This is a genomic window from Arthrobacter ipis (genome assembly GCF_014694315.1).
GTDB lineage: Bacteria > Actinomycetota > Actinomycetes > Actinomycetales > Micrococcaceae > Arthrobacter > Arthrobacter ipis.
This window is the reverse complement of record NZ_JAAOXD010000004.1, coordinates 598,563-645,444: the sequence shown is the minus strand read 5'-3', so window position 1 is coordinate 645,444 and position 46,882 is coordinate 598,563. Positions and strand designations below refer to the sequence as shown.

Sequence of the window (46,882 nt, the reverse complement as noted above, 5' to 3'; positions counted from 1 at the left end):
CGGCCGTCCGGCCTGGTCTGCGGTGAATCCCCCAATGGCTTCCATGGATCCAGTTTGATGAGGGGGTCTGACATTATTTGCCCCGTCCACAGTCCGACGCGACATTCCAAAGTCAGCACCGCCCCATCGACATGCCGCGAAGGCCGGACTTAGAATACGCGCGTCGGGGGACCCGATTTTCGGACCAGATATCGGTCTCAGTGTTCTGGATGCGCAGCATTGACATTGGAGACGGTATGGAAAAGCCACGAGCACTCTTGGCGGCTGTCGCGGCTGCCTCATTCCTCTTGTCGGCGTCCCCGGCGGGCCACGCAGCCCCGGCAGGCAAGGCAGCAGAAAGCCAGCCCGCACCGACCGTGCTCGCCAAAGGCCTGCTGAGCCCGCTCCACCTCAGCGACGGACCGGACGGTTCCGTTCTGGTTAGTGAGGAATTCGCGGGGAAGCTGACGAAAGTTGCCCGGGACGGCAGCAAGTCGATGGTTTACCGGAACGCAGCCTGGGACGTAGCCGGCACCGATCGGGGCGGCCGCACCATCTACCTGGCCGAGAGCCAGGGCGCCGGCCCGATGGATCCGAGGCCGCTGGCGGGACACATCAGAAGCATCGGCGCCGACGGCAAGCACCGCACCTTCGGCGACCTCGCTGCCCTTGAGGTGAAACACAATGCGGACGGCCGCACGAGCTACGGCTTCAAGGACCTTCCCGCTGCCTGCGCTGCCAAGCTACCGAAGGATGTGGAGGTCTCCTACAAGGGACACATCGATTCGCATCCCTATGGAATCAAGGTTTACGGGAACACCATCTACGTCGCCGACGCCGGGGCCAATAGCATCGTGTCGGTCGACGTGAAGTCAGGCAAGGCTGAAACCGTAGCCGTGCTGCCGCCCCGACCGCACAAATTCACCGCAAAAGAAACTGCGGCACTGAAGCTCCCGGGTTGCGTCTCAGGCCATACCTACCGGTTCGAGCCCGTGCCTACCGACGTCGAGCGCGGACCGGACGGCTGGCTGTATGTATCCGTGCTGCCCGGCGGACCGGAGGACCCGGCACTGGGTGCCCGCGGAGCGGTATACAAGGTCAACCCCCACAATGGCCGCGTCAAGCTGTTCGCCGATGACGTGATGTCGCCCACGGGCCTGGACATGGACGACGACGGGAACGTGTACGTCGCGTCCCTCTTCGGCAAGGGTGTGCTGAGGCTGTCCGCACATTCAAGCAAGCAGACAGTAGTGCTTCCGGGCGCGCTCACGGCCGACGTCGACATCAGGGGCGAGACCATCTACGCGACGGTCAACTCGCTGCCGGCACCGAACGCGGCACCGGACGGCCGTGTCGTGAAGGCCCCACTCGACGACTAGCAAATCAGGGCAGTACCAAAGATTAGCGGCAGCAACAAAGAAAGGGTGCGGCCGGATTGATTAGATCCGGCCGCACCCTTTCAGTGCATGTTGGCATGGGCTCTGCGGTGCAGAACCGGGAACGCTAGCGGTTCCGGTCCTCATCGATGGCGTGATCATCCGCCAGGTCGAGGTCCTCTTCGTCGAAGTCGTCTTCGTCGATATCCACGTCCGGTTGGACGTCACTCTTGTATGGGTCAGCCTCGCCAGCGGGCTTGGCGTTTCTGGCCAGTTCAGCCACCTCGGCATCGCGCTGCTTCGCGGTGCGGAGCAGTTCTTCGAGGTTGGACGCGTTGACGGGGATCTGGTCGGCGACGAACTCAAGCGTCGGAGTCAGCCGCGCGGTGATGTTCCGGCCCACTTCCTGCCGGAGCACGCCCTTGGCCTTCTCCAGCCCCTTGGCAGCATCAGCCTGCAAGGCCTGGTCGCCAAACACGGTGTAGTAGACGGTGGCATGCTGCAGGTCATTGGTCACACGGGCATCGGTGACAGTAATACCCTCAAGCCGAGGATCCTTCACCTTCCGGCCCAAAGCCTCAGCAACAACAACCTTAATCCGCTGCGCCATCTTGGCAGCGCGTGCCGGATCAGCCATTTTTACTCCTAGAAATTTCAGGGCACGACGGCGGCCGGATAGGCTGCGTCGCACTGTTCAGTTATCTGCCACGCGCCTAAGGCGAGTCTACGACTCACCCGTTGGATTTTTTCCGGCGGCCTGGGAGTGGCATCGGGCCTGCCGAAGCTGGGCGGCCGACGTCGTAAGACGTTGGCCACCCAGCGAAGGGGCGGGGCCGCCGGAAAAATTCCAACGGCCCCGCAAGTGAAGCAAGAGACTTAGACGCGCGGCTTCTCGCGCATCTCGAAGGTCTCGATGATGTCGCCTTCGGTGATGTCGTTGTACGAGCCAAGTCCGATACCACACTCGAAGTCCGTGCGGACCTCGGTGGCGTCGTCCTTGAAGCGCTTGAGCGTCTCCACCGTGAGGTTGTCGCCGATGAGCTTGCCGCCGCGGGTGATGCGGGCCTTCGAGTTGCGTCGGATAGTGCCCGAGCGAACGATAGAGCCTGCGATGTTGCCGAACTTGGAGGAACGGAACACTTCGCGGACCTCGGCGGTGCCCAGCTGGACCTCTTCGTACTCCGGCTTGAGCATGCCCTTGAGGGCCAGCTCGATGTCATCGATTGCTGCGTAGATGACGGAGTAGAAGCGCATGTCCACGCCTTCGCGGTCTGCCAGTTCGGCAACCCGCTCGGCGGGCTTGACGTTGAAGCCGATGATGACGGCGCTGTCGACCGTTGCCAGGTTGACGTCGTTCTGCGTGATCGCACCCACACCGCGGTGGATGACGCGGAGCTGCACGCCTTCGCCGACGTCGATCTTGAGCAGCGCGTCCTCGAGGGCTTCGACGGCACCGGACACGTCACCCTTGAGGATGAGGTTGAGGGTGTCGATCTTGCCTTCGGCGACGGCCTGGTCGAAGTCTTCCAGGCTGATGCGCTTGCGGCGCTTGGCGAGCTGGGCGTTGCGGTCGGCAGCTTCACGCTTTTCGGCGATCTGGCGGGCCGTGCGCTCGTCGGAGGTCACCAGGAAGGTGTCACCGGCACGCGGCACGTTGGACAGGCCGAGGACCTGGACCGGACGGGACGGAAGTGCGACGTCGAGTGCCTCGCCGTCCTCGTCGAACATGGCGCGGACGCGGCCGTGGGCCGTGCCGGCCACGATCGTGTCGCCGACGGCCAGGGTACCGGACTGCACCAGGACGGTGGCCACGGAACCGCGGCCCTTGTCCAGGTTTGCTTCGATGGCGATGCCTCGGGCGGCCTTGTCCGGGTTGGCCCGGAGGTCCAGCGCGGCGTCGGCGGTCAGGAGCACAGCGTCGATCAGTTCGTTGATGTTCAGGTTCTGGCGGGCAGAGACCTCAACGAACATGGTGTCGCCACCGTATTCTTCGGGAACCAGACCGTACTCAGTGAGCTGGCCCTTGACCTTGTCCGGGTTCGCGCCTTCCTTGTCGATCTTGTTCACGGCCACGACGATCGGCACGTTGGCCGCCTGGGCGTGGTTGAGGGCTTCAACGGTCTGCGGCATTACGCCGTCGTCCGCTGCCACAACCAGGATGGCGATGTCCGTGACCTTCGCACCACGGGCACGCATGGCGGTGAACGCCTCGTGGCCCGGGGTATCGATGAAGGTGATGTCGCGCACCGCACCCTCGTGCTCGTGGCTGATCTGGTAGGCACCGATGTGCTGGGTGATGCCACCGTGTTCGCCGGCAACGACGTCAGAGTTACGGATGGCGTCCAGCAAGCGGGTCTTACCGTGGTCAACGTGACCCATGACGGTGACTACCGGAGGACGAGCCTCGAGGTCTTCATCGCCTTCGGCTTCGAGCTCAGCTTCGAAGTCGATGTCGAAGGTGGAGAGCAGCTCGCGCTCCTCGTCCTCCGGCGAAACGACCTGCAGCTTGTAGCCGAGTTCCTCGCCGAGGAGAGCAAAAGTGTCCTCGTCCAGCGACTGGGTTGCCGTTGCCATTTCACCGAGGTGGAAGAGCACGGTAACCAGCGCGGCGGGGTTCGCCTCGATCTTGTCAGCGAAGTCCGTGATGGACGAGCCGCGGCGAAGCCGGATAACGGTGTTGCCGTCGCCGCGGGGTACGCTCACGCCACCCAGCGACGGTGCACTCATCTGCTCAAGTTCCTGGCGCTTTGCGCGCTTCGACTTGCGCTGCTTGCCACGGCCAGCGCCGCCCTTACCGAACGCACCCTGGGTGCCACCGCGACCGCGGCCACCCTTGCCGAAGCCACCGCCGGCCGGAGCACCGCCGCCGCCACCGGGACCGCCGGTTCCGGGAGCACCGGGACGGCCGGGACCGCCGGGACCGCGGCCGCCTTTCTCCTGTCTCGGTCCGCACCGAGCCAGGCACGAACCGTCTACTTCTTACTGCGGGCCCCCGCTGCGGTTACAGCTGAAAGGCCCATTGCAGAGCGCAACAAAGTTGTCATCGTTACGCGCTCATCGCTGGGAACTCATCGGGTTTCCATCAGATTTCTGACCCGCTTTCAGGTTGGACGGTTGGTACTGCAGACGCCGGGACATCCGCAGCGTGCGCTCCTGCCGTTATCCGGCGTTCGACGGCGGCGGTTCCGGTTGACCCGTTGAGGGCCCTACCGAAAGCTCGCCGCTTGACCGCCAGGGCCAGGCACGCTTCGCTGGGGTGCAGCCATGCACCCCGGCCAGCCATCCGGCGTCGTTCATCCACCACGACGGCGGACGAACCGCCGGTGTCGGAGACGAGCCGGAGCAACTCTGACCGCGGCCCCTTTTTCCGGCATCCAATGCAGGTACGCTGCGGCTGATTCCCGAGTTGTTGCACGTGTGCCACTGCCGAGTATCTTCCTGCCTGTACCTATCTGCCTGCCCGGCCACCCGCCACTGCCTTTCGGCAGGTCCTGCTTGCGGCAGGAACCCGGGCGCACGAACACGCTGATGCCGGCCGCTAGGCGCGGCCAAGTTCTATTCTAGCCCCTCACGGGCCCCATACCCGAAACCGGAAACCGAAACTGCCCGCCGCGGGGGCGGGCAGATCGGTCGAGGTCAGGGCCTCTGCCGGACAGTCTGACCCCCGCCCGGCGCAGCGCTAAGCGCGGGGAGCGGCGGCGTCGGAGACGATATCGATGCGCCACCCCGTCAGCTTGGCGGCGAGGCGGGCGTTCTGGCCCTCCTTGCCGATGGCAAGGGAGAGCTGGTAGTCCGGCACCACGACGCGGGCCGAGCGGGTGGCCTCGTCGGTGATGGTGACTGAATTCACACGTGACGGCGACAGTGCGCTGGCGATAAAGGTGGCCGGATCCTCGCTGAAGTCAACGATGTCGATCTTTTCGTCGTTCAGTTCGGTCATGACCGCCCGCACACGCGAGCCCATTTCGCCGATGCAGGCACCCTTGGCGTTGATGCCCTGTGTGTTTGCCTTGACCGCGATCTTGGTGCGGTGCCCGGCTTCGCGGGCCAGGGCGACGATCTCCACCGAGCGGTCGGCGATCTCGGGGACCTCCAGTTCGAAAAGCTTCCGAACCAGGCCTGGGTGCGAACGCGACAGGGTGATGGACGGACCCTTGGTGCCGCGGTGCACGTCGATGACGTACGCGCGCAGCCGGTTGCCGTGGATGTACTTCTCGCCCGGCACCTGCTCGGGCGGCGGAAGCAGGGCTTCCACAGAGCCGAGGTTGACCTGGATCATGTGGGGGTTGTTGCCCTGCTGGATCAGCCCGGCAACGAGTTCACCCTCGCGGCCCTTGAATTCACCCAGGACGTTGTCGTCCTCAACGTCGCGCAGACGCTGCAGGATGATCTGCCGGGCGGTGCTGGCGGCGATGCGGCCGAATCCGGCCGGCGTGTGCTCGAACTCGCCGATGGGTGCGCCGTCGTCGTCGATTTCGGTGGCCCAGATGGTCACGTGGCCACTCTTGCGGTCCAGCTCCGCGCGGGCCTTCTCGAAGGCGCCCGGCGACTTGTGGTAGGCGACGAGCAGTGCCTGCTCGATCGTGGGGATGAGGAGATCCAGCGGGATTTCGCGCTCACGCTCCAGGAGTCTCAGCGCGCTCATGTCAATATCCATCAGGCCTCCTCAGAAGGTCCATTGTGCTCAGTTTCCAGACCGGCCTCGTCGAGGCGGCTGAACTCAATTTCGACTTTTCCGCTGCGGATCTTGTCGAAAGGAAGCTTTACGGGGTCGCCCTGCCTGGGCTTCATGCCCTTTTTCACGGCGATTTCGGGGACGAGGGTCACGCCGGCGTCGTCAACAGAGCTGATCCTGCCCGTAACGTTCTCGCCCTGGATCACGTTGACTGCGACCATGCGGCCGCGGGCGCGGTGCCAGTGCCGGGGCTCGGTCAGCGGCCGCCCCACGCCGGGCGATGAAACCTCAAGGTCGTACGGACGGCTGTCCGTGCTGGGGTCGCTGTCCAGGATGTCGGAGAGTTCCTTGGAGATGTCAGCGATGACGTCAAGGCTCACCCCGCCCGTTTCTTCCTGCGGCAGATCCACCACGACGTGGACCACGCGGTTGGAACCTGCGATGTGGATGGCAACATCCTCGAGGTAAAGCCGGTGCGACTGGACTGCGGGCTCCAGCAGCGCCCGGAGGCGCTCAGCCTCGGGATTGTGGACAGCCGCGGGTTCAGCCTTTCCCGCGTCGGTCCGGTCTGATGAAGTCGTGGCTTCTGCATTGCTCACGATGCCGGCCGCCTCCCGTTAGATGATGTTGTGTGTACTAGCCTAGCGATTTTCCGGGCGGCTTGGTGCACGGACTTCCCCGCGGCCGTGACAACATGGTCTGTTGTGAATGACGACAGCGGGCGAAAAAGAACGCCGGCCAGCTATCTCCGGTATGGCCTGCTGGCACTCGCCGCATTCCTGGTGCTGAGCCTCGGTTTTGCGCTTATTCCGCGGGAATCCCCTGCACCGGCAGCTCCTCCATTCTCCGAGCAGGCTCGCGCCGCCGCCCTCGCTCAAACCCTGGATCTGAGGGCTGCCAGCCAGCAGCTCGCGGAGGGGTCGTCCGGCGCGCGGCGGCAGCTGTTTTCGCACACTGTGACTTTGCTGACTACCCAGGCACGGGCGCTCCTTCTTCCGGGCGGCGCCACCGCCACTTCAGCGCCCGGCGCAGCATCATCGGGGACAGCACTGCCGCGCCCGGCCACGCTGCCGGCGCTGGTCGCTGCATTGTCCACGAGCGGCAAGGAACTCCTCGCCCATGCCGAGAAGGCCGACGGCGGGATGGCCCGCCTGCTCGCCGCGGTAGGAACCGCCCAGTTGCTTCAGGCGACGACGCTGGCACAGGTTGCCGGGACGCCGCCGCCTGCCGTCTCGGCGCCGGTGACAACGCAGCGAAACGCGGCCACGGCGTGCTCCGTCACCAGCCCCTCAAGCAACAGCGCCCAATCAGGCAACAGCGCCGCGACGGGCGGTGACGCCCCGCCAAACAACAGTAATGAGTCGACCAAAACAGCGGACCCGTCTGACAGCGCCACGCTCGCCGCCGCTCTGAACCGGGTGGTCCGGACAGAAGTTGAGACGGTGTACGGCTATCAGGTAGCTCTGACGCGCCTGGCCGCGCCGGCCGCGGACCAGGCGAGGGCCCTGCTGTCCACGCATGAAACCCTCGTTGGCCAGGCCGAGGCCTACACCCGCGCTCATTGCGTGTCAGTTCCTCCCCGTGAACCGGGCTACACCCTGGGCACCTCGTTCCTGCAGAAGCCGGCTGCGGGACTGGCCAGCCTTGAAGCCGGCACGCTCCCGGTCTACGGCGACCTTGTGGCGCTGAGCGAGGGTGAGACCCGGCGGTGGGCCGTCACCTCGCTGGTCGCGGCTGCCCAGCGGACCATGCGCTGGGGGTCCGATCCCGGCCCCGTCCCCGGCATTGTGCTGGACACCGCGCTCCTGCCGGAGCTTCCGGAACCGGCTGAGACCTCACCGCGACAGACCGACGGCGGCGCAGCGGCAACACCCGCCGCACAGTGAGCGCGGGCCGCCCGGGTGACAGCCACTGGCAGCCTGCTGCTTCAAAGTGGTTTGCTGGAGCCATGGATTCAGCGGACAGATCTGCGTTGCCCCCTGAGGGGTTGCACGCCAATGAGCCCCATGGCAACGACCTCGTGCACCGCCTGAACTGGCTGCGTGCCGGTGTCCTCGGAGCCAACGACGGGATTGTGTCAGTCGCTGCGATTGTGGTGGGCGTAGCCGGTGCCACCAGCGACAACGGCCCCATCCTCGCGGCCGGTGCTGCCGGGCTCGTGGGCGGTGCTGTATCCATGGCCCTGGGTGAGTACGTCTCCGTCAGCAGCCAGAGCGACAGCCAAAAAGCGCTGATCGAGAAGGAACGGCGCGAACTTGCCGAGGAACCGGAAGAGGAACTGCTGGAGCTCACCGCGATCTACCGGAGCAAGGGCCTTAGCGAGGAAACAGCCCGGAATGTGGCGCGGGAACTGACAGAGCACGACGCCCTGGCCGCACACCTGTCCGCAGAGCTCAATATCGACGAACAGGACATCGTTAGCCCCTGGCATGCCGCCTTTGCGTCCGCCATCGCCTTCACGCTGGGTGCCATCCTGCCGATGCTGGCCATCCTGCTCCCTCCCGAAAATATTCGGGTTGCGGTGACTTTCGGAGCTGTCCTGCTGGCCCTGGCCGTAACGGGAGCCGTGGGCGCGTGGATTGGGGGCGGTTCGAAGACCCGGGCGGGGGCACGCGTGGTGGTGGGTGGCGGCGTTGCCCTGGCCGCGACGTTCACTATCGGAAACCTGCTGGGCGCCAGCGGCATCGTGTAGGTGCCACCCAAGCCATCGGCTGGGAGTTTTTGTCCATTTGTCGCGACTTCAAGGCCTCCAGCGGCCATTATCTGGACAAAAACTCCAAGCCAAAAGTGAGGAATGACTGCGGAACCTCCGTGCAGGGCGTGGGCAGATTCGTCAAGGCAGGAGCCCTCCGGCGTCCCCAATCCGCAAGGCCAGCTCCACTACGCTGGAGCTGTGCACCGGCCATCAGACGTTCCCATCCCACTGGACCTGACGCGCCGCTACTCCCGCAGCAGCGCCGGCAGGGCCTGGCTGGCGTCCCTTCCGGACATGATCCGCGGCCGGATCGACCAGTGGCAGCTTGAGCTGGACCTGGAACCGGGAGGTTTTCCGTGGAGCGGACACGGCGCAGTTGTGGTTCCGGTCCGCGCAGCGGGATCGCCAGCAGCATTGAAGGTGGCCTTTCCGCATGACGAAGCCCTGGTGGAACGCCATGCGCTGGCACTGTGGAACGGCCACGGCGCGGTGAAGCTGCTGGCCTCCGACGCCGGAACGTGTTCAATGCTCCTCGAGCGACTGGATGCGGGCAGGTCGCTCCGGACAGCGCCGATGGACACCGCCCTTGAGGTGTGGGGCGGGCTGATGCGGGAGCTGAGCCTCGTGCCCGACGCCCGGCCGCAGTGGCAGGAATTCGTGCACGTGGCCGCCCGTGCGGAACAGTGGAGCGACGACCTGCCCGCCGACTGGGAACAGCTGGGCCGTCCGTTTCCCCGGTGGCTGCTGGAGGCGGCACTCGAGGTTTGCCAGACCAGAGGCGCCGTTGGCCGCCGCTCCTCGGAGGACGTCCTGGTCAACACGGACTTCCACTACCTCAACATTCTGGCCAGGCCTGACTCCCCGGCGAACAATGCGGCAGGGAACCATTCGGTCGGGAATACCGTTGCCGAGGGCTTTGCGGCCATCGATCCCCAGCCGATGGTGGGCGAGGCGGAATTCGCCATGGCTCCCGTGCTCTGGAACCGAATCCCGGACTTGCCGGCATCGGATCCCGCCGCCGGCCTGCTGGCACGGTGCCATGACTTCAGCCTCGCGGCGGGGCTGGACCCGGAAGTGGCCCGGCAGTGGAGCCTTGCCCGGGAGGTGGACAATGCACTGCACTACGCCTCGAGGCCGGGCCACGGCGGTGACATGGCCCGGTCCCTGTGGGTGGCCAGCACACTCGCCGGCCGGACGCTGGACGGGCTTCCGGCTGCCCACGATTTGCCCGAACCCGGCGAGGATGCCATGAATACATCGCCGTCGTAGGGCCCCGGGAGCACAGACCCCAGCGACCACAGGGCCGTCAGGTCCCGCCCGACCGGACGGCTTCGACGGCTGTCCGCACCGCCTCCACCGCGGTGGTGACGTCATCGGCGTCGGTGGTCCAGTTGCTGACAGATATTCGCACCACGTCCCTGCCGTGCCAACGGGAACCGGACATCCACACCTTTCCGTCGGCGATGAGCCGCTCCGCCACACGCCGGGTTGTGGCGTCGTCGCCGAAGGCCACGGAGATTTGGGTGTAGCCGACGTCGTTCAGGACTTCCACCCCGTCAATGGCCGTGAGCAGTTCCCCGAGCTGGGCAGCGGACGTGGCAAGGCGGCGGATCTGTCCAGCCACACCGTCCCTGCCCAGGGACTTCAGCGCTGCCCACACGGGCACTCCCCTGGCCCTGCGGGAAAGCTCCGGAACGCGCTGGCTGGGGTCACCCGAGCCGTCGGCGTCCTGGAGGAGGTAGCTGGCGTGCAGCCCCATGGCGCTGCGCAACGCCTGCGCATCCCGGACAACCACGACGCCGCAGTCGTACGGGACGTTGAGGCTCTTGTGGGCGTCCGTGGCCCAGGAGTCGGCCCGTTCCACCCCAGCGGTCAGCCCTGCGAGTTCCGGGACGGCCGCCGCCCAGAGTCCGAAGGCCCCGTCCACGTGCACCCAGGCGCCGTGTGCCTTGGACACCGCGATGGCTGCGGTGAAGGGGTCGAAGCCTCCCGAGTGGAGGTTTCCGGCCTGCAGGCACACCAGCACCGGGGCCGGCCCCGAACCCTGGGATCCACCAGACTGGGCGCCTGAACTGTCCGCTGCTGCATGCTCCAGCGCGATCCGGTCCAGGGCACAGTCCAGCTCCGCGGCGTCGATGCGACCCTGGCTGTCGGCCGGAACCACGGTGGGGCTGCCCATTCCCAGGTAGCGCAGCGCGAGGTCTACCGTCTCGTGCCGTTCCTCCCCCACAAGGCAGTGGATCCGCGGAGCGCCGAAGAGCCCGTCACGTTCCAGGTCCCAGCCGGCGTCCTTGAGAAGGCGCCACCTTGCGGCCGCCAGCCCGGTGAAATTGGCCATGGTGGTTCCGGTGACGAAGCCGACGTCGGATTCCTCCGGCATGCCCAGCAGCTGCAGCAGCCAGTGGCCCGCGGCGTCTTCAATGGCGGCGATGGCTGGCGTGGCGTAGCGGAGCCCCGAGTTCTGGTCCCAGGAACTGACCAGCCAGTCGGCCGCCATGGCGGCCGGGAGGGTACCGCCGATGACCCAGCCGAAAAAGCGTCCGGATGGCATGGCCATGAGGCCCGGTTCGGCGTGGCTGGCCAGGTAGTCCACGACGTCGGCCGGGGCCATGCCGGACTGTGGCAGCGCCCCGTCGAACGCCGCGACGAGTTCCCGGGCTGCCTGCTGCGGACCTACCCGACGGCTGGGCTGGCTTTCCAGCCACCGCGTCGCATGCCGGACGGCTGCAGCCAAGGCATCCCTGTACGGTTCCGCACCGGCTGACATAGAGGCATGCTACGCCGTCCCGGTACCACCCGCGAGAACGCAGCTGCCCCGGAAGCCCGGCTCAGCCTGAAAGCCAGCCCAGCCGGGAACCCAGCTCAGGCGAAGTTCTCCTGCCACACGTCGAAGGCGAGCTTGACGATCAGGGCGAAAACCACCACGAGGAACACCACACGGACAAACTTGCTCCCCTGCTTTACGGCGGTGCGGGCGCCGAGGTAGCCCCCGGCCATGTTCGCCGCGCCCAGCAGCAGGCCGACTCCCCAAAGCAGGGAGCCATGCGGGAGGAAAAATATGAGTGCCCCGGCGTTCGTTGCCATGTTGACGATTTTCGCCTTGGCGCTGGCCTCCAGGAAGGCGTACCCCATCGCCGAAACCAGCGCGATCACCAGGAAGGATCCGGTTCCGGGGCCGATCAGACCGTCGTAGAACCCGATCACGGCGCCGATGGCGCAGGCCACCACGTAGTGTGTGCGGCCGCCGTGCCGGAGTTCGGTGAGGTGCCCGGCGTCGGGCCTAAGTGCCGTGAACAGCGCGACGGCCACCAGAGCCACCACGATGATCGGCTTGAATACCTCCGCTGGCAGCCGGGTGGCCAGCAGCGCACCGCCGAAGCTGCCCGCCAGCGCGATCGCGGCCATCGGCACGGCCGTCCGCAGATCAGGCCGGACGCGGCCGTAGTAGGTCACGGCGCTGGTGCTGGTGCCGAAGATGGAGCCCATCTTGTTGGTGGCCAGTGCCTGCACCGGGGTGATCCCCGGCACGAGCAACAGCGCCGGCAGCTGCAGCAGGCCGCCGCCGCCCACGACGGCGTCCACCCAGCCCGCGGAGAAGCCAGCCACCACTATCAGGACGATAGTGGCGAGCTGGATCGACTCAAACCCCGAAACCACCGGGAGGGCGCGCGGTCAGTTGCTGCGGACGGCGTTGACCACGTAGTCAACTGCCTTGTCCACGGCCACGTTTTCAGCCTCGCCGCTCCGGCGGTCCTTGATTTCGACGACGCCGTCCACCAGTCCGCGGCCGACGGCAAGGATGGTGGGCACGCCCACAAGCTCGGCATCGCCGAACTTCACGCCCGGGGAAACCTTCGGCCGGTCATCGTAGATGACTTCCAGGCCGGCGCCCTCAAGCTCAAGGGCGAGCTGCTCGGCGGCGGCGAAGATCTCCTCGCCGCGCCCGACGGCCACGACATGCACGTCGGCCGGAGCCACGGAGCGGGGCCAGACGAGGCCCTTGGCGTCGTGGTTGGATTCCGCCAGTGCGGCGACGGCCCGGGTGACGCCCACGCCGTAGGACCCCATGGTGACCACCACCTGCTTGCCGTTCTGGTCCAGGACCTTCAGTTCGAGCGCTTCGGCGTACTTGCGGCCCAGCGCGAAGATGTGTCCCATCTCGATGCCGCGGGCCGTTTCGAGCGGTCCGGAGCCGTCCGGGGCCTCGTCACCGGCGCGCACTTCCGTGCACTCGATGACGCCATCCCATGTGAAGTCCCGTCCCGCCACGAGCCCGAAGACGTGCTTGCCCGCCATGTTGGCACCGGTCACCCAGGCCGTGCCGCTGACGACGCGCGGATCAACCAGGTACAGGAGCTTGGCGGCGCCTTCGAGGCCAAGGAGCGGCGCGCCCAGCGACATGCCCGGGCCGAGGTAACCGCGCACGATGAGCGGGTTGCGGGCCAGGTCCTCCTCGCCGGCGGCTTCCACTGCGATTTCGCCGGCGACCGGAAGGTAGGCACCGATGTTGGCCTCGACGCGCTTGAGGTCGACACCCCGGTCGCCGGGGACACCGAGCACCACGATCTGGCGCTCCCCGGTGGGCAGGGTGACGGCGAGTACCACGTTCTTGAGCGTGTCAGCGGCAGTCCAGGGACCGCCGTCGGCCTCGCTGCGCGGCACGAGCTCGTTGGAGGCAGCCACGAGCGTGTCGATCGTGGGTGTATTCGGGGTATCGCGGATCTCAGCGGCCGGGGCGTTGGTGAAGTCGATGTCCGCGGGAACCACCGTGGTGACGGCTTCGACGTTGGCCGTGTAGCCGCCGGCCGAGCGTACGAAGGTGTCCTCGCCGATGTCCGTGGGGTGCAGGAATTCCTCGCTCCTGGACCCGCCCATGGCACCTGCGGTGGCCGTGACGGGAATGACTTCAAGGCCGAGCCGCTCGAAGATCTTCAGGTACGCTGCCCGGTGGGCTGCGTAGCTGGCGTCCAGCCCGGCGTCGTCGACGTCGAACGAGTAGGAGTCCTTCATGATGAACTCACGGCCGCGGAGAAGGCCGGCGCGCGGACGTGCCTCGTCGCGGTACTTGTTCTGGATCTGGTAGATGCTCAGCGGCAGGTCCTTGTACGAGGAGTAAAGGTCCTTGACCAGCAGGGTGAACATCTCCTCGTGCGTGGGGGCCAGCAGGTAGTCCCCGCCTTTGCGGTCCTTCAGCCGGAACAGCCCTTCGCCGTATTCGGTCCAGCGGTTGGTCGCCTCGTAGGGCTCCTTGGGGAGCAGTGCGGGGAAGTGAACTTCCTGGGCGCCGATGGCGGCCATCTCTTCCCGGATGATCTGCTCCACCTTGCGCAGCACGCTCAGTCCCAGCGGCAGCCAGGTGTAGATGCCCGGAGCCGCGCGGCGGATGTATCCCGCGCGCACGAGCAGCCGGTGGCTGGCCACCTCGGCGTCAGCGGGGTCTTCACGCAGGGTGCGCAGGAAAAGCTTGGAGAGTCGAAGAACCACGGGTAGGTGTCCGTTTCTGGGGGAAGTGCTGATTGTCTGGGTACTAATGTACCGGCTGGGCAGCAGCACAGGTTGCGGGCCCTGTGGGAGCTGAACAGGAAAGCCACGCCCCGCAGGAGAAGCCCCTGGCCGTTTACGGCTGGTCATCCCTGTGGCGGCGTGGCTCCGCGGCCGGTCATGCCGCTAATTCTCGAGAGACCACCCGGGTCCGAAAACCCGGTAAGAACGAACCTATGTGATAGCCGTCACCGATTTCAAATCCAGTGCGGCCGGTGCGGCTTTGGCCGCCGGCTAGAAGAGAACTGTAGCGAAGGTCCCCACCTGCCGGAAACCCACGCGTTCGTAGGTGGCCCTCGCCCGGGAGTTGTAGTCGTTGACATACAGGCTGGTGACGGGCGCCATTTTCTGGGCCAGCAGCACCACGGCCGCCATGTAGCCGGCGCTCAGCCCGAGTCCCCGGTGGCTGGGGTTCATCCATACGCCCTGCACCTGGGTGACCTCGGCGGTGACAGCACCCAGCTCGGCCTTGAACACGACTTCGCCGTCCTTCAGGTGGACCAGGGAGTGTCCCTGCCGGATCAGGCCTGCCACCCGGCGGCTGTAGAAGTCGCGGCCGCCGAGGTAGGGCGAGTAGCCAACCTCTTCCTCGAACATCGCTGCACAGGCAGGGAGGATGGCGTCAAAATCTGCGTACTGCCCGTACCCCAGCTCCCAGTTCGGCTCAACGGCCGGAGGGCCGGAAATGGTCATGAGCGGCTGATCGGGCCGTACCTCGTGGGCCACGTGGCCCAGCTCCTCCAGCCGACTGTGCAGCGCAAGGACCGTTCCCGCCGGTCCGAAGATCGACGCGAACCGGCGACCGGAGCGGTGGGCCGCAGCCGCCACCGGTCCGGCCAGCTCGGGATCCAGTTGGACGGGGACCAGGTTGGCGCCTGCCCAGCAGGCGCCAACCAGCACGTCGTCGTCGAAAACGCCCAAGACGTTGGCTCCGCCCGGGGTGGGCGCGGCAGAGTCTGTCGACTCCAGGTGCGCCAGGATGAATACGTTGGCGACGGGATCGATTTCTGCCAGTTCGCGCAGTCGACGGGTGTCCGCAACACCCAGCACCCGGACGGTGGCACCGTCCGGCGCGGCGCCGTCCTTATGAGACGCTAACCACGGGGCTACCCTTGACAGCATCTTCGCCATCGGCCTCCCCCATCTCTTCCGCGATACGCATGGCCTCTTCGATCAGTGTCTCAACAATCTGGCTCTCGGGGACAGTCTTGATGACCTCGCCCTTCACAAATATCTGGCCCTTGCCGTTGCCGGAGGCGACGCCGAGGTCAGCTTCCCGAGCTTCGCCCGGGCCGTTGACGACGCAGCCCATGACGGCGACGCGCAGCGGGATCTCCATCCCCTCGAGGCCGGCGGTGACCTGCTCGGCGAGGGTGTAGACGTCAACCTGCGCGCGCCCGCAGGACGGGCACGAGACGATTTCCAGCTTGCGGGGGCGCAGGTTCAGCGACTGCAGGATCTGGTTGCCCACCTTGATCTCCTCAACGGGAGGGGCAGACAGGGACACGCGGATGGTGTCGCCGATGCCACGCGAGAGGAGGGCGCCAAAGGCTGTGGCCGACTTGATGGTTCCCTGGAACGCGGGACCGGCCTCAGTGACGCCCAGGTGCAGCGGCCAGTCGCCCTTTTCGGCGAGCATCTCGTAGGCCGCCACCATGACCACCGGGTCATTGTGCTTCACGGAGATCTTGAAGTCGTGGAAGCCGTGCTCCTCGAAGAGCGAGGCTTCCCAGACTGCGGATTCGACCAAAGCCTCCGGAGTGGCCTTGCCGTACTTCTTCAGGATGCCCGGTTCCAGCGATCCTGCATTCACGCCGATGCGGATGGACGTGCCGTGATCCTTGGCCGCCTTGGCGATCTCCTTGACCTGGTCGTCGAACTTGCGGATGTTGCCCGGGTTCACGCGCACGGCAGCACAGCCGGCCTCGATGGCCGCGAAGACGTACTTCGGCTGGAAGTGGATGTCGGCGATGACCGGGATCTGCGATTTCCGGGCGATGATCGGAAGCGCCTCCGCGTCATCGGCGGACGGGCACGCCACGCGGACGATGTCGCAGCCGGAGGCTGTCAGCTCGGCAATCTGCTGCAGCGTGGCGTTGATGTCCGTGGTGGGCGTGGTGGTCATCGACTGCACGCTGATGGGGAAATCGGAACCGACCCCGACGGAGCCCACCTTGATCTGGCGCGTCTTGCGTCGCGGGGCAAGGACGGGCGGCGGTGCTGATGGCATTCCCAGGCTGACCGAGGTCACGTGGACTCCTTGAATTCGAAAATCGGTGGTGCGGGGCGGCTAGGCTGCGTGCTCAGCCAAGAGACCGGTCACGGGTGCCCATTCGGTGGTTCGCGTGCCGGAAATGACGCCCGCGGCCGCGAAGGGATCCTGCCGGAGGATCTCGTTGAGTGCGGCTTCGTCGGCCGCCTTGAAAATGAGCAGGGCGCCTGCGCCGTCGCCGTAGGGTCCGCTGGCCAGAAGCCTGCCGTCCTGCGCGAGTCCTGCGGTCCATTCGCGGTGGGCGGGGCGGGTGGCCGCTCGCGTTTCGGAGGACTCGGCGTCGTATACGTACTCAACAGCAAAAACAGTCATAGAGATACCCTATCCCGCGGCCGGGCTAGCCGAGGAGCACGACCTTCGTGAAGGCGGCAACTCCCGCAGCCCACAGCATGGAGGCCAGGGTGCCGATGATGAACCGCTCCGCGGCCACCGGCGTTTCCTTGAGTTCCGCGAACCGGCCCAGGCCTTTGATGGCCACCACGTAGGCGATTGCCACGGGCTGCCCGGCCAGGATGGCGAGGCAGACTGCCAGCCGCTCGAGCACTCCGATGATGGCCCCGCCCCGGAGGATCCGTTTGGCCGATGCCTCGCCTCCGGGCTCCGGCGCGGCCGCACCACCAGCGTCCACGGTGATGTCGCCGTTCACTGAATTCACCCTGTCCCCTACGGCCGGCCTGTCCCCTACGGCCGGCCTGTCCACCGTCACGTCCGCGGAGGGGTCGTCGGCGCCGTCCCTGCCGGCATTGGCGGCGGCGTCGGCTTTGTCGTCGATGGTGCGGGCCAGCCGGAAAACCAGGGCCGTGACAGGCCAGCCCACGAATCCGGCTGTCAGCAGGGCGGCTGCGATCCAGACTGCGTTCACGCTTCTCCTCGGTTGTCGTCGCCGTCTTGAGTCCCGGGGATGGCGTTCTCCAGGATGAGGCGGTGGGCGGTTGCCAGCAGCATTTCCACCGCCGGCCTCGCGGCCCATTCTTCCTGCCAGCCCGACCGGAGGACGGCCCGGCTCACCGACTGTTCGGTGATTCCCAGTTCCCGCGCCACCTGTTTCTGGTGTCCGTGGCGTCCGGGGCCCTGTTCGGTTGCTGCACCGCTCTTCGCACGGAGGGCGTCCACCACGCGCCACTGGGCCTCGGTCCGTGCCTGCACCAGGCCGCCGACCAACCGCAGCACCGCTTCCGCGTTGGCGCACGCCACGGCGGCCTCGTGCTCCCGGCTCCCCGCGACCACGGCGGCGGGGACATGGCTCGCTGCTGACTTGGCACGTTCCACCGCCCGGCGGGCAGCGACAAAGGCGGGGCCGGACCCTTCGCGCGGGCTCGCGTCCGGCGGCAGGGATCCCGGGCCGACGCCGATCCCGACGTACCAGTGCCCGCTTCGCAGGGCGTGCAGGGCCACGTCCACCACCAGGGCAGGGTCCTGCAGGACGCCCTGCACTTCGTCGCCGACGGAGCGTTCAAAGCGGACACCAGAATGGCTGCCGATGTCTTCGAGGAGCTCGGGCACGCGATCCACGTCGCCGGTGCTGCCACGCTGGTCGATGGTCAGAACGTACATGGGTAAAACCGTATCCGGCTTATATTCGCAAATCAATCATTTAGAGCTGATTTTCGGTAATCAGCCAATCAAGGCTGATCGTGAGGGAACTTAGCCGAAGAGATTCACCGGCTTCACGATGTCCGCATAGATCAGCAGCGCACCCATCCCCATGAGCAGCGCCGCCACCACGTAGGTCACCGGCAGCAGTTTCGCGATGTCAAAGGCGCCGGGGTCGGGTCTGCCGAGCAGCTTTGCCGCCCGCCGCCGCACTGCCTCGTAGAGTGCGCCGGCCACGTGGCCGCCGTCGAGCGGCAGCAGCGGGATCAGGTTGAAGACGGCCAGGGCAAAGTTCAGCCCGGCGAGGAGTCCCACCAAGGCGGCCAGCCGCGCCTGGGCAGGGACTTCTTCCATGGCCGCCACCTCGCCCGCCACGCGGCCCACGCCCACCACACTGATGGGGCCATTGGGGTCCCGGGGTTCTTCGCTGAACGCCGCCTTGGCCACACCGGCCACCCGGGCCGGCAGATTGAGGACCACCCCCGCAACCTGTTTGATGTTCTCCCCCGCCATGGGCAGGACGGACGACGCCGGCTGGGGAACCAGGGCGGTCTGCGCACCAATGCCCAGGAAGCCGACGTCCTGGTACAGAAGGGTCCCGGCGTCGTCCTTCGCCTGGCGCCCGTCCGGACCGACGACCGGGCGTGCCGACAGAACAGGGGTGACGGTGCTGGTCACCGGCGAGCCGTCGCGCTCCACGGTGATGGACACTTCCTTGCCCGCGGAAGCGCGGATCCAGCCCGTGAGCTGGTCCCAGCTGGTCACGGTTTTTCCGTCGAAGGCCGTGATGACGTCGTTTGGCTTGAGCTGGGCCGCAGCGGCCGGAGTCGGCTTGCAGTCGGCGGAGTTCGGATCGACTGTTTCCCCCGCCTTGACCTGGCACTTGGAGACGTCGGCGATGGTGGTGGTGGGCTCGGAGATGCCGAACCCCATGAGCAGCACGGCCGTGAGCACGAGGCCGATCAGCAGGTTCATTGCCGGGCCGCCCAGCATGATGATGATCTTCTTCCAGACCGGGAGCCGGTAGAACACGCGGTTCTCGTCCCCGGGCCCCACATCTTCATGGGCCATGGAGCGGGCCTCACTGGCCAGCGTCTGGAACATGCCGGTGCTGGACGGACGCACCGAGCCGTCCTCCTTGTTGGGCGGGTACATGCCGATCATCGAGACATAGCCGCCCAGCGGCAGCGCCTTGAAGCCGTACTCGGTTTCGCCCTTTTTGGTCGACCAGAGGGTGGGGCCGAAGCCGATCATGTACTTGGTGACGCGCACCTTGAACAGCTTGGCGGGTACCAGGTGGCCCACCTCATGCAGCGCAATGGATACCGCGATGCCGACCGCCACAAAGACGACACCAAGGATAAAGAGGATAACGGGACTCATGCTTCAGATCTGCTGCTTCCTAGAGACTGCTCACTGCTAAACGTTCGTGGGTGCGCGCACGTGCCCAGTTCTCAGCATCGAGCACGGATCCGACCGTTAGCCGGGAAGAACCCGAATGTTCACCGAGGACGGCCTCGATGGTGTCCACGATGTCCGTGAACCGGATCCTGCCCGCGTGGAAAGCCGTGACGGCTTCCTCATTGGCGGCGTTGAATACAGCGGGGTAGGTGCTTCCCTGCCTTGCCGCGTCCTTGGCCAGCCGGACGGCGGGGAATGCGGAGGAGTCCAGCGGCTCGAACGTCCAGCTGGTGGCCCGGGTCCAGTCGCAGGGCGTGGCCGCGTTGGGCACCCGGTCCGGCCAGCCCAGGCCAAGGGCAATCGGCAGGCGCATGTCCGGTGGCGATGCCTGGGCGATGGTGGACCCGTCCACGAACTGCACCATGGAGTGGATCACGGACTGCGGATGGACCACCACGTCGATCCGGTCCAGGGGGATGTCGAACAGCAGGTGCGCCTCGATGACTTCAAGGCCCTTGTTCACCAGGCTGGCTGAGTTGGTGGTGACCATCAGGCCCATGTCCCAGGTGGGGTGGGCCAGCGCCTCCTCCGGTGTGACGGCGACGAGCTGTTCGCGGGTCCGGCCGCGGAAGGGTCCGCCGGAGGCGGTCAGGATGAGCCTGTCCACCTCCGCGGCGGTCCCCGAGCGCAGGCACTGGGCGATGGCGGAGTGCTCGGAGTCAACCGGCACGATCTGTCCCTCCGCGGCGGCGGCCTTGACCAGCGAGCCGCCAACGATCAGAGATTCCTTGTTGGCGAGGGCCAGGGTGGCGCCGGATTCCAGCGCAGCGAGCGTGGGCGCCAGTCCGATCGAGCCCGTGATGCCGTTGAGCACCACGTCCGCCTTCACGGCAGCGATCCGGGTGGAGGCGTCGGGGCCGGCGATGATCTCGGGCCGGTACTGCCCCAGCCCGGCCGCCCGGGCGGCGTCGTTGATCAGGTCCCGGAGGCGCCGGGGATCACCTTCGGCGATGCCGACGGCGCCGGCCCGGGTGTGCACGGCCTGCCGGGCGAGGAGTTCGAGGTTGCCGCCCCCGGCGCTCAGCGCCACAACCTCAAAAAGGTGGCGGGCGCCGTCGACGACGTCAATCGCCTGGGTGCCGATGGAACCGGTGGATCCGAGGATGACGATGGTGCGCGGCTGGCTGTCGGGACGGCTGGAGCCGGAAGTCTGCATGGCTTAAGTATCCCGCACCGCGGTGGCCGGCCGGCGCGGCGCATAGTCGGCAGGGGTCAGCCCAGGGTCAATTCCAGCATTCCCTTGGACACGGTGGAAATGGCTCCCGCATAGGCGATCAGCACCACGATCCTGCGGACGGAGCCTGGCGGCACCCGGCCGGACAGCAGGTCGCCGGCCACGATTCCCAAAAGCATGGACCCAAAGATCCCCAGCCACTGCCAGCCCTGAAGTGCCGGCAGATGGCCCCCGGAAAACAGGTATTTGGACAGCAGCGAGGACAGCCCGGTAGTGGCGAAGTAGGGCTGCAGGGTTGCACCGAAGCTTTTTTGCTCCCAGCGGGTGACGATGGCGTAGGCGGTGATTGCCGGGCCCCCGACGCCCGCCGCGGCGTTCATCAGTCCGCTCGAGACCCCCAGCGTCACCATCGGAACCGGGCCGCCCGCGCGCCAGGAGCTGCGGTCCAGCCGTTGGGACGCCAGAAGCCCCAGCACCAGGAGCACCCCGATACAGATTTCCAACGGCGCCTCGGGCACATGGCTGGCAAGCCATGCGCCCGGCACCACACCCGCCAGCGCCGAGGCGGCGAGACCAAAGTAGCGCCGCCAGGAGACGTGGCGCCACACCCTGGAAAGGATCAGCAGCGATGAGGCCGCGCCGCAAAGGTTGATGATCATCACGCCGTCGAATGGTCCCAGGAGCACCACCAGGACCGGCGAGACGAGTAGGCCGAAGCCCAATCCGGCAAGCCGTTGGGCCAGTGCTCCCGCGACGACAGCGAGGAGCACCAGTGCAAACATGGTTCGATCCTAGTGCCGGCCGCGCCGCCTTGACGCGCTTCCGGGCCGGGGTAACGTGGTGCCCGTGGACTGGGCCCCATGGTTCGATGCGCCGGACTACGAATTCGCCCGGCAGGTGCTGCAGCGCGGGGTCGCCGCACTCTATTTCGTTGCGTTCCTCTCCTCCCTCAACCAGTTTCCCGCGCTCCTCGGCGAGCGCGGCCTCCTTCCCGTTCCGGACTACCTGAAGGCTTTCAGCCGGATGCGCAGGCCCACGCTGTTCCGCTGGCGATACTCGGACCGGCTGTTGCGGGCCGTCTGTACAGTGGGGCTGGCCATCTCCGGCGTCCTGGTCCTCGGCCTCCCCCAGCTGGGCCCGCCCTGGCTGCCGCTGATCGCATTCCTGGCCTTGTGGCTGCTGTACATGTCGGTGGTCAACGTGGGCCAGACGTTCTACGGGTTCGGCTGGGAGATGCTGCTCCTGGAGGCCGGCTTCACGGTGGCGTTCCTGGGCTCGGACCAGACCGATCCGCCCAGGACCATCCTCATCCTCGTGGCCTGGCTGGTGTTCCGGCTGGAATTCGGTGCCGGCATGATCAAGATCCGCGGCGGCCGGGAGTGGCGCGACCTCACCGCCCTGTACTACCACCACGAGACGCAGCCGATGCCCGGCCCCCTCAGCCGGCAGGCGCATCTGCTGCCGAAGCCCTTCCACCGGCTGGAGGTGGTGGGGAACCACTTCGCCCAACTGGTGGTGCCGTTCTTCCTCTTCGCGCCGCAGCCGCTGGGCAGCGTGGCGGCGGGCATCATCATCTTCACCCAGCTGTGGCTGGTGGCCAGCGGCAATTTCGCCTGGCTGAACTGGATTGCGATCGTGCTGGCCTTCGCCGGGGTCAGCGATCCCGTGGCGCATGCGGTGCTGCCGGGCCTTCCGCTGGAATGGCACACTACCGGGGAGACGCCGCTGTGGTGGCTTCTCCTCACGCTGGCCGCGTCCCTGCTCCTGGTGGTCCTCAGCTACTGGCCCATACGCAATCTGTTCTCGCAGTACCAGCTGATGAACGCCAGCTTCAACCGCTGGCAGCTGGTGAACACCTACGGCGCGTTCGGCACAGTCACCAAGCAGCGCATCGAAGTGGCGGTGGAGGGCACCCTTGACGTGGAGCCGGACGAGGCGGCCGACTGGCGCGAATACGGCTTCAAGGGAAAACCGGGCGAGGTGCACCGGCTGCCCCGCCAGTGGGCGCCCTACCATCTGCGGCTGGACTGGCTTATGTGGTTCCTGCCCCTGCGCACGGTCCACGAGGAATGGTTCTACGCCTTCCTTGGCAAGCTGCTCGAAGCTGACGCGGCCATGCTGGGTCTGCTGCGCCATGACCCGTTTGACGGCGAACGCCCCCGCTGGGTGCGCGCCCGCACCTACCTGTACCGTTTCGCCACCCGGGCGGAGTTCAGGGAGACCGGGCAGCGCTGGATCCGGACACCGCTGTACGAGGCGATCCCGCCCATCTCCCTGCGGGCAGGGAGATGATGGCGTCCGGAACATAGCGGGGACGACGGCGGGCTACCGGGCTCTGTGGAACCTAGCGTGCTCTGCGGAACCTAGCGTGCTCTGCGGAACCTACCGGGCCTGTGGAACCTACCGGGCTCTGCGGAGCACCGACTCCGCGTGCCGGAGGATGGGGCCGTCGATCATCCGGCCCTGGTACTGGAACACTCCGGCACCGGCTTCCTTTGCGGCCTCCAGCAGGTGCGTGGCAGCGGCCACGTCCTCGCCCGAGGGTGCGTAGGCGGCCCGGACGGCGGCCACCTGGCTGGGGTGGATGCAGGCCTTGGAGCCGAATCCGGAGGCAGCGGCATCCCGGGCCTCCGCGGCCAGCCCGTCAAGGTCGGGGATGCTCACGTAGACCGCGTCAACGGCCTGCTTGCCGGCTGCGCCCGCTGCCAGGAGCACAGCGGAACGGGCGTGCAGGGCAACGGCGCGGTAGCCGCCGTCGTCGTTCCTGCTGGAGGTGCCGCCGAGGGAGGCGAGCAGGTCCTCCGCGCCCCACATCATGGCCACCACGTTGGGTTCGGCCGCGATAGCGGGTGCGTGGACCACGCCCGCGGCCGTTTCGCACAGGGCAATCACGTGGAAGTCCGGCAGGGCCCGGAGCTGGCTCGCGCTCTCTGCCTTGGCGAGCATGACGGTGCGGTAAGGCGTGTGCGCCAGGCAGTGGAGGTCCTTCTCGAAGTCCTCGGTGCCGGCCGGGTTGATCCTGATGATGGTCCGGCTGGGGTCGAGCTCCGGCCCGTCGCCGGAGCCCCCGAGCTGGGCGAGGATGGCGCCCCGTGCCCGCTGCTTGTCCGGCGCCGCCACGGCATCCTCAAGATCCAGGATGACGGCGTCGGAGCGCTCGGCGGCCTTTTGGAAGCGTTCGGGGCGGTCGGCAGGGCAGAAGAGCAGGGCAGGACCCATCACAAAAGTCATACTGTCATTGTCCGATTATTTGCCCCGCTGCGCCTCTATATGCGCCTCGCGCGTCCACATCAGGCAGCTGCGCGTGGCAGATGCCACCACCGTCCCGTCCTGGTTGCGGCCGGTGTGCTGCATGGTGACGACGCCCTGCCCCGGCCGTGACCCGGACAGCCGTTTGTTGGTGATGACGGTCTCGGTGTACAGCGTGTCACCGTGGTAGAGCGGGTGCGGGAAGGAGACGTCCGTCAGCCCGAGCTGCGCAATGATGGTGCCCTGGGTCAGCTGGCCTACGGACTGCCCCACCACCGTGGCCAGCGTGAACATGGAGTTCACCAGCCGCTGGCCGAAGGGCTGGCCCGCGCTCCAGGCCGCGTCCAGGTGCAGCCCCTGCGTGTTCATGGTCATGGTGGTGAACAGCACGTTGTCCGCCTCCGTGACGGTCCGGCCGGGGCGGTGAGCGTAAACGACGCCCTCCTCGAGTTCCTCGAAGTAGAGTCCGCGCTGCTCGACGACCCGGGCACCGCCGGTGGTGGAACCTGCCGAAGCCGCGCTCATACGGTGAGTTCCTGGTCTTCCTCGAACAGCTCCGCACCGGTGGCCGCGGCAACATCTTCCTCGGACACGTTGGGGGCGAGTTCGCGCAGGACCAGGCCGTCCGGAGTCACGTCGAGGACGCAAAGATCCGTGATGATGCGGTCCACGCAGGCCTTGCCCGTCAAAGGCAGCGAGCAGCGGTCCACGATCTTCGGTTTCCCGCTGCGGTCCACGTGCTCCATCATCACGATCACTTTCTTGGCTCCGAAGACCAGGTCCATGGCGCCGCCCATCCCCTTGACCATTTTTCCGGGGATCATCCAGTTGGCGAGGTCCCCGTTGGCGGCCACCTCCATGGCACCGAGCACGGCCACATCCACATGCCCGCCGCGGATCATGCCGAAGGACTGCGCGGAGTCGAAGAACGCGGCGCCCTTGTTGACGGTGACGGTTTCCTTGCCGGCATTGATGAGGTCCGGATCCACCTCGTCCTCGCCGGGGTAGGGGCCGACGCCGAGGATGCCGTTCTCGGAGTGCAGGACCACTTCAACGCCGGCCGGGATGTAGTTGGGGATCAGGGTGGGCATGCCGATGCCGAGGTTCACGTACTGGCCGTTGCTCAGCTCCTGGGCCACGCGGGCGGCGAGCTCATTGCGGGTCCAGCCCTTGCCCTCGGGGTGCGAGGAGGCGGCCCGGCGGTACTCGTGACGGACGGCCTCGGGACGGGGCGGCATTCCCATCGCGGTGTTCGGGTCCATGGCTACGCTCCTGCCTGTTCGGGGGTGCCGGCGGTTCCTGCCGCGGCGGTGCTTCCTGCCGTTCCGGTGCTCCCGGACTGGGTTGCAGACGCCGCGGACAGTGCGACCGTCCGCTTCTCAATGCGCTTCTCGGATTCCGGCACCACCACCACCCGCTGGACGAAGATGCCCGGCAGGTGGACGTGTTCGGGATCCAGCTCGCCCGGCTCCACGAGCTCCTCCACCTCCGCGATGGTGATCCGTCCCGCCATGGCGCAAAGGGGGTTGAAGTTCATGGCCGTGGCGTGGAAGACCAGATTCCCGTGGCGGTCGCCCTTCCAGGCATGGACCAGGCCGTAGTCGGGGGTGAGCGACTCCTCCAGGACGTAGTCGACGCCGTCGAAGCTGCGCACTTCCTTCGCCGGGGACGCGACGGCGATGCCGCCGTCGGCGTCGTATTTCTGCGGCAGGCCGCCGTCGGACACCTGGGTCCCCACGCCCGCCTTGGTGTAAAAAGCGGGGATGCCGGCACCGCCGGCGCGCAGCTTCTCGGCCAGGGTGCCCTGCGGGGTCAGGACCACCTCCAGTTCGCCGGCGAGGTACTGCCGGGCGAACTCCTTGTTCTCCCCCACGTACGAGCTGACAGTCCGGCGGATTCTGCCGTCCCGGAGAAGGATTCCCAGGCCCCAGTCGTCCACGCCGCAGTTGTTGCTGACTGTCTCCAGGTTCGTGGTGCCGCGGCGGTGGAGGGCGTCTATCAGCGCCACCGGGATTCCGCACAGGCCAAAACCCCCGACGGCGAGCGATGCGCCGTCGGCTATGTCGGCGACCGCTTCGTCAGCGCTGGCAACAACCTTGTCAATCATCGTTGATCCTCTCGGCGTCTCCACGGACTTTCGACAGACACGGCCCCCGGGCCTGTTACAGCCCCAGTTCCCGGGCGATCAGCATCAGCTGGACCTCCGTGGTGCCCTCCCCGACCTCCAGGATCTTGGAGTCCCGGTAGTGGCGCGCCACGGTGAACTCGTTGATGAAGCCATAGCCGCCGAATACCTGGGTGGCATCCCGCGCATTGTCCATGGCCGCCTCGCCTGCGACCATCTTAGCTATGGCCGCCTGGGTCTTGAACGGCTTGCCGGCGAGCATCCGGGCGGCCGCATCGTAGTACGCAAGACGGGCCGTATGGGCGCGCGCCTGCATGCGGGCGATCTTGAACGCAATGGCCTGGTGCTTGCCGATATTGGTCCCGAAGGCGCTGCGGTCCTTGGCGTAGCGGACCGAAAGATCCACGCATCCCTGCGCAGCGCCGGTGGCCAGTGCGGCGATGGCGATCCTGCCCTCATCCAGGATTGACAGGAAGTTGGCGTAGCCCCGCCCCCGCTCCCCCAGCAGGTTCGCCTCGGGAACAGTAACGTCCCGCAGCGTCAGGGGGTGCGTGTCCGAGGCGTTCCAGCCCACCTTGTTGTACGCCTTCTCGGCCTTGAAGCCGGGCGTGTCGGTGGGCACCAGGATGGTGGAGATCTCCTTCCTGATGCTGCCGTCCTTGCGCTCCTGCTGCCCCGTGACGGCGGTGACGGTCACCAGCTTGCTGATGTCAGTTCCCGAGTTGGTGATGAATTCCTTGTTGCCGTTGATGACCCAGTTCTTGGCGTCTCCGCCGCCTTCCAGCCGGGCCGTGGTCTTCGTGCCGCCGGCGTCGGAGCCGGCCTCCGGCTCGGTCAGGCCGAAGCCGGCGAGTGCCTTTCCGGACGCGAGCAGCGGCAGCCATTCTTGCTTCTGGGCCTCGGTGCCGAAGCGGTAGACGGGCATGGCGCCAAGGGAAACCCCTGCCTCCAGCGTGATGGCCACGGACTGGTCCACGCGCCCCAGCTGTTCCAGCGCGAGGGCCAGCGCGAAGTAGTCACCGCCCATGCCGCCATATCCCTCCGGGAACGGCAGGCCGAACAGCCCCATGTCCGCCATCTGCGAGACCACTTGGTAGGGGAAGCTGTGTTCCTCGTCGTGCTTGGCGGAGACGGGGGCAACCACTTCGTCGGCGAATTCGCGGACGGTCTTGCTGAGGTCCTGGTATTCCTCGCTGAGGTCAAAATCGGCCATGGCTAGGCCTCCTTACGTTCATCTGTTGGATCCTGGGGTGCGGTGCCGGCCGCGTCGGGGTCTTGCCCCGCGGGCTGTTCCGCGTGAATGGTGGCTACGACCTGGTCAGCCTTAACCAGGTCGCCCGTGCTCACACTGATGTGGACCGTGCCGGAGACTTCGGCCACGAGCTGGTGCTCCATCTTCATGGCCTCTACGGACAGCAGCACCTGTCCTGCCGTCACTTGCTCGCCGTCCCTCACCGGCACTGCGACGACGGTCCCGGGCATGGGTGACCGGACCTCCGGATCCGCGGCGCCCTCTTCGCGTTCGACGGCGGCCAGCACCCGCTCCAGGCGGGACTCGCGGGTGAGCACCTCGAGGCGGCAGGACCAGCCCTCCTTGCCGAGGAAGAGCTCCGACAGGACGCGGGGGTCGGTCTCGATCCAGCTTTGGGCGGGAGGACCCGTGTGGACGGCTGCAAGTCCATAGCTGCTGGCTTCGCCATTAAGGGTGAGCACCGGACGTTGGCGACCCGTGTACTCCAGGAGGGCCGGGAGCTGCGGCCCTCCGTTCACGCTAACGGCGACACCGTCCCCCGTGACGGGGCCCCACACGTCCACGGTGGCGACTGCGCCGTCGGAGGTTCCCAGGCTGATCCGGCGCGGCGCCGCGGCACCGAGTCGCCAGCCGTCGCGGCGCTGCCACGGGCCGGCCGCCGGCTCATGCTGGTGCTGTTCCTCCGTCTTGGCCAGGGCGTACAAGGCGGCGGTGACAAGTTCGGCATCGCCCGGCCGGCGAAACGTGAACTGCGGCATCTTGCGCTCGATCAGGCCGGTGTCGAGGCGGCCGGCGCGGACGTCGGCGTCGTTGATCAGTAACCGCAGGTATTCGACGTTGGTGCCGATGCCCAGCACGGTGTACCCGGCGAGCGCCTTGTCCAGGGTGTCAAAGGCTGCGGCGCGGTCCTCACCCCACGCGATGACCTTCGAGATCATCGGGTCATAGCTGGAGGAGATCTCCAGGCCGTCCAGCAACGCCGAGTCCACCCGGACGCGCCCCCGGGATGTTTCGGCTTCGACGCGGACAGGAGCGCCGGGGCGCTGGGCGGGGCCGGGGATCTCGTCCAGCAGGAGCACTGTTCCGGTCGAGGGCAGGAAGTTCTTCTCCGGGACCTCGGCGTAGACACGCGCTTCCACGGAGTGGCCGGTCAGCACGACGTCGTCCTGCTGCACCGTCAGTTCCTCACCGGCGGCGATGCGCACCTGCCATTCGACAAGGTCGGTGCCCGTGACCATTTCCGTCACCGGATGTTCCACCTGGAGCCGGGTGTTCATCTCCATGAAGAAGAACTCGTCCGGGGAGTCGTCCGAAACGAGGAACTCCACGGTGCCGGCGCCGGCATAGTGGACACTGCGGGCGGCCTGGCACGCAGCCTCGCCAATCTTCGCGCGGACTGCCTCGCCGTCGGACAGAGATTCCAGCAGTGGTGACGGCGCTTCCTCGATGACCTTCTGGTGCCGCCGCTGCAGGGAGCATTCGCGCTCCCCCAGGTGGATGACGTTGCCGTGGGTATCGGCCAGGACCTGCACCTCGATGTGCCGCGGTGAGGTCACCAGGCGTTCCAGGAACAGGGTGTCGTCTCCAAACGCGCTGGCAGCCACACGCCGTGCTGTGGCCAGGGCGGCCGGCAGGTCCTCCCGGCGCTCCACCGCATGCATTCCCTTGCCGCCGCCGCCCGCCGAGGGCTTGATCAGGAGTGGGAAGCCCACGGCCGGGGCGGCGGTGATGAGTTCCGCATCCGTCATGCCGGGCTCGGCGATGCCCGGGACCACCGGAACGCCATATCCGGACACGTGGTTCTTCGAGCGGATCTTGTCGCCCATGACCTCCAGTGCCTCGGCCCCGGGTCCAATGAAGGCGATGCCGGCCGCATTCAGCGCCCTGGCAAAGTCTGCGTTCTCACTCAGGAATCCATAGCCTGGGTGCACCGCCTGGGCACCGGTCTCCTGACAGGCTCTGATGATCGCGTCGATGCTGAGGTAGCTTTGGGCGGCCGCGGCGGGGCCGATCCGGACGGCGGCGTCGGCATCGCGCACGTGGCGGGCACCGGCGTCGGCATCGCTGTAGACCGCAACGGAACGGATGCCCATGGCACGCAGTGTCCTGATCACCCGGCAGGCAATCTCGCCGCGGTTGGCCACCAGGACGGTGCGGAACATGGTTTCGGTAGTCATTACTGGCTCACATTCGGAAGAGGCCAAAGGAGGTCTCCGGCAGCGGGACGCGCGAGACGACGTCGAGGGCGAGGCCCAGCACGGTGCGGGTGTCCGCGGGGTCGATCACGCCGTCGTCCCACAGGCGCGCCGTGGAGTAGTAGGGGCTGCCCTGGTCCTCGTATTGCTGCCGGATGGGGGCTTTGAACGCCTCTTCATCCGCTGCGGACCACTCTTGCCCTGCTGCCTCGTACTGGTCACGCTTGACGGTGGCCAGGACGCTGGAGGCTTGGTTGCCGCCCATGACGGAGATGCGGCTGGCGGGCCACATCCACAGGAAGCGGGGGGAATAGGCCCGGCCGCACATCGAGTAGTTGCCGGCGCCGAAGGACCCGCCGATCACCACTGTCAGCTTGGGCACGCGCGTGGTGGCCACGGCGGTGACCATTTTGGCGCCGTTCTTGGCAATGCCGCCCTGCTCGTAGTCCTTGCCCACCATGAAGCCGGAGATGTTCTGCAGGAAGAGCAGCGGAATGCCGCGCTGGTCGCACAGCTCGATGAAGTGGGCGCCCTTGAGTGCCGACTCGCTGAACAGCACGCCGTTGTTGGCAACGATGCCCACAGGGTGTCCGTGGACCCTGGCGAATCCCGTCACCAGGGTGGGGCCGTAGTTCTTCTTGAACTCATGGAAGCGGCTGCCGTCCACCAGCCGGGCGATGACCTCGCGGACGTCGTACTGCGCGTTGACGTCCGTGGGGACGGCGCCGTAGAGCTGGCCGGACCCGGCCGCGGGTTCGACGGCGGGTTCCACGTCCCAGGCCGGCGCGGTGGGCCGGGGCAGCGTGGCGACGATGTCGCGGACGATCTGCAGGGCGTGCTCGTCGTTTTCGGCGAGGTGGTCCGTGACGCCGGAGATCCGGGAGTGCACGTCGCCGCCGCCAAGCTCCTCCGCGCTGACGATTTCGCCGATGGCTGCCTTCACGAGGGGTGGGCCGCCGAGGAAGATGGTGCCCTGGTTGCGGACGATGACCGTTTCATCGCTCATCGCGGGAACGTAGGCGCCGCCTGCGGTGCAGGAGCCCATGACGGAGGCGATCTGGGGAATCCCGGCAGCGGACATTCGGGCCTGGTTGTAGAAGATCCGGCCGAAATGGTCCCGGTCCGGAAAGACCTCGTCCTGCTTGGGGAGGAAGGCTCCGCCCGAATCCACGAGGTAGATGCACGGGAGCCGGTTCTCGAGCGCGATCTCCTGGGCCCTGAGGTGCTTCTTCACCGTCATGGGATAGTAGGTGCCGCCCTTGACGGTGGCATCGTTGGAGATCACCAGCACGTGGCGGCCGTGCACCAGGCCGATGCCTGCGATGATGCCGGCGCCGGGCGAATCGTCGTTGTACATGCCGTTCGCCGCCAGCGGGGCGATCTCGAGGAAGGGACTGCCGTCGTCGAGAAGCCTGTCGATCCGTTCCCGGGGAAGCAGCTTGCCCCGCGCCATGTGCCGTTCACGCGACTTCTCCGGCCCGCCCAGCGCCGCCGTGGCAAGACGTTTCCGCAGCTCATCGGCGAGCGCGCGCTGCGCAAGGCTGTTGGCCTCGAATGCGCTGCCGGCGGCATCCAGCCGGCTGGCGAGTGTCTCCATTGACCGCTTCCATTCCCGGGCACGTCCGGCGGCAGTCCTGCCGCATTTCGGTTAGTGCCTCGTAACTGAGATCAGGTTAGTCTCAAGTAACTGTGATGTCCAACACAGGTTGTTGGTAGAGTTCTTTGGGTTCCGAGGAGGAAATGTGCCCACCACAGATCGAGAGCTCACCGCTCCCGGCCAGGCCGCAGCCGGCCGCGAGACAACCGGTCCGACGCAGCGCAGCCGGGCGAAGGAATCCCGCCGGCAGGCGCTCCTGTCCGCCGCGGCCACGCTCTTCGCCGTCAACGGGTTCAACCGGGTCTCCCTCGAGGACCTCGGCGCCGCGGCAGGCGTGAGCGGACCCGCCGTGTACCGCCACTTCCCCGGAAAGCAGGCAGTGCTGGGTGCGCTGCTGCTCACCGTCAGCCAGGACCTGCTCGACGGCGGCCGCCACGTAGTTGCCGACGCCGCCGAGCCCTCCGCCGCCCTCAACCGGCTGGTGCAGTTCCACGTGGACTTTGCCCTCAGCAACCCCGACGTGATCCGGGTGCAGGACCGGGATTTCAGCAACCTGACCAGCGAGGACCAGGCACAGGTACGTGCCCTGCAGCGCAGCTACGTGGAAGTGTGGGTGGACGTGCTCGCCGGCATCCATGGCGCAACAGACACGGCCGACCTCCGTATGCGCGCCCACGCGACATTCGGCCTGATCAACTCCACCCCGCACTCCGTCCGCAACCACGGCAGCCGGATGGCCCTCAAGTCGGCGCGTCCGCTTCTGGAGAGCATGGCGCTGGCGGCCCTGCTGGTGACGGACAACCCGCTCTCCGACTGACTGCGCTGCACAGCTGACTGCTTCACGGCTGACTGCGCTCCCCGGCTGACCGCTCCACGACTGACCCCCGCTGCCGGGCCACACCGCGCCAGGTCCCGCGCCAAAACCGGGGCACTTCGACACGGACACGCCGGGCCTTGGGCGCTGAAACGGCAATTGCGGCCTCAAAGTGCCCCCGTTTGGTTGCAGGCTGCTTGGTTCCCGGCTGTTTGGTTCCCGGCTGTTTGGTTCCCGGTTGCCTGCCGCTCGAGCGCGAGCGGCAGGCAACCTGGAATCGCGGGCTAGGCCATCGCGAAGGCCATGCCGGGATCCGCGAGGAGGGCGCCCACGTCGGCCAGGAACCTGGATCCCTGCTCGCCATCCACCAGCCGGTGGTCGAAGGAGAGGCTCAGCGTCATGACCTGCCTCAACGCGACCTGGTCCTGGTACTCCCACGGGGTTTTCCGGACGGCGCCCATGGCGAGGATCGCAGCCTCCCCCGGGTTGAGGATGGGCGTGCCGGCGTCGATGCCGAAGACACCGATGTTGGTGATGGAGATGGTGCCGCCCGAGAGGTCCGCCGGGCTGGTCTTGCCGGCCCTGGCCGTGTCCGTCAGTCCTGCGAGCGCGGTGGACAAGTCGACCAGCGCCAGCCGGTCCGCATCCTTGATGTTGGGAACGGTGAGACCGCGCGGGGTTGCGGCCGCGATGCCCAGGTTCACGTAATTGAACTGCACGATCTCCTGGTTGGCCTCATCCCATCTGGCGTTCAGGCCAGGATTGCGCCGCAGGGCAATCAGGACAGCCTTGGCCGCGAGGGTCAGCGGTGTGAGCTTGTGACCGGCAAAGGCCTTGCTTTCCTTAAGCCTGGCCAGCAGCTCCATGGAAGGAGTGACGTCGACAGTGAGAAACTCCGTCACATGGGGTGCGGTAAACGCGCTGCTGACCATGGCGGCTGCCGTGAACTTGCGGACACCCTTGATCGGCGTGCGCACCTCACGCTCGCCCTGTGCCGGCGCGGGCTGCAGGTCCTGTGCTGCCAGCTCGTGGGCGGCCGCGGGAAGATCCCCGCCGCCCACGAAATTGCGCACATCGTCACGGGTAATGAGACCGCTGGGGCCGGTCCCCGTGACGCTCTCCAGATCGACTCCGAGGTCCTTGGCCAGCTTCCGGACGGGCGGCGTGGAACGGGGCCGCTCGGCGGGAGCGGTGTCGGCAGGAGGCTTGGTTTCGACAGGCTCAACGAGCGGGGCGGGCTTGGTTTCGACAGGCTCAGCCGGCCGGGCGGGCTCGACCAGCCTTCGCTGCCGCCGGACGGGACGGCCGGTGCTTTCGACGACGGCGCCGTACCCGACGAGGTTGGGTTCCCTCTTGGGGAGCGCTGCCTCAGCCGGAGCGGCAGCGGCGGTCTGGTTACCGGCGTCGTCCTTTACCTCGAACGAAACAATCGGTTTGCCCACCTCCACCACGGTTCCCGGCTGTTCATGCAGGGCCGTAATTACGCCCGCGAACGGTGAGGGCAGCTCCACCACTGCTTTGGCAGTCTCCACCTCGGCAATAATCTGGTTGAGGCTGACGGTGTCCCCGACCCCGACTTTCCAGCTGACGATTTCGGATTCGGTCAGCCCTTCGCCGAGATCGGGCAGCCGGAATTCCTTGATCATGGTGGCGGTCATCCTTCCAGCCCGCTCAGCGAATTCGGCCGGCCCAGCGCCCGGTCCACGCCGTCGAGGATCCGGTCCAGATTCGGAAGATGGTGCATCTCCACCTTCGAATAGGGGTACGGCACGTCGAACCCGGTGACGCGGACGGGTGCCGCCTCCAGGTGGTAGAAGCAGCGCTCGGTAATGCTGGCCGCAACCTCTGCGCCGAGCCCGCCCGACTGCCCGGCCTCGTGGGTGATCACCAGCCGTCCCGTCTTGCGGACCGAGGCCTCCACCGTGGCGAAATCCACCGGAGCCAGCGACCGCAGGTCGATGACCTCAACCGAGACGCCTTCGTCCGCGGCCGCTGTCGCAGCATCACGGGCCGTCTTCACCAGCGGCCCGTAGGCCACGAGTGTGACGTCGCTCCCGTCCGTGACAACCCGGGCCTGCCCCATCGGCGGGGCTGATCTGGGATCGAGCGACTCGTCCACTTCGCCTTTGTCGTGGTAACGGCGCTTGGGCTCGAAGAACACCACGGGGTCATCGCTGGAAATGGCCTGCTGGATCATGGTGTGGGCGTCCTGCGGACTGGCCGGGGTGACCACCCGCAGGCCCGCCGTGTGGGCGAAGTAGGCCTCCGGCGACTCGGAGTGGTGCTCCGGCGACCCGATGCCGCCGCCGAACGGGATGCGGATGGTGATGGGCATTTTCACGGCGCCGCGGCTGCGGTAATGCATCTTGGCCACCTGCGACACGATCTGGTCGAAGGCGGGGTAGACAAAACCGTCGAACTGGATCTCCACCACCGGCCGGTATCCGCGGTAGGCCAGGCCAACAGCGGTGCCCACAATGCCGGACTCCGCCAGGGGCGTGTCCACCACGCGGTGCTTGCCGAAGTCCTTCTGCAATCCGTCCGTCACACGGAAGACGCCGCCCAGGGTGCCGATGTCCTCGCCCATGAGGAGCACCTTGGGATCGTTGTCGAGGGATCTGCGGAGGCCTGAGTTTATTGCCCGCGCAAAGGTCATCTGCGTCATCAGCGTGCACCTTCTTCTTGTGTTGCCCCTTCGGGATCGCCGAAGGAGGCAAGGTAACGGGAGTAGTGGTCCTGCTGGCGGTCCAGCCAGGAGTTGGGGGTGCTGTACACGTGCTTGAAGACGTCCAGGGGTTCGGGATCCGGCATGCCGACGCACCCGGCACGCAGCTCGCGGGCGACGGTGTCTGCCTTGGTCCGCACGCCGGCTTCGAACTCCTCGGTGAACAGGCCCTTCCGGTCAAGCAGTGCATGGACCCGTCCGATCGGATCCTTGGCCGCCCAGTCCTCGAGTTCGTTGGGGTCACGGTACCGGGTGGGGTCATCCGCCGTCGTATGCGGGCCCATCCTGTAGGTGACGGCCTCGATGAAGGTGGGTCCGCCGCCCCGGCGGGCCCGGTCGAGGGCGACCCGGGTGGCAGCCATGACCGCCAGGACATCGTTGCCGTCGACCCGCATGCTGGGGATGCCGAATCCGGCCCCGCGGTCCACCAGCTGCGTGTGGGATTGGAGGCGCACCGGTTCCGAAATGGCCCAGTGATTGTTTTGGCAGAAGAACACCAGGGGCACCTGGAAGCTGGCGGCAAAGACCATGGCCTCGTTCACGTCGCCCTCACTGGTGGCGCCGTCGCCGAAGTACACAATCGCCGCGGAGTCGGCACCGTCGTTCTGGATCCCCATGGCGTACCCGGTGGCATGCAGCGTCTGTGCGCCGATCACGATCTGCGGGATGGCCATGTTGACCGTGTACGGATCCCAGCCGCCGGAGGCAGCGCCGCGCCAGACGCGAAGGATGTCCGCGAGGTCCACGCCGCGGCAGTAGGCCACGCCGTTCTCGCGGTAGCTGGGGAAAATAAAGTCGTCATCCCGCAGGGACCGCACCGATCCCACCTGCGAGGCCTCCTGGCCCAGCAGCGGCGGCCAGAGGCCCAGTTCGCCCTGGCGCTGCAGCGCTGTTGCCTCTTTGTCGATCCGCCGGATCACCACCAGGTCCTCGTAAAGCGAGCACAGCTGCTCGTCTGATACGTCCTTCACCCAGGGGTCATACTCCGGATGGCTGACACGCTCCCCCGCGGGGGTGATCAGCTGGACCATGTTGTGGCCTGCGCCACCCTGGTGCCCTGCATTGTTGTCCTGGCCGGCGGCTGTTCCGCCCTGGGCCGCATCGTCTGTCACCACTGTTGCCGCAACCTTCTGACGTCGTTAACCATCCCGCGGCAGGACTCGTGATACCGCCGCATTCCGGCCTCCCGGGCGCCTTTGCCCCGGTTAATTGTGACCATACTCACAATGCTCAAGTGGTACAACCACCATGCCTAAAACTGAGCACAATGCACTGTTTGGCGGCCTCAGACCGTGCTAGCCTTGCGCATTATGCAAGCTTTGGATGGCACAGACACACGGTTGCTCTCCGCCTTGGCACAGGACCCCCGCCGCACTGTGGTGGCCCTGGCCCAGAAGCTCGGCCTCTCCCGCAACACCGTCCAGGCGCGGATGGCCCAACTCGAGAAGAAGCACGCTTTCCTGTCGTTCGAGCGGCGCATCAATCCGGTGTCCCTGGGGTATCCGCTGATGGCCTTCATCTCGGTCCATGTCCAGCAGCAAAAGCTCGGCTCGCTCGCCGAGGAGCTGGCCGCCGTGCCGGAGATCCTCGAGGGCTACGGACTGACGGGTTCGGCCGACCTGCTGCTGCGAGTGGTGGCACTGGACGCCGAAGACCTCTTCCGGATCAACGGGAAGATCCTGGCTTGCGACGGCGTCGAAAGGACCGACACCGCCCTGGCGATGGGCGAACTGATACCTTTCCGGATCCAGCCATTGCTTGAGCGCAACTCATCTGAAGACTAGGTGCACCTGGCCGTCTGTAACGACGCAAAATCATCACGGTTCCTGGCGTTTCGATGCAAAAGCGCGGGCGCTATAGGCTATTCCACAAGAGTGACCGGGCGCCGGCTGTGCCCCGTTAGTTGGAGCGCCGCTGGTGCGGTGCCGGAAAGGCCCACCGTTGAGCAATCCCCCGCTCCCCCCGCAGCAGCCTGGCCCCTACCAGCCCGGCCGACAGCAACCCGGCGCGCAGCAGCCCGGCCCCTACCAACCCGGTCCGCAGCAGCCCGGCCCCTACCAACCCGGTCCGCAGCAGCCCGGCCCCTACCAACCCGGCCGACAGCAACCCGGCGCGCAGCAGCCCGGCCCCTACCAACCAGGCCGACAGCAACGACAGGGCCGGCGGGCCCTTCCGCCTTCCCCGTTCGGCTTGCCGGGCCTGCCCCCGGCCAAAAGCCGCAAGGGCCTCTGGATCGTGGTGGGCATCGTGGCAGGCGTGCTCCTGCTGGTGATCGTCGGGGTCCTGCTCCTGGTGAACCTGGTGGGCGGGTCCACGCGGCAGGCCGGGGACCTGGCGGACAACTTCACCAAGCTGGTTATCGCCGGCGACACGGACAAGGCCTACAACGACTACATGGACCCGAGCCTCAAGGAGCAGCTGAGCCGCGAGGAGTTTGCGTCAGGCGTCAAGAGCCTCCAGCTGGACCCGTCCTGCACCGCGGCCTACGACGACCTCAAAGTCAGCACGCAGAACGACAACAACATTGCGGATGTCGCGGGGCTCATCAAATGCCAGGGCAAGGACATCGAAATGGCGTACCGGTTCGCCGGCAAGGACGAACTGAAGCTGGTCACCATCAAGCTCCGGCCAAAGGCCTGACCCTCATCTGACCGCGCACCCATCCAAGCGCGTACCTGACCCGAATTGCTTCCGAGAGTCCCAGCCGGGGCTCCGCAAATCTGGCCAGGGCAACTGCCCCGGCCAGCAACCGGAAGGAATTTGGGCCATGCGCAACTCACCTAACCGTCTTATCGCCACTGTCTTCGGAGCCGTCTACCTGCTGGTGGGACTCGTCGGCTTCGCCGTGACGTCTGGAGTCGGCTTCTTCTCCACTGAGGGCTCCACCCTGGTCATCTTCGAGGTCAACCCCCTGCACAACGTGATCCACCTCGCGATCGGCGCCGCTCTCCTCTACGCCGGAGTCAAGGATGTCCAGATGGCGCGCACCATCAACACGGCGGTGGGTGCGGTGTACCTGCTCGTGGGCATCCTCGGCCTGTTCCTGCTCAGCTCGCCCCTGAACATCATTGCCCTCAACGGCGCGGACAATGTTCTCCACCTGGCGAGCGCGGTCCTGCTGCTCGGCGTCGGCCTGTCTCTGGACAAGGTCCCCGCCACGGCCCGCGCCTAGACGACCCCGCGCCAAAAAATGATGACCAGCCAGGCTATCGCGGCTGTTCCGGCAACGCAGGGAATGTCCCGTTCCGATGCTGTCAGGCTCTTCGTCGGCTTTGCCGGCCTCGGCGCCGCAGCGGTCAACCTCGCCGTCGCCTCCAGCCTGTTTGCTGCCGCCGGCACTGACTTTCCCGGCACTGACTTTCCCGGCAGGGCGGCCGGCGCGGCGGCCGCCCTGCTCTGGGGTGCAGCGCTGCTGGGATGGACGGTCGCCGGGCTGAGCAGGAACCGTTTCCCGATGCCGCGGGTCTCCGCTCTCCTGCTGCCCGCCGCAGCCGCCGCGCACGTGGCGGCCATTGTCCTGGCCGCAGGGAGCGGCATGGCCGGCCTGGGCATCAGCCACCTCGCCGGCCTGCTGCTGACCCTCATGATCCTCGCGGCCACGTCATGGCTCGGCCGCAGGTCCCCCAATCTTTCCGGCGGACCGGGCCAGAACACATCGGGCCGCCTGGGCGCGGGAACGCTCCTCGCCGCCGCGTTCGCCGGTGCAGTGCTGGTTGCCGCCATCACGACGCCGGGACTCGCCGCATCGACGGCGGGCCAGTTCGCTGTGCCGCACGGTGAACACACCGGGAGCCACCACTCGCCCTGAGTTGCAGGCCTATTACCCCCGACAGTGCCCAGCCCGAGGGCGGCAGGCACGACGGCGGCAGGCACGACGGCGGCAGGCACGACGGCGGCAGGCAAGACGGCGGCAGGCAAGACGGCGGCAGGCCAGGCAGGAGCCCCCGCGCGTACGCGGGGGCTCCTGCCTGTTGTCAGGCTTCACCGGGGCTCAGGTTTTACCCGGGGACGGAGTCTGAGCGAACGGGAAGCGGCTAGTGCTCCACGGCCCTCTCGGCGCCGACACCGGTCAGCGACCGGACTTCCATCTCCGCCTGCTTGCTACGGTCCTCCCGCCTCTTGTCCACGACCGTGCCGAGCCAGCCCAGCAGGAAGGCGAGCGGGATGGACACGATACCCGGGTTGCTCAGCGGAAAGACGGCGAAGTTGGCGCCCTTGATCATGGAGGTCGCGCCACCGGACACTACCGGTGACAGCGCGATCAGGATGATGGCCGATGCGAGCCCGCCGTACATGCTCCAGACCGCACCTTGTGTGGTGAACCGGCGCCAGAACAGGGAGTAGATGATGGTGGGCAGGTTGGCGGAGGCGGCCACGGCGAACGCCAGCGCCACCAGGAAGGCCACGTTCTGGCCGTTGGCAAAGATCCCGCCCAGGATCGCGAGGATGCCAATGACGATCACAGTGCGGCGCGCCACCTTAACTTCAGTGTCGGCGTCGGCCTTTCCCTTCGCGATGACGTTGGCATAAATGTCATGGGCGAACGAGGCGGCGGCAGTGATCGTGAGGCCGGCAACCACGGCGAGGATCGTGGCGAAGGCCACGGCCGAGATGAAGCCCAGCAGCAACGGGCCGCCCAGGTGGAAAGCCAACAGCGGCGCTGCCGAGTTGACGCCGCCGGGGGCGCCCTTGATGGTGTCCGCCCCCACCAGGGCAGCGGCGCCATAGCCGAGGACCAGCGTGAAGATATAGAACAGCCCGATCAGCCAAATGGACCATACGACCGACTTGCGGGCTTCCTTGGCCGTGGGCACGGTATAGAAGCGCATCAGCACGTGCGGCAGGGCGGCCGTACCCAGCACCAGGGCCAGGGCCAGGGACATGAAGTCCAGCTTGGACGTTTCTGTCTTGCCGTACTGCAGGCCGGGGTTGAGCACGGCAGGGTTGTTTGCCGCCTCGGCCGCGCCGCCCAGCAGGCTGGAGAGGTTGAACCCGTAGATGGCCAGGACCCAGAGTGTCATGACGGCGGCACCGGCGATGAGCAGGCAGGCCTTGATGATCTGGACCCAGGTGGTGCCCTTCATGCCGCCGATCAGGACATACATGATCATCAGGGCGCCGACGACGATGATCACCAGGGCCTGTCCGCCCCAGTCGCTGATGCCGAGCAGGAGAGAGATCAGGCTTCCGGCGCCCGCCATCTGGGCCAGGAGGTAAAAGAAGCAGACGGCCAGGGTGGAGATGGCGGCCGCGATGCGCACCGGGCGCTGCCGAAGGCGGAACGACAGGACGTCGGCCATGGTGTACTTGCCCGTGTTCCGGAGCAGCTCCGCCACCAGCAGGAGCGCCACCAGCCAGGCGACCAAGAAGCCGATGGAGTACATGAAGCCGTCGTAGCCGTTGATGGCGATGGCGCCGGTGATGCCCAGGAAGGAGGCCGCCGACAGGTAGTCACCGGCGATGGCGGTGCCGTTCTGCGAGCCGGTGAACGAACGCCCGGCGGCGTAGTAGTCGGCGGCTGTCTTGTTGTTCCGGCTGGCCCGGAGAACGATGACCATGGTGACGGCGACGAACAGGGCGAAGATGCCCATGTTCAGCAGCGTGGTGTCCTTGAGTGCGGCGACGTCAACCGCTGCGGGTATGGTGATCATTTTGCTTCACCGCTTATTGAGCTGCCCGGCGCGCTGATGCCGGACTTGTCATACTCGTGGCCCTCAATGCCGTGCCGGATGTCCGCGGCGATCGGGTCCAGGCGCCTGTTCGAGTAGCTGACGTACCAGCCGGTGATGGCGAAGGTGGTCACGAACTGCAGCAGTCCCATGATGATGCCGACGTTGATGTTGCCCCACACCTTGGTGGACATGAAGTCCACGGCGTAGGCGGCAAGGATGACGTACGCGAAATACCAGAGCAGAAACGCGATGGCCATGGGAAACACAAAGCTGCGGTGACGCTTGCGCAGTTCTTGGAACTGCTGCGTGGCCTGGACTTCCTCGAAGTCCGCGGACGCCGCCGCGGCCGGGGTTGGGGCATCATTACCCATCATTCCTCCTCGTTGAGACTGACTCCCACACGGCCGCACTGCACCAGCCAATGTGACTGTCATCACTGTGCGCCGCGGCGGGGCCGGTATTCCAGTGGTTGCGCTTTTCCGGTCGGCCAACGGCGTCGCTGTTGCGCCAAACGGCACGCGCTACGCTGGCAGCATGCCGGACTCCCCTCTCTATTCCGTGGCCGCCGTGGCCGTCATCGCGCTCGCGGTGGCCGTCGTCGTCGCCGTGGGACTCAAGGTGCTGCGCTCCTTCCGCGAGCTGGGCACCGACGCCGAGCGGGCCACCTACAACACCCTCCACGCCGCGTCGAAAGCCGGACGGCACCTGCGGACTGGTTTGAACCCGGCGGGTGCGGCCAAGGCAAGCCGCCAGCTGCGGGGCCTGCTTGGCTGTGACGCGCTGGCCATTCTGGATGTCTCCGGCGTACTGGCCTGGGACGGGACCGCCGAGGAGCTGCGTCCCGGTCTGATGGCGCTCGCCGCGGACGTGCTCTCGAGCGGCAGGACCCAGGTGTTCAACGCCGCCGACCTGCAGCTCCACTTCCCCAAGTCCGGATCCGTCGCCGCCGCCGTCGTGGCCCCTGTCCGGTCGGGCGCGCGCGTGGTGGGAGCCGTGGCGGCCTTCGCACCCCAGGCGGGCGCAGGGCTGGTGCGTGCCACCACCGAAGTGGCCGACTGGGTGGCCGCACAGGTGGAGCTGGCCGAGCTGGACGCCTCCAGGACGCTCCTGATGGAGGCGGAGGTGCGGGCCCTCCGCGCCCAGATCAGCCCGCACTTCATCTACAACTCGCTGAACGCCATCGCCTCCTTCATCAACACCGATCCGGCCCGCGCGCGCGAACTGGTGGTGGAGTTCGCGGATTTCACCCGGTACTCGTTCCGGCGGCACGGGGACTTCACCACGCTGGCCGAGGAGCTGCGGTGCATCGACAGGTACCTGCTGCTGGAGCGGGCACGGTTCGGCGAGCGGGTGCAGGTCAGCCTGCGGATCGCCCCGGAGGTGCTGAGCACAGTGATCCCGTTTTTGAGCCTGCAGCCGCTCGTGGAGAATGCGGTCCGGCACGGCCTGGAGGCGAAGGAGGGTCCGGGGCACATCACCATCTCCGCGAACGACTCGGGTGCGTTCGCGGAGGTCACCATCGAGGACGACGGCGTGGGCATGGATCCGGTGCAGCTGCAGTCAATGCTGGCCGGCCACGTGGACGGTGAGCACGTGGGCCTGCGGAACGTCGATGCCCGGCTCCGGCAGGTGTACGGCGACGACCACGGACTGGTGATCGAGACGGCCCCCGGCGAGGGCACGCTCATCACCATGCGGGTCCCCAAGTCCCAGCCGGACCATGATGCGTGAAATTGTTCGCGCCGGAGGTTTCCTAAGCCCGGAGCAGCGGGCCCGACAGATAATCTAGGACCATGATTAACGTTCTCGTCGCCGACGACGAACTGCCCGCAGTTGAGGAGCTTGCCTTCCTCCTGGGCCGTGACGACAGGATCGGCACCATCCTGCGCGCCTCCTCCGGCGCCGAGGCGCTGCGGGTCCTCGAAGCCGAGGCGGTGGACGCCGTCTTCCTGGACATCCACATGCCGGCGGTGTCAGGCCTGGACATCGCGCGCGCCATTTCCCGCAGCAGCCGCCCGCCCGCCGTCGTTTTCGTGACAGCCGACGAGGATTGCGCGCTGGAGGCATTCGAACTTGCGGCCGTGGACTATCTGCTGAAACCCGTCCGGGCCGAGCGGCTGGCCCGCTCCGTGGGCCGGATCAGTGAACTGATCCGCGACGGCGGTGCCACGCCGGAAATGATTACAGTGGACCAGGGCGGCACCACCAGGATGATCCGGCGCGACGACGTCACGTACGTCCAGGCGCAGGGTGACTACGCCCGGCTCCACACCGCCGATGCCAGCTACCTGATCCGGGTTCCCCTCGCTGACCTGGAACAGCAGTGGTCGGACGCGGGCTTCATCCGCACCCACCGCTCTTATCTGGTAGCCCTCGCCCACGTCTCCCACCTCAAGCTCGCCGCGGTCCGCCCCAGCGTCTCCGTCGAGGACGCCGAACTGCCGATCAGCCGGCGGCACCTGCCGGCCGTCCGCGAGAAGCTTGAGGCAACCAGGATCCGGCCGCAGGCATGACGCGCGTCAGGGTCACGGCGCCCCGTTCGGCGTCCCGCTTTTCGGCCGACTCCTCGGCCGAGCCGCGCGAGTCCGCCGAGGAGTCGGCCGTCGGCCAGGTGTTCGTCCGCTCGCTGATCCGCTCCCAGCTTCGGCTTGCCCTGGTAGTGGCTGGCGGCTTCCTGCTGATCCTCGGCGCCTTTCCGCTGCTGCTTGCCGCCATACCGGGCCTGGCCCAGACACGGATTGCCGGGATCCCGTTCGACTGGCTCCTGCTGGGCGCCGGGATCTACCCCGTGACCGGGATCAGCGCCTGGCTGTACATCCGCAGTGCGGCGCGGAACGAAGCCCGTTACCGCGACCTCGCAGGGGGAAAGTAATGCTCCGGAAGGTGATGCTCCGGTGAGTCCGGCAGTGGGCATCGCGGCGGTGGCCGCCGTTTCCGTGGCGACGGCGGTGATCGGCTTCTACGGACTGCGGATCTCCCGCACCACCGGGGACTTCTATGTCGCCTCCCGCACCGTGCCGCCCTGGTGGAACGCGTCGGCGATTGGCGGAGAGTATCTTTCCGCCGCGAGTTTCCTGGGCGTGGCCGGCCTGATCCTGCTGTCCGGCACGGATGCCCTGTGGTACCCCGTGGGCTACACCGCCGGTTACCTGATGCTTCTGCTGTTCGTGGCCGCGCCGCTCCGGCGTTCCGGTGCCTACACCATCCCCGATTTCACCGAGGCCAGGCTCGATTCGCGGGCCGTGCGCCGCGTCACCAGCCTTGCTGTGGTCGTGGTGGGCTGGCTCTACATCGTCCCGCAGCTGCACGGCGCTGCCCTGACCATCCGGACCACCACTGGCCTGCCGTCCTGGGCCGGTTCAACCGCCGTCGTGGTGGTGGTGTGCCTCACCGTGGTGGCCGGCGGCATGCGCTCCATCACCTTCGTCCAGGCCTTCCAGTTCTGGCTGAAGCTTACGGCACTGGCCGTGCCCCTCATCTTCATTTTGCTGGTGCTGGCGGAGGATGGCGCTCCCGCACTGCCGGCAGTGGCCACGAACCCGGGCGGGGCGAATCCGGCCAGCCCCTACCAGAGCATCTCACTGCTCGTCGCCCTGCTGTTCGGAACGCTGGGACTGCCGCACGTCCTGGTCCGCTTCTACACCAATCCCGACGGCCAATCGGCGCGCCGGACCACGCTGATCGTGCTGGGCCTGCTGTCTGTGTTCTATCTGTTTCCGACGGCGTACGGACTGGCCGGGCGTCTGTTCGCCCCGGACCTGGCACGAGCGGGGCAGGCAGATGCCCTGGTGCTGCTGCTTCCGGGCCGTCTCGTCGGGGGCCCGGCCGGCGAGCTGCTGTCCGCGCTCGTCGTCGCGGGGGCCTTCGCCGCGTTCCTGTCCACAACGTCGGGGCTGGTCGTCTCGCTGGCCGGCGTGATCAGCCAGGACGTGCTGGGCGGCAGTGTGCGCGGCTTCCGGGTAGCGGCCCTGGTCTCGATCACCGTTCCGCTGGGCCTGGCGCTTATGACGGACTCGCTGGCCCTCGCCGGGAGCGTGGGCCTGGTCTTCGCCTTTACGGCGTCCACCATCTGCCCGGTCCTGTTGCTCGGCATCTGGTGGCGCGGCCTGACCGACGCCGGTGCCATCGCCGGGATGGTGACCGGCGGCCTGCTGTGCGGCGGCGCCATGGTGGCGGGGACAGTGCTCGGCGTAGCGGGAACGCCGCCGTGGCTGGCGCAGCCCGCTGCATGGACCGTGCCGGCAGCCTTCACCGTGATGGTCCTGACGTCGCGTGCCACCAGTTCCCGGATGCCGCGGACCATCACCAGGGTAATGACCAGGCTGCACACGCCAGAGCGGCCGCTGGTTACGGAACGCTGAGCGGCCAGCCGACACTGATGGGCCGGGCCGTCAGTCGATGGCGGCCATCAACTCGACCACACGGTCAAGGAAGGCGTCCACCTGGGTCTCCTCGTAGCCGTCCTTGCCGGCGGCAGGCCGGAAAACGGCCCGGCGCACGTTGTCGACGCTGAGGGGCTTGTCCTGTTCCAGGTAGCCGATCAGATCCTGGCACAGGGCGTCCACGTCTTTGGTGTTGTAGCTGCGTGCGTTTTTCTTGACCGGGCGGCGGAACCTCTCGCCGTCGGGCCGGTGAAGGCGGCCGCGGAGCGTCCCGGAAAGCTGCCCGATCTGCCGGAGCCAGGCGTCCTCGCCTCGTTCGGCGATGAGGTCGTCCCGCTCCCGGCGGGCGAAGGCGTCTTCGAGACGGTCCAGGGCGGCGTCAACGGCGGTGGCGGAATATCCGCCCTTGATGGGGTCGAAGGACACGGACCGGACGTCGGCGCTCTTGAGGGGGTGGGCGGCCGCTTCGGGCGTCTCCAGTGATACGCGGGCCTGCTGCAGGAACTGGTCCACCTGCTTGGCGTTGTAACCGTACTCCGTCCGCGCCACGCGTTCGAACGACGCCGGAATCTGCCGCTTGCTGTCCACTCTCACCATGTTTCCTTCGATACTTCTTCGGCGGGTCGTAACCGCATTATTCTAGGGCGTTGCGGAGGGCCGGGCGCCGGAGGCACCTGCCGGGACGCCCTGCTGGGAAAAGCAGGTCCGGGGAAAACTCAGGCCCCGGAGAACAGGACGAACAGCATGAAGGCCACCGGCGAGGCGAACACGATCGAGTCGAGCCGGTCCATCACCCCGCCGTGTCCTGGCAGAATGCTGCTCATGTCCTTGACGCCGAGCTCGCGTTTGACCATCGATTCGGCGAGGTCGCCGGCGGTGGCGGCCGCAACCATGCCGATGGCCAGCACAACCCCCACCCACCAGGGCTTGTTCAGCAGGAAGATGCTGGCCAGGATCCCGACGAGCATGGCGCCCGCGATGGATCCGGCAAAACCCTCCCAGGACTTTTTCGGGCTGATCTTTGGCGCCATCGGGTGTTTGCCCAGCCGAGCGCCTACGAGGTACCCGAACGTGTCGTTGGAAACCACCAGGAGCAGCAGGATGACGATCTGCCAGGCGCCCTCCGGCACTGTTCCGCCGGGCCATGGGCCCACCGGGGAGGCGCCGCCTTCGACGTGCAGCGGCAGCGCGGCGAAACTGATCAGGAAGGGCACCCAGGCGAGGGTGAACACTCCGGCGTAAATGCTGCGGGCCGAACCGGTTGCGCTTTCCACGGACCGCCAGAGCAGCGCTGCCACACTGCTGGCGAGCATCGCGAACAGCAGGCTTTCCAGCCCGCCGAAGTAGGCCGAGAACGGCATGGCCACCGTGCCCACCATGACGGGCACGATGGGCAGGCGTGTGCCGTTGGCTTCGAGCGCGCGGAAGACCTCCCACACGCCGAAGGCGGCGAAGGCGGTAACCACGGCGACAAAGCCGAGCGGCAGGAAGAGCAGCCCGCCGAGCACCGCCAGGAGCATGGCCAGGCCCACGGCGATGGCCGCCGGAAGGTTTCGCCCTGCCCCGGGGGTGGGGTTGGGCCTAGGCTGGCGGGTCCGGGTTCGGGCCCGCGCACCGGGGGCCTGCTGTGCCTGGCCCATCAGACCTCGAGCAGCTCAGCTTCCTTGCGCTTGAGGAGCTCGTCGATTCCCTCGACGTGCTGCTTGGTGATCACGTCGAGTTCCTTTTCGCCGCGGGTGCCCTCGTCCTCGCCGGCTTCCCCATCCTTGACAAGGCGGTCCAGGGTTTCCTTGGCCTTGCGGCGGATGTTGCGGATGGACACCTTGGCGTCCTCACCCTTGGACTTGACGATCTTGACGTATTCCTTGCGGCGTTCCTTCGTCAGCTCCGGGATGGTGATGCGGATGACGTTGCCGTCGTTGGACGGGTTGGCGCCGACCTCGGAGTCGCTCAGTGCCCGTTCGATGTCGCGCAGTGCGGTCTTGTCGTAGGGGGTGATGAGGATGGTGCGGGCATCGGGAACCGCGAAGGATGCCAGCTGCTGCAGCGGCGTGGGGGTGCCGTAGTAATCCACCATGACCTTGTTGTACAGGCCGGGGGTGGCG

The 46,882-nt window shown here is 67.0% G+C and carries 45 protein-coding genes (1 of these 45 running past the window's edge); 14 read left to right on the top strand and 31 right to left on the bottom strand.

Annotated elements, in window-relative coordinates; genetic code table 11:
• Window positions 1–236 precede the first annotated feature (236 nt).
• Window positions 237–1,358, top strand: a complete 1,122-nt coding sequence (locus G9E11_RS14890; protein ID WP_190606978.1) for a ScyD/ScyE family protein — start codon at window positions 237–239, stop codon at window positions 1,356–1,358.
• 124 nt (window positions 1,359–1,482) lie between these two features.
• Here the strand turns inward: G9E11_RS14890 and rbfA are convergent, their stop codons facing one another.
• From rbfA to rimP, 5 genes are all read right to left on the bottom strand, one after another.
• Window positions 1,483–1,992, bottom strand: a complete 510-nt coding sequence (rbfA, locus tag G9E11_RS14885; protein WP_190606976.1) for a 30S ribosome-binding factor RbfA — start codon at window positions 1,990–1,992, stop codon at window positions 1,483–1,485.
• A 239-nt stretch (window positions 1,993–2,231) separates the two neighbouring features.
• The gene (infB, locus tag G9E11_RS14880; protein ID WP_246468942.1) at window positions 2,232–4,082 is read right to left on the bottom strand and encodes a translation initiation factor IF-2; all 1,851 of its coding nucleotides are present in this window, start codon (window positions 4,080–4,082) and stop codon (window positions 2,232–2,234) included.
• Between the two features lie 355 nt (window positions 4,083–4,437).
• Complete coding sequence (locus G9E11_RS14875) at window positions 4,438–4,770, bottom strand: YlxR family protein (protein ID WP_307031735.1); 333 nt, start codon at window positions 4,768–4,770, stop codon at window positions 4,438–4,440.
• Between the two features lie 264 nt (window positions 4,771–5,034).
• A complete protein-coding gene (nusA, locus tag G9E11_RS14870; protein ID WP_190606975.1) occupies window positions 5,035–6,012 on the bottom strand; it encodes a transcription termination factor NusA in 978 nt (325 codons plus the stop codon).
• Entirely contained in the window at window positions 6,012–6,629 is a 618-nt protein-coding gene (gene rimP / locus G9E11_RS14865) for a ribosome maturation factor RimP (protein WP_190606973.1), read from the bottom strand. The genes nusA and rimP overlap by 1 nt, the downstream gene beginning before the upstream one ends.
• Before the next feature lie 105 nt (window positions 6,630–6,734).
• On the opposite strand from rimP, the gene G9E11_RS21545 reads away from it, so the two are divergent.
• The 3 genes from G9E11_RS21545 to G9E11_RS14850 all read left to right on the top strand — a co-directional run bounded on the left by G9E11_RS21545 (window position 6,735) and on the right by G9E11_RS14850 (window position 9,994).
• Window positions 6,735–7,916 carry a DUF4439 domain-containing protein gene (locus G9E11_RS21545; protein WP_190606971.1) on the top strand — a complete coding sequence of 394 codons (1,182 nt, stop codon included), beginning with the start codon at window positions 6,735–6,737 and terminating at the stop codon, window positions 7,914–7,916.
• 62 nt (window positions 7,917–7,978) lie between these two features.
• On the top strand, window positions 7,979–8,722 hold the full coding sequence (locus tag G9E11_RS14855) for a VIT1/CCC1 transporter family protein (RefSeq protein ID WP_190606969.1): 744 nt from the start codon (window positions 7,979–7,981) through the stop codon (window positions 8,720–8,722).
• Between the two features lie 201 nt (window positions 8,723–8,923).
• Window positions 8,924–9,994, top strand: coding sequence for an aminoglycoside phosphotransferase family protein (locus G9E11_RS14850; protein ID WP_190606967.1), 1,071 nt, complete (start codon window positions 8,924–8,926; stop codon window positions 9,992–9,994).
• A 37-nt stretch (window positions 9,995–10,031) separates the two neighbouring features.
• Here the strand turns inward: G9E11_RS14850 and G9E11_RS14845 are convergent, their stop codons facing one another.
• From G9E11_RS14845 to G9E11_RS14795, 11 genes are all read right to left on the bottom strand, one after another.
• Complete coding sequence (locus G9E11_RS14845) at window positions 10,032–11,492, bottom strand: pyridoxal phosphate-dependent decarboxylase family protein (protein WP_190606965.1); 1,461 nt, start codon at window positions 11,490–11,492, stop codon at window positions 10,032–10,034.
• Window positions 11,493–11,587: 95 nt separating this feature from the next.
• Window positions 11,588–12,382, bottom strand: a complete 795-nt coding sequence (locus G9E11_RS14840) for a sulfite exporter TauE/SafE family protein (RefSeq protein ID WP_190606963.1) — start codon at window positions 12,380–12,382, stop codon at window positions 11,588–11,590.
• A 15-nt stretch (window positions 12,383–12,397) separates the two neighbouring features.
• Window positions 12,398–14,209, bottom strand: a complete 1,812-nt coding sequence (locus tag G9E11_RS14835; RefSeq protein ID WP_190606960.1) for a proline--tRNA ligase — start codon at window positions 14,207–14,209, stop codon at window positions 12,398–12,400.
• 291 nt (window positions 14,210–14,500) lie between these two features.
• Window positions 14,501–15,388: a GNAT family N-acetyltransferase gene (locus G9E11_RS14830; protein ID WP_190607116.1), complete on the bottom strand. Its 888-nt coding sequence runs from the start codon at window positions 15,386–15,388 to the stop codon at window positions 14,501–14,503.
• Window positions 15,351–16,517: a flavodoxin-dependent (E)-4-hydroxy-3-methylbut-2-enyl-diphosphate synthase gene (gene ispG, locus G9E11_RS14825; protein ID WP_003805892.1), complete on the bottom strand. Its 1,167-nt coding sequence runs from the start codon at window positions 16,515–16,517 to the stop codon at window positions 15,351–15,353. Before ispG ends, G9E11_RS14830 begins: the two co-directional genes overlap by 38 nt.
• 39 nt (window positions 16,518–16,556) lie before the next feature.
• Window positions 16,557–16,850, bottom strand: a complete 294-nt coding sequence (locus G9E11_RS14820; RefSeq protein WP_102970838.1) for a YciI family protein — start codon at window positions 16,848–16,850, stop codon at window positions 16,557–16,559.
• 25 nt (window positions 16,851–16,875) lie between these two features.
• On the bottom strand, window positions 16,876–17,400 hold the full coding sequence (locus G9E11_RS14815) for a hypothetical protein (RefSeq protein WP_190606958.1): 525 nt from the start codon (window positions 17,398–17,400) through the stop codon (window positions 16,876–16,878).
• A complete protein-coding gene (locus G9E11_RS14810; RefSeq protein WP_190606956.1) occupies window positions 17,397–18,092 on the bottom strand; it encodes a MarR family transcriptional regulator in 696 nt (231 codons plus the stop codon). The genes G9E11_RS14815 and G9E11_RS14810 overlap by 4 nt, the downstream gene beginning before the upstream one ends.
• 90 nt (window positions 18,093–18,182) lie before the next feature.
• Complete coding sequence (locus G9E11_RS14805; protein WP_190606953.1) at window positions 18,183–19,514, bottom strand: M50 family metallopeptidase; 1,332 nt, start codon at window positions 19,512–19,514, stop codon at window positions 18,183–18,185.
• A gap of 19 nt (window positions 19,515–19,533) precedes the next feature.
• Window positions 19,534–20,748 carry a 1-deoxy-D-xylulose-5-phosphate reductoisomerase gene (gene dxr / locus G9E11_RS14800; RefSeq protein WP_190606951.1) on the bottom strand — a complete coding sequence of 405 codons (1,215 nt, stop codon included), beginning with the start codon at window positions 20,746–20,748 and terminating at the stop codon, window positions 19,534–19,536.
• A gap of 56 nt (window positions 20,749–20,804) precedes the next feature.
• Window positions 20,805–21,548 carry a sulfite exporter TauE/SafE family protein gene (locus G9E11_RS14795; protein ID WP_190606949.1) on the bottom strand — a complete coding sequence of 248 codons (744 nt, stop codon included), beginning with the start codon at window positions 21,546–21,548 and terminating at the stop codon, window positions 20,805–20,807.
• A 64-nt stretch (window positions 21,549–21,612) separates the two neighbouring features.
• On the opposite strand from G9E11_RS14795, the gene G9E11_RS14790 reads away from it, so the two are divergent.
• Window positions 21,613–23,058 (top strand): lipase maturation factor family protein, encoded by a 1,446-nt coding sequence (locus G9E11_RS14790; protein WP_190606947.1) that lies wholly within the window; start codon window positions 21,613–21,615, stop codon window positions 23,056–23,058.
• A gap of 108 nt (window positions 23,059–23,166) precedes the next feature.
• Here the strand turns inward: G9E11_RS14790 and G9E11_RS14785 are convergent, their stop codons facing one another.
• The 7 genes from G9E11_RS14785 to G9E11_RS14755 are packed head-to-tail and all read right to left on the bottom strand — an operon-like array spanning window position 23,167 to window position 31,184.
• Entirely contained in the window at window positions 23,167–23,997 is an 831-nt protein-coding gene (locus G9E11_RS14785) for an HpcH/HpaI aldolase/citrate lyase family protein (RefSeq protein ID WP_190606945.1), read from the bottom strand.
• Window positions 23,998–24,012: 15 nt separating this feature from the next.
• Complete coding sequence (locus tag G9E11_RS14780; protein WP_190606943.1) at window positions 24,013–24,540, bottom strand: MaoC family dehydratase; 528 nt, start codon at window positions 24,538–24,540, stop codon at window positions 24,013–24,015.
• A complete protein-coding gene (locus tag G9E11_RS14775; RefSeq protein WP_190606941.1) occupies window positions 24,537–25,277 on the bottom strand; it encodes a CoA transferase subunit B in 741 nt (246 codons plus the stop codon). The genes G9E11_RS14780 and G9E11_RS14775 overlap by 4 nt, the downstream gene beginning before the upstream one ends.
• A gap of 2 nt (window positions 25,278–25,279) precedes the next feature.
• A complete protein-coding gene (locus G9E11_RS14770) occupies window positions 25,280–26,122 on the bottom strand; it encodes a CoA transferase subunit A (protein ID WP_190606939.1) in 843 nt (280 codons plus the stop codon).
• Between the two features lie 55 nt (window positions 26,123–26,177).
• Window positions 26,178–27,353: an acyl-CoA dehydrogenase family protein gene (locus G9E11_RS14765; protein ID WP_190606936.1), complete on the bottom strand. Its 1,176-nt coding sequence runs from the start codon at window positions 27,351–27,353 to the stop codon at window positions 26,178–26,180.
• A gap of 2 nt (window positions 27,354–27,355) precedes the next feature.
• The gene (locus tag G9E11_RS14760) at window positions 27,356–29,569 is read right to left on the bottom strand and encodes an acetyl/propionyl/methylcrotonyl-CoA carboxylase subunit alpha (protein WP_190606934.1); all 2,214 of its coding nucleotides are present in this window, start codon (window positions 29,567–29,569) and stop codon (window positions 27,356–27,358) included.
• 7 nt (window positions 29,570–29,576) lie between these two features.
• Complete coding sequence (locus G9E11_RS14755; protein ID WP_190606933.1) at window positions 29,577–31,184, bottom strand: carboxyl transferase domain-containing protein; 1,608 nt, start codon at window positions 31,182–31,184, stop codon at window positions 29,577–29,579.
• A gap of 145 nt (window positions 31,185–31,329) precedes the next feature.
• Between G9E11_RS14755 and G9E11_RS14750 the strand changes: the two genes are divergently transcribed.
• The gene (locus G9E11_RS14750; RefSeq protein ID WP_311764375.1) at window positions 31,330–32,001 is read left to right on the top strand and encodes an SACE_7040 family transcriptional regulator; all 672 of its coding nucleotides are present in this window, start codon (window positions 31,330–31,332) and stop codon (window positions 31,999–32,001) included.
• Between the two features lie 281 nt (window positions 32,002–32,282).
• Here the strand turns inward: G9E11_RS14750 and G9E11_RS14745 are convergent, their stop codons facing one another.
• The 3 genes from G9E11_RS14745 to pdhA are packed head-to-tail and all read right to left on the bottom strand — an operon-like array spanning window position 32,283 to window position 35,838.
• Window positions 32,283–33,656, bottom strand: a complete 1,374-nt coding sequence (locus G9E11_RS14745; protein WP_190606931.1) for a dihydrolipoamide acetyltransferase family protein — start codon at window positions 33,654–33,656, stop codon at window positions 32,283–32,285.
• Window positions 33,653–34,663, bottom strand: coding sequence for an alpha-ketoacid dehydrogenase subunit beta (locus tag G9E11_RS14740; RefSeq protein WP_190606930.1), 1,011 nt, complete (start codon window positions 34,661–34,663; stop codon window positions 33,653–33,655). Before G9E11_RS14740 ends, G9E11_RS14745 begins: the two co-directional genes overlap by 4 nt.
• Window positions 34,663–35,838: a pyruvate dehydrogenase (acetyl-transferring) E1 component subunit alpha gene (gene pdhA / locus G9E11_RS14735; RefSeq protein ID WP_190606928.1), complete on the bottom strand. Its 1,176-nt coding sequence runs from the start codon at window positions 35,836–35,838 to the stop codon at window positions 34,663–34,665. Before pdhA ends, G9E11_RS14740 begins: the two co-directional genes overlap by 1 nt.
• Window positions 35,839–36,033: 195 nt before the next feature.
• Between pdhA and G9E11_RS14730 the strand changes: the two genes are divergently transcribed.
• From G9E11_RS14730 to G9E11_RS14715, 4 genes are all read left to right on the top strand, one after another.
• Complete coding sequence (locus G9E11_RS14730; RefSeq protein ID WP_111902056.1) at window positions 36,034–36,507, top strand: Lrp/AsnC family transcriptional regulator; 474 nt, start codon at window positions 36,034–36,036, stop codon at window positions 36,505–36,507.
• A gap of 406 nt (window positions 36,508–36,913) precedes the next feature.
• A complete protein-coding gene (locus tag G9E11_RS14725) occupies window positions 36,914–37,363 on the top strand; it encodes a hypothetical protein (protein WP_190606926.1) in 450 nt (149 codons plus the stop codon).
• 127 nt (window positions 37,364–37,490) lie between these two features.
• Window positions 37,491–37,895 carry a DUF4383 domain-containing protein gene (locus G9E11_RS14720; protein ID WP_190606923.1) on the top strand — a complete coding sequence of 135 codons (405 nt, stop codon included), beginning with the start codon at window positions 37,491–37,493 and terminating at the stop codon, window positions 37,893–37,895.
• Between the two features lie 21 nt (window positions 37,896–37,916).
• Window positions 37,917–38,531: a hypothetical protein gene (locus tag G9E11_RS14715; protein WP_246468940.1), complete on the top strand. Its 615-nt coding sequence runs from the start codon at window positions 37,917–37,919 to the stop codon at window positions 38,529–38,531.
• Between the two features lie 226 nt (window positions 38,532–38,757).
• On the opposite strand, the gene G9E11_RS14710 is transcribed toward G9E11_RS14715, so the two are convergent.
• Both G9E11_RS14710 and G9E11_RS14705 read right to left on the bottom strand, forming a co-directional pair.
• Window positions 38,758–40,374 (bottom strand): solute symporter family protein, encoded by a 1,617-nt coding sequence (locus tag G9E11_RS14710; protein ID WP_190606921.1) that lies wholly within the window; start codon window positions 40,372–40,374, stop codon window positions 38,758–38,760.
• On the bottom strand, window positions 40,371–40,766 hold the full coding sequence (locus G9E11_RS14705; RefSeq protein WP_190606919.1) for a DUF485 domain-containing protein: 396 nt from the start codon (window positions 40,764–40,766) through the stop codon (window positions 40,371–40,373). Before G9E11_RS14705 ends, G9E11_RS14710 begins: the two co-directional genes overlap by 4 nt.
• Before the next feature lie 163 nt (window positions 40,767–40,929).
• On the opposite strand from G9E11_RS14705, the gene G9E11_RS14700 reads away from it, so the two are divergent.
• From G9E11_RS14700 to G9E11_RS14685, 4 genes are all read left to right on the top strand, one after another.
• On the top strand, window positions 40,930–42,126 hold the full coding sequence (locus tag G9E11_RS14700; RefSeq protein ID WP_190606917.1) for a sensor histidine kinase: 1,197 nt from the start codon (window positions 40,930–40,932) through the stop codon (window positions 42,124–42,126).
• Between the two features lie 62 nt (window positions 42,127–42,188).
• On the top strand, window positions 42,189–42,908 hold the full coding sequence (locus tag G9E11_RS14695) for a LytR/AlgR family response regulator transcription factor (protein WP_190606915.1): 720 nt from the start codon (window positions 42,189–42,191) through the stop codon (window positions 42,906–42,908).
• Entirely contained in the window at window positions 42,905–43,267 is a 363-nt protein-coding gene (locus tag G9E11_RS14690) for a DUF485 domain-containing protein (protein WP_190606913.1), read from the top strand. The genes G9E11_RS14695 and G9E11_RS14690 overlap by 4 nt, the downstream gene beginning before the upstream one ends.
• A 22-nt stretch (window positions 43,268–43,289) precedes the next feature.
• Window positions 43,290–44,756: a sodium/solute symporter gene (locus tag G9E11_RS14685; protein ID WP_190606911.1), complete on the top strand. Its 1,467-nt coding sequence runs from the start codon at window positions 43,290–43,292 to the stop codon at window positions 44,754–44,756.
• Window positions 44,757–44,786: 30 nt separating this feature from the next.
• On the opposite strand, the gene G9E11_RS14680 is transcribed toward G9E11_RS14685, so the two are convergent.
• The 3 genes from G9E11_RS14680 to frr all read right to left on the bottom strand — a co-directional run.
• Window positions 44,787–45,374 (bottom strand): DivIVA domain-containing protein, encoded by a 588-nt coding sequence (locus G9E11_RS14680; protein ID WP_194718170.1) that lies wholly within the window; start codon window positions 45,372–45,374, stop codon window positions 44,787–44,789.
• A 119-nt stretch (window positions 45,375–45,493) separates the two neighbouring features.
• Window positions 45,494–46,417, bottom strand: a complete 924-nt coding sequence (locus G9E11_RS14675; RefSeq protein WP_190606909.1) for a phosphatidate cytidylyltransferase — start codon at window positions 46,415–46,417, stop codon at window positions 45,494–45,496.
• Window positions 46,417–46,882 carry the 3' portion of a ribosome recycling factor gene (gene frr / locus G9E11_RS14670; protein ID WP_190606907.1) on the bottom strand. Its footprint extends 92 nt past the window's final position, so only the last 466 of its 558 coding nucleotides appear in the window; the start codon falls outside the window, past its right edge; it ends in the stop codon at window positions 46,417–46,419. The genes G9E11_RS14675 and frr overlap by 1 nt, the downstream gene beginning before the upstream one ends.

Coding starts and splice junctions, on each gene's coding strand:
- G9E11_RS14820 (WP_102970838.1), bottom strand. CDS start 16,850: ATGACTGTTTTTGCTGTTGAGTACGTATACGACGCCGAGTCCTCCGAA.
- G9E11_RS14810 (WP_190606956.1), bottom strand. CDS start 18,092: ATGTACGTTCTGACCATCGACCAGCGTGGCAGCACCGGCGACGTGGAT.
- G9E11_RS14785 (WP_190606945.1), bottom strand. CDS start 23,997: ATGACTTTTGTGATGGGTCCTGCCCTGCTCTTCTGCCCTGCCGACCGC.
- dxr (WP_190606951.1), bottom strand. CDS start 20,748: ATGCAGACTTCCGGCTCCAGCCGTCCCGACAGCCAGCCGCGCACCATC.
- G9E11_RS14680 (WP_194718170.1), bottom strand. CDS start 45,374: ATGGTGAGAGTGGACAGCAAGCGGCAGATTCCGGCGTCGTTCGAACGC.
- G9E11_RS14855 (WP_190606969.1), top strand. CDS start 7,979: ATGGATTCAGCGGACAGATCTGCGTTGCCCCCTGAGGGGTTGCACGCC.
- G9E11_RS14795 (WP_190606949.1), bottom strand. CDS start 21,548: ATGTTTGCACTGGTGCTCCTCGCTGTCGTCGCGGGAGCACTGGCCCAA.
- G9E11_RS14745 (WP_190606931.1), bottom strand. CDS start 33,656: ATGACCGCCACCATGATCAAGGAATTCCGGCTGCCCGATCTCGGCGAA.
- G9E11_RS14740 (WP_190606930.1), bottom strand. CDS start 34,663: ATGACGCAGATGACCTTTGCGCGGGCAATAAACTCAGGCCTCCGCAGA.
- G9E11_RS14780 (WP_190606943.1), bottom strand. CDS start 24,540: ATGAGCGCGGCTTCGGCAGGTTCCACCACCGGCGGTGCCCGGGTCGTC.
- G9E11_RS14690 (WP_190606913.1), top strand. CDS start 42,905: ATGACGCGCGTCAGGGTCACGGCGCCCCGTTCGGCGTCCCGCTTTTCG.
- G9E11_RS14720 (WP_190606923.1), top strand. CDS start 37,491: ATGCGCAACTCACCTAACCGTCTTATCGCCACTGTCTTCGGAGCCGTC.
- G9E11_RS14775 (WP_190606941.1), bottom strand. CDS start 25,277: ATGGACCCGAACACCGCGATGGGAATGCCGCCCCGTCCCGAGGCCGTC.
- G9E11_RS14760 (WP_190606934.1), bottom strand. CDS start 29,569: ATGACTACCGAAACCATGTTCCGCACCGTCCTGGTGGCCAACCGCGGC.
- G9E11_RS14715 (WP_246468940.1), top strand. CDS start 37,917: ATGACCAGCCAGGCTATCGCGGCTGTTCCGGCAACGCAGGGAATGTCC.
- G9E11_RS14890 (WP_190606978.1), top strand. CDS start 237: ATGGAAAAGCCACGAGCACTCTTGGCGGCTGTCGCGGCTGCCTCATTC.
- G9E11_RS14675 (WP_190606909.1), bottom strand. CDS start 46,417: ATGGGCCAGGCACAGCAGGCCCCCGGTGCGCGGGCCCGAACCCGGACC.
- G9E11_RS14695 (WP_190606915.1), top strand. CDS start 42,189: ATGATTAACGTTCTCGTCGCCGACGACGAACTGCCCGCAGTTGAGGAG.
- G9E11_RS14765 (WP_190606936.1), bottom strand. CDS start 27,353: ATGGCCGATTTTGACCTCAGCGAGGAATACCAGGACCTCAGCAAGACC.
- G9E11_RS14770 (WP_190606939.1), bottom strand. CDS start 26,122: ATGATTGACAAGGTTGTTGCCAGCGCTGACGAAGCGGTCGCCGACATA.
- G9E11_RS14830 (WP_190607116.1), bottom strand. CDS start 15,388: ATGCTGTCAAGGGTAGCCCCGTGGTTAGCGTCTCATAAGGACGGCGCC.
- infB (WP_246468942.1), bottom strand. CDS start 4,082: ATGAGTGCACCGTCGCTGGGTGGCGTGAGCGTACCCCGCGGCGACGGC.
- G9E11_RS14755 (WP_190606933.1), bottom strand. CDS start 31,184: ATGGAGACACTCGCCAGCCGGCTGGATGCCGCCGGCAGCGCATTCGAG.
- G9E11_RS14700 (WP_190606917.1), top strand. CDS start 40,930: ATGCCGGACTCCCCTCTCTATTCCGTGGCCGCCGTGGCCGTCATCGCG.
- G9E11_RS14730 (WP_111902056.1), top strand. CDS start 36,034: ATGCAAGCTTTGGATGGCACAGACACACGGTTGCTCTCCGCCTTGGCA.
- G9E11_RS14710 (WP_190606921.1), bottom strand. CDS start 40,374: ATGATCACCATACCCGCAGCGGTTGACGTCGCCGCACTCAAGGACACC.
- G9E11_RS14805 (WP_190606953.1), bottom strand. CDS start 19,514: ATGAGTCCCGTTATCCTCTTTATCCTTGGTGTCGTCTTTGTGGCGGTC.
- rbfA (WP_190606976.1), bottom strand. CDS start 1,992: ATGGCTGATCCGGCACGCGCTGCCAAGATGGCGCAGCGGATTAAGGTT.
- G9E11_RS14845 (WP_190606965.1), bottom strand. CDS start 11,492: ATGTCAGCCGGTGCGGAACCGTACAGGGATGCCTTGGCTGCAGCCGTC.
- nusA (WP_190606975.1), bottom strand. CDS start 6,012: ATGGATATTGACATGAGCGCGCTGAGACTCCTGGAGCGTGAGCGCGAA.
- G9E11_RS14705 (WP_190606919.1), bottom strand. CDS start 40,766: ATGGGTAATGATGCCCCAACCCCGGCCGCGGCGGCGTCCGCGGACTTC.